Raw genomic sequence first — 57671 nt, forward strand, 5'->3', positions numbered from 1 at the left:
ATAACAAACTTATTTAAATCAATATAGTTGAACAACTAATATAGTTGGATTTTCATAAAAAATTCCAAAACAGATTGCAAAAATAAAGTTCTCAAAGATACATTGCTAGTTGACGCTATTTAATTTATGTAATATAATTCGAATTGTGGAAAAAAGATATTACCAAAATAAGTTATCCACAGCTTTAAGTTTTCTCACTAATTTTAAATAAAAAAATAGCATCAAGAATTGGAGTTCTTGATGCTCACACGGAAAAATCTCTTCTAATTTTAAACAAAAATGATTGGCTAAATCATATCTGCTTCTTTACAAAAACTATTATAGGATTTTTGTAAGTCTTTGTCAAACAATTTTGAACTATTTAAAATATTAGAATACAATATTTAACACCGTGTGAGCTACGCTAAAACGGAGGCTCAACATGTCAACTTTATATAAAGTTATAGATTTTAAAGAATATAACAACGTAACTACGCCGAAGTGTGTTTATCTGAGAGAAGGTATATATCAAGACCTGCTTGATACAGATGCTGCATACCTATTCGGCGTTTTTTTAGATAGGTTATCTTGTTCTATTCATAATAATTGGTTAGACAAAAATGGCAATCCTTATTTAATTTACACTAACGATCAACTTCACGAAAAATTAAAGTGGAGTATTGGCAAAATAGTTCGCGTAAAACAAAAGTTAGTTAACGCTGGATTACTGATTATGAAAAACACCCAAAAAGCCAATCGTCTATATCTATTAAAACCAATTGATCACAATATTCAGGATGTCACAAAAAAAGAAATGACTCCAGAAAAAAACGAAAATGTAAATACTACAGATACAGATGATCAGTTAATGAAAAAAGTTATCCACAGAAAAGAAAGCATGCGTAATTTCCACAATTCAAAAATTGAATTCTGCACAATTCAAAATTTGAACACTAGTGTTTTAGGTTTTAGTGATGGGGTTGAGGATTTAGGATATAATACAACAATCAACCAGCATTCATACGATATGAAAACAAATACCGATGATGAAAATAGAAGTTTATTTAACTGTATCTTTCAATTTCATCAATACTTTAATTTCTGGCCAACAAAATGGCAGGGTAGGTCATTGAATATTTGGATGAAAATTATAGGTGAGTTTGAACTAAGAAAAATTTTACAAGAAACATCATTAAGAAATGTAAGGCAGCCACTTAGATACATTAGTCAAATAGTTAACAACTATTTGATAGAAAAAGAGTCAAAAGAAAAAATAAAAAATGATCAAGAATTAAATAATTATGCAGAAAAATTAGACGATGCCCAAGTTCTCACGGAAAAAGCCCAAAAACTTAATCCAATTGACTTCTTGGTATATATTAAAGGATTTAGGAATCAACCAGTCGAAAATTACGAAATAAACGTTGTTAATCGTCTAGTAAGTCTAAATATATTTGATGCATCAGTAATTAATATGCTGGTAAACCATGTTTCACTTCAAACTGGAGGCCAATTATCATTTCAATTAATTGAGACAATCGCTAATAATTGGATTCAAGAAGGCGTTAAAACAGTTAATGATGCACTAGCTGTTATGAAATACGGCAGTATTCAAAAAACTTTATATTAATTAGTGACGTTAAAAAACTAAAAAGGAGATTATTAAATCAATGAAAATTGATATTGATTTAGGTACCGTACAAAAACAATTAAACTATCTTAGAAGCGGAGTAAGTAGTGAACCTGTGAATGCCACTAAGATGCTTAGAGCCAATATTTTAGACAGTATTAGTGACAAAATAAAATTTGCAATAAGAAACTGTTATAATCCAAAATTATCATTTGAGATACCCAAAGTTGAGGTTCCATGTTATGTAGCAAATACCTTGGTTTCGATCACTGATGGTAATATGACTTTGGAAAAATTAGTTAAAAGCATAGTCTCTGATTTTGATGAAAACTCTGACAACAGTGATGAAGCAAATACTGTTTTATGGGCCAAAGACAATGGAATATTGACTCTTTTTAATGCATATCAATTCGGTTGGACCATAAAAAAAGATCCTAATCCACAGTATTACATTCACTTCAAAAAAGAGTCGGGATGTGCTTATTTGCAGACTGATCCAAATACACTTAGTAATGCTGCTGAATGGGAATTTGGAAGTAATGAACAAATAGATGACTCTTATAAAAATAAATTTACTATGTCAGAAATAGAAAATAATTTTCCACAATTTAAGCAATTTGCCGAATTAGTAAATTGAAATAAGCTTGTATATTGCCACGTCAAACGCATCAAAATTTTACTGACTGAAGCTGAATAATCTGTTATTCTATACTCACTTAAGACAGTGAGGACTTGACTTATTCATGAATGATTTTAGCAACTATATTAAGCCTAATATCACCATTCCATGAAGATCCATGAAGATCGAAATAAAAAAGTGGTGCAAAACCGTCATTTTTATTTTGAAAAATATAAAGTTCAAGCAAAAACGAATCAGCATGCGGCGACACCGATTACAAATAACTATGCAAACACCAAAAGTATTTTGCCCAAGTAGTTGATTTATTTCAAACAGCATTGGCAAGGAATAATCAATAAGCGAACTTTTTATGTTTTAATGCGTTTGACGTGGCATATTGGATGATAATAGCTAAACTAATGTCACTTTTATGGTACAATAGAAAATGTATTGATTTAAACTTCAAATATATTATATTGAACAATAAAAAGGGCATTAATCCAATAATATTGGTTGTGTCTTTTTTGTTAAAATATGTTATCATATAATTATACAAAAAAGAACCGATATTAAGTGAATAATATCAGTTCTATAAGGCCGCTAAGTGTGGCTATTTATTATTTAGGAAAGCCATCTCAGCTGTTAGCTAAGATGGCTATTTTGCGTTCTTTTTGATATATTCAAGAACCCGCATTACTGCATCAAATATAGCTTTGATGACAGTAATGATAAGCTCAAGAATCTCAAATGGAGACACTTTACTACTCCTTTCTGTAGGATCTGGGTTTACAGTTATTACACCATAAGCACCACTCCCTTTCCAGGAATAGCCACCGCCTTAGCATTTAAGCCTTATGTAAAAGAAAAAGAACGCTCTTAATTAGCGTTCTCTATATACTTGATTATAGTTATCTTGTTCTTCTAAAGAATAGCTATTCAAGTCATTATTTTCAACTGTATAGTCTGTGTTCATGACTTTCATTCCTTTCTACACTCTTTTTTTATAGTTAGTATGGGTAGGATAAATATCCATTAATACTATTACCTACAAATTTGGTTAATTCGCCTGAGTAAATTAAGTCTCTAATCATTTTTTTCGTGTCTATATATTTTTCAAAAGTTTCTTTATCTTCAAGTGATTTCCAAGTAAACATTTGATTGTATACTTCAAAATCATCATCATAGTAGTAAACATTATCAATATTATCCATTAATACTAATTCATTTAATTCAACGTTATTCTTCATTTTGATTACCTCTTTAATATTTTATTGTTACACATTTGTTTTGGCGGAGCTTGCTCCGCAAGGTTTCTTTGGTGATATAATTAATTGTAAAGGGATAGGAGGTATTTTGATGAAACCAGAATTTAATAATCAGTATGATTTTGATAGCGAAGATGATGATCAACCTAATTGGATGAGGGAAAGAGACGTTTTGGATGCTTACGAGGATCAATGAGGATCAATAAATCTTGTACTTGTAATAGAGAGCATATAAAAAAGGCAGCTGATTAAATTCAAGCTGTCTTTTATTTTGACTAAAATAGATTTTTGAGAAAGTCTAAAACCAAACTCCAGGAACTTTCTTTTGCTGTTGATGTGTTTGGCAGTGCATCACCATCTTGATTGTTGCTATTACCATCCATACCAGCTCCTTGACCATCACCATCATAAATAAGAATAACTCTGTTAGTGTGGGATCCGGAATACTTTAATTGATCTTGATACGGTTGTAATGCCTGTTCTATTGATCCTGAATCTTCATTGTCCGTGTTATCTGTTTCATTACTTGATGAATTAGAACTTTGACCGTTACTTGAACTAGAACTGTTAGAATCTTGGTTTTGTGAACTATTAGTGTCATCACTGCCTGTAGAACCCGACTCAATGTCAGGCTTAGTAGCATTATCTGGACTATTATCGGTGGAATCATAGTCTACGCTTTTTGAGTTAACGCCATTAGCAGGTGTGGTAGAAGAACTGTCTGAGCTATTTGAATTTCCATTTGAATCCGTATTACTGTAACCACTACCGTTACTGTTGTCTTGACTTGAAGTGTTTGAATTATCTGTAGACGTTGGATTTCCATTGTCATCAAAATTAAGAATTTTCTGACCGTTTATTTCAACAGATTTTAGTTTATAGGTTGAACCGTTATTTGTTGTGATAGTTTTATTTTGCTTGATTGTTTGGGCAAGCTGATTATCGTAACTATCCTGTTCGCCGGTTAGTGTAATATCATTTTTTAAAGTTGTATTGTGTGTGTCTTGGAAAGAAACCACCATGTCAGCCGGATTTTTGTATTTGCTTGTCGCATTTCCAGTAGTTGCTGAATCGGTATCAGAAGTCGTTGCTTGATCGTTATTTGGATCAATTCCTGATGTTTTACTATTAGCATCTTCACTAAAAGTTTTATCTCCCTTAAACGAATCGCTATCTTTTACAGGAGAATAGACCTTACTGTTATAAGTTTCAGTACCGTCTTTTAGCGAATATGTATAGCCTTCGCGGGTAACAGTTTCGTTTCCTTTATTTCTCTGAATTTGATATTTATTTAAAGTTTTCTGATCTACGTTATTAAAATTAACAACTAACCCGTCAGCAAAAAAAGCGATGTTATTAGTGATCACAGTCCCATCTCGGAAAGTTTTTTCACCATCGTAACTAATGTGAACATCAGCTTTACCAGGCTGTTTTAAGACATCATTACTTAAAATAGAGCCGTCTTTAAAATAAGTAGTATTGCCAATGGTGGCAAAGCCACGATTAGTAAACTTAGCAGATTTACCATTAATTGAAACATTATTGTTAGAAATAATAGCTCCATCAGAATATTTACTGCTAAAACTAGCAGCATTTTTTGGCTTAAAAGCTAAATTATCAGTATGTGTTGATGCTGAACTCTTACTAGCAAAACTAGTAGCTTGGACAGTATTTAGCTGGTTAACTATCGGCATACCTAGTAATGTTAAAGAACAAATAGATGCGTTGATTAATCTAGATTTCATTGCTTTATCCTCCATTCTTAATTAAACAATCATGTGAATTATATCATCGAAAGGGGATCATTGGATTAAGCTGTCAAAATTACTTATTGGTTTCCCAAATTTTTGGGAAATTACCGTTTGTTTTGCAATTTTCTGTGTTAGAATAGTTTTAATTAGATTTTAAATTTGTTAAAAAGAGAAAAGTCTTAATTAACTAGATTGTGAATTTATTAAATTCGTAACTAAAATAAGAAATAAGAAAAGTGGTTAATATGAAAATAGTACTTAATTTTTTGAGTGATAGATGGTTTGATTTTTGGTATTGGCTGACAGATTTGGTTTTGGACCTTTCTACAAGAACTAAGATAATTTTGATAATTTTAGTTGGATTTTTGTTAGTAATCGGAAATCTATTATACTTTGGGTCTAATACACATAAATCAAAACTGTACGATAAGCAACAGATTACTTCAGTTTCTAAAATACAACCAAGTAGTTATCCACCTAATGGCCAATTTACATATAACTTGAATACAACTAGACCTGGATTTGATCAGCTATTACAAAATAGTAAAAATAATTCCAATCTAAGTTATCGTGGTCAAATAGCAATCCCAGATCTAAAAATTTGGCAACCAGTTTACGAAGGTATGTCAGATCAATCTATTTCTAGTGGACTAGGAACTATGAAGGGTGGCCAACGTTTTGGTCAAGGAAATTACTCTATTTTTGGCCATAATTATCGTAGTGTTAAATTTGGGAAAAGACTGTTACTAACTAATTTACAATCCAAAGTAGGATTATCCGGAATTCCAGATAGGTCCTTAATTGATTTGAAAATAAATCGAGATATATATGCTTACGACGGTGTTAACGTTACAACATATAAAGTTAATAGTGTTGATGTTAAAGACGCTGGAGAACTCTCAAGCATTGTGAGTGATATGAATGAACATAGCAAGGCTATGCTTACATTAGTCACAGAATATGTGCAAACAGACAATTCGACACAGAATCCCTCTAAGAAAAGGATCGTAATTACAGCCAATCAAACTAGTTCTGTAGCAAAGGCCCAATTCAAACATTTGAAATATTTTAAAGGAGTTAATTAAATAATTATGCGTGATTACAATTTTTTACTCGACAATAAATCTTATCGCAGTGTTCAACTTACTGTAACAAATTTAGTAAAAAGCATTCAGGATCAAAGTCGAAGGTTTAATGATCGCGGAACTGATGTAGTAGTTTATCAAACAGGGTTAAAAAAGGTATTAAATTTAATAGCTCCACTTTCCACTCATGTTCAAGTTCACGTTCATGCTAGTAAATCTTTAGATGTTCCTATTTTTGAGATAGCTCTAGGTGTTAATTCTAAAATTACAACTATTAATCAAGTGATTTATCAAATCAAGCAAAATCAAGGTATAGATGAATTTAAAGCCAAGTTTAAGAAGATAATTAATTGGCTAGATTCAAAGGGGCTATATGAAGTTGATTATTTTGATGGTAAACAGTTTGATGGATTTAAAATCAAAATAACGCATTTAACATGGGAAGATACTAATCCGTTTGCTAAAAAAAATAAAAAGCAAACTTATCAATTGCAAGGAGTTTATCCTTATGTTTCGAATGCGGATGTTTTAAACCAAACTTTGAAGAATTTAAATAACGTAGATAAGGATATTAAATTTAAGGAAGTTGTATTAACTCCAAAATCTTCTATGATTGCAGCTAATGCATTAAAGCAAGAATTAATTACATTGCAACATGATCTAGGAGATGATTATCAGCTATCATTACCAGACGCTAAGGATTCTTTAACTTGGTTTTTCTTGCTTCACTGTGTTTTTCCGCAATTAAGAACACCCGGCTTCTATTTACATCCTAATTTTACCCCTGTAATTTCAACTATCAGTATTCCAGCTGCTGAGCAGATGATGGCTTTATTGACAAACAATGAAAGTACTGTTTTTGAAGTTTATGAAAATAGTACTTTTCAACGTGTTGAAGCTGATGATTTATTACAGCATATTGTGAAAAATGGGCACAATATTTTAAGACATATTCCAATTTTGGCGTTAAAACCATATTCTGTTAATTATTTGCAAGAAACTGTTTCATTTGAACAAAGGGAGATCAATTTAAATAGCAAAAAAGAATTAGTTTTTAAAGAAGTCAAGCATAATCCAGATTCAATTTTAGTGGATATTGTTTTTCCCAAACCAACGAAAAAGCAATCAATTGAAATTTTGCACAATATTTCCAAATCATTGAAAAAATAGATGTAAGTTTACAAATAATAAAGGGGTTAAATTTGTGTTTAATAATAGTTTAAGTATTTATAACACGAATATTTTAAAAGCACATAATCAAATTTTGGATTTATTGAATAAAGTAAATTCTTACTTAGTTAATCAGAGTTTAACAAGTTTAGACTCAGCTTACTTTAATGACTTCGTAGAAGCAGTTGCGCCTATAAGTAGTAACGTGACGTTTGTGTTAGAAAATTCGTATTTACAAATTAACTTGGGCGAAAATTCTAAAATTAAGACCGTTAATGATTTGATTGAGAATATTAGATCACAGCAGCTGGTCAGTATTATGAAAAGAAAGTTTAGCTTATATTTGAAGTGGCTAGAACAGTATAAAAATGATCCAATTTATATTTTAAATAATAAGAAATATAGGGATTATTTCAGCTTTAATTTGGACTATATTCACGTTCAAGTCATTTTTAATTCGTCTGAAAAAGTTGGTACTTGGAACCACTTAACTATTCAAGAAATAGCTAGTAACTTAAAAAGTGATGCTGATTTTTTGAATAATAATGATCCTAAGCATCGATATATCGAATACGTAAGCTCAATTAAATCAATGTTAAAAGCATTTGATTGGCTCAAAAATCAGCTGTACTACCTTGACAAACAATCGGACTTCATCTTTTCCTTACCATCACCCAATAATGAAGTAGGTTGGAAGTTATTATTTCAACTCATAAATTCTAGCTATCGACAACGTTCTATCGTTTTAGCTTCGAAAGATTATGTGCCACTAATAGTGGATTTAGATTCAGTTCAAACCATGATCAACAAATTAAATGATGACAATTTAATTTGGGAAGAATATCTTGATGGCAAATTTAAAACTATTAAAGCATCAGAGATTTTAGATTCTTTGGGTGATTGCTGTAATAATAATCAACATATTGATGTTGGTTTAATAGAAAGATTTGCTGGATATTTTGAAAGCCAGTACGTGCATGTTGAGTTAGAAAATGGTCAAAGTTTGAGCATAGATGAGTTACATTACTCATTTTGATTTGGGAAAAGCTAATATTGAAAGAAGTTGTTGATGATGTTAAGTAAGCAGAACAAAAAATTTATTAAAAATACTGTGATTTCGATTCGAAAAGATTACTTAGATATTTCTAAGATAATAGAAAACAATGATTTTGATCGTTTATCATTAGAGCAAACGATACTTGATGCTGAGTTAAAATCTGAAGACTTAAGAAATGTTTTAATTCCTGAACGATTGGGTGGAGATTATTCCCTAATGCCTGAAGGAACAACAGTTGACTTTAATGACAAGGATTTATATTAATTCATAAATGGCCAATGAATAAATAAAGGAGATCATTTAATGCTTACCACTATTCTGCAAGAATGTTGCCCAAGGAGTATGGAGATAACCTAAAGAGAAAGGGTAAAAGGTGATTTAATAAATGACAATCCATAGTATAAAAATCTATCCCGAAGATTTTACTGACATAATTAAAGGATATAAAACTGTCGAAATATTTAAAAATGATCGTGATTTTAGAGTGGGAGATCGTTTGATTTTACGAGAGTCGAGCCCTATAACTCACGAATGTACAGGTCAGTCAATTTGTGTTTCAGTGTCACATGTAACCAAAATTAAAAAGAGTTCTAAATTCATTATTTTAGGTTTTAAGAAAATAGAGGAGTTGTATAAATGAATAATGTATATGTATTAATGAATATCCAAATGCCAGATTCTTTACGGCAGCAATTAGAGATCATTTCAAAAAATCAAAAAATGAGCATGGACAATTTAATCGTTCAAATGCTTCAAGAATCCATGGAGGATAATTAAAATGAATCCAATGTTGGTTCAACTGGAAGATGGTAATAATTATGTAAATATTCAACAAGTGACAACAATTACTCCAAGAACTCCAAATTGCTCAGTAAAACGTCTACGGGAATGTACAACCACTGATGGAGATATCATGCTGTTAACAGAAGAAGATAAAAGATTACTTGTTGAAGCCATGGGAGTCTACAAAAGTGTAATAGAATAGAAACCTAACTAATAGTATTTATATTAATATTTTAAATGGTAGTACGGTTCGGTCAAGAGCCTTAGAAAAGGAATTAAGAGTATTGGATTGCTGTTATGTGTTTATTATTGCTTGTCTGCTCTATGGCAATAATAATCAAGTTTTTATGATATTAAATGGTTATAAAACAAATTTAATTGTAGAGGGTTAAACTTTATGGATAGAATAGATTTTATTGGCTTTGCACTATGCTTATTATTTGTTTTTATGTCCCTATGTTTCTCAAAAAAGCGACAATCATTAGGTACTAGTGCATTAATGTTGATTAACATTACGAGGAGTTTGGGAACCTTGTTTTTGCTTTTGACGTTAATTCGCATAGCCAAGGAGTGAAAGTATTATTAGGGTATTGGTGGATGGGTGGATGCTGGGTTCTATAGCAGCTGGTATGATTATTGGCTTTTGTGGAATTTTTAATTAATTGCGATGCGATTAAAAATAACTTTAAAATGAGCATAAATATGTTTAATCAGAAACTTGGAGTGATATTAATGAGAGAAAAACATAGCGTGGTATTAAGTACTGAGCAATTATTGGCTAGTTTTATTTATTTAGAAAATCAAATTTTACTACGAAATTTGGATACAGGTGAAGATGATAAAGAAGTAAAGTCGCTCTACAATGCCGCAACAGTTATCGTTTACGATATTTTGAGTGAATTTGTGAAAGAATTTGACGGTAGTGATGAACAAGTTGAAATTGAATTTAGTTCTCCTGTCCCTGGCCAATCAAAAACTGAAAGTTTAATAGATTTAATAAATTCATTTAATGCTAAACCAGTGGAAAGGAATAAAAAAGATCATGAATAATAATAGTATTTTTCCGAGTAAATATTCAAAAAGGTTTGATGTATTGCCAAAAAAAGAATTAATTGATTTTTTGAATGATAAAGGAATTTCTGTCTGTGAAACGCGAAAAACGAAATTTCAAGTGGAAATATTGATGCTATTCTGTCAAATAATTGACCGTTTTGAACTTTTGATGAATCAATTTTCTAAAACTGGAATAAAATTTAAATTGGAAGTGGTTTGTAAGAGTAAATGCTATATATCTTATGATGACAAATTTCATGATAATAAATATATAGAAAAATTTACTCCTAGCGTTAAAAATAATTCCGTTTCAATTCAAGTAAATGTTACATGCCAAGACATAGAAGTTCTTCAGGAACAGGCAACCATTCAATCCAAAAAACATTTGCTCAGTAACAATCCTGATGCTAATCATTTTTTGCTATTTGGTTTCTTTCTAGCATTTGATTATTCTTGGAGTAACTCTAAACATGAAAATATTTCTCATTATATGTTTGAGAAGTTCAAACGTTCTTATGGATTAAATCCTTCTATTTTTGGAAGTTCTTTCAGTAATATCAGCAAAAACAATTACGATTTACAAAGTAAATTGTTTGCAGCCATTTTAACAGAAGCATATGGAGAGGTTCCTAGAAAAGAAGCACTTGATTTTAGAGATTGTTTTGAGGATTATCTGGTTAAAAATAACATGGTTCATGGTTAAAAATTGTGATTCATGTCGAGGATATTATAAATGAATAAAATAATAAGACAGATAAAAAGAAAAGATTGGTCTGATTTATTACTTGAACTGCGTCATTTTTTATTTAAGTTAATCTGTAAACTAATTGGAATTTCAGCTATTATTTTATCAGTAATGATTGCCTTTTTCTTACTGATAAAAATTACATTTACAGGATCGGTACCTACAACTTTTCATAGTTTAATGGTTCAGATATTCATTTCACTGATTAAATATTTTGCTTTTTTACCAATTTTGGGTGTTTTAATTTTAGTTATAGGAATAATTGTTTGCTGGATGCAAAGTTTATATGAGGATTACTAAAATAAAAAAGACCACATCTTCGATTGATGTGATCTTTTCTCGCGGTGGTCCCCGTAGAGATTCCACAGCTCATAATTACATTGTAATTAAATGTTTGATTTGGGTCAATTATTATGAATTTCTATATAACTAGAAGTTTGCGCTTACTTTAGTTTTCTGTTTTTTATTTTTAACTCTCTCGGCATAGTTCCAGACTTGACGTAGACAGTGGGGAAGTTGTAGGATTCGAGTAGTATTGGATTGTTAGGAGGAAAACTTAAAATGCAAATTACCAAGGATCAAGAGAAGCAAATTGAAGAGTGGACTTGGGCAACAGATCAAATTATTGACTACATGTTCAATGGTTTGAGTGAACTGAAGAAAAATTCGGATGATGAAGAAAAAGTAGATCACACTATTTATTTTGATAAACGACCAAATGGTCGCTATAAAGATTTACTTGAACTTGATGAACAGCAAACTAGTCCGTTTGTCATATTTTATAATTCGGATTTTGATAATTTGGCAGTTAAATGTTCTTTAACGGTATCTGGTATGATTTATGGATCATGGTTTGAAAACAATTCATTGAAAGGGCATTCATTGCCTGAGATTGAATTTCATCAAACTAAAGAGCATCAACTTAAGGATTATATTGAGAACGGATTTTTTGGTTTTCCAACTGAAAAAGAGGGGAGCTTACTAAAAATTATCAATCCTAACATTGTTGACACATAAGGATTTATAAGACTTTTTATGGTATAATAGAAACAGTAAAGTTAAATGCTAAGGCGGTGGTTATTCCTGGAAAGGGAGTGGTGCTTATGGTGTAAAAACTGTAAACCCAGATCCTACAGAAAGGATTAGCAAGGTGTCAGTATCAGACGCTCTTCAATTAATGCTAACATTCGGTATGTTTATCATGGCGTTGTTATCATATATTGATAAGCATAATGATCGTTGATACAAAAAAATAGCTGTCCTTAGCCGTGCCAGGCTAGATAGCTATTTGAATATATTATAAAAAATTTGAATAGTCACCGCTTTGGCAACTTTACAAAAGGGTCAGTGTTTCGAGCGCTGACTCTTTTTCAATACCAATGATAACACATTACATATAATGTTGCTAATAAGAAGTTATATTTTTAAAATTAAAAATCACTAAAACCATTGATACATAAGGACTTGTAACGCTTTTTATGATATAATAGAAACAGTAAAGCAAATGCTAAGGCGGTGGCTATTCCTGGAAAGGGAGTGGTGCTTATGGTGTAATAACTGTAAACCCAGATCCTACAGAAAGGATTAGCAAGGTGTCAGTATCAGACGCTCTTCAATTAATGCTAACATTCGGTATGTTTATCATAGCGTTGTTATCATATATTGATCAGCATAATGATCGTTGATACAAAAAAATAGCTGTCTTAGCCTTGCAGGGCTGATAGCTATTTTCAAATGATTTAAATTTAGAATAGTTACCGCTTTGGCAACTTTACTAAAGGATCGGTGTTTACGCGCTGATCCTTTTTCAATACCAATGATAACACATTACATATAATGTTGCTAATAAGAAGTTATATTTTTAAAATTAAAAATCACTAAAACCGTTGATACATAAGGACTTGTAACGCTTTTTATGATATAATAGAAACAGTAAAGTTAAATGCTAAGGCGGTGGCTATTCCTGGAAAGGGAGTGGTGCTTATGGTGTAAAAACTGTAATTCCAGATCCTAAAGAAAGGATTAGCCAATTGAAACTACTAGCCATTGCTTACTTTGTTAACAGTTTTGTTAATGGAGTACGTACGGTTGTAGAAATTGTCAAGTTGAAAAACAAGACAAAAAAATAATCGCCTTAGCCGAGCAGAGCTAGCGATTATTTAAAAAATATTTAATAATGAATAGTCGCTGTCTTAGCAACTTTACTAAAGGATCGGTGTTTACGCGCTGATCCTTTTTCAATACCAATGATAACACATAAATTGAAACTATGCTATACTGAACGTGTTTTAAAGATTTAGCAATAGAAAAACTCCGTATCACTAATGTCGTAATGTTCGCCTGTTTTTGTACCCTTAAAGATTTAGCAATAGAAAAACACGAAGATACTGGAAAAGTGGTTCAAGAGTTTTTGTACCCTTAAAGATTTAGCAATAGAAAAACCTCAAAAGACTCTGATTAAAAAAATCAGGGTCTTTTTCACTATGACTAAAAATATGCTAATATCATATTAGCACTGTTTTTTACAAAACAAACGGTAAATTTACTAAAAATTTAGTGGTTCCGAACTAAATTAGGTTATTTTCAGTTTAATTGTTTTTTTTGAGAAAAAAGTAGTTAAAATTAAAAGTGGGATTGAGGTTGACTATGGATACTTTAAGAAATTTAATTGATTGGTTACTTGATTTGAAAGATTCTTTGATAGATTGGTGGGAGAGTAGAAGTCTCAAATGGAAGCTTAGTTCTGGTAGTGCAGTTTTAGTAGCTGCTATTGGTTTAGGTGCTATTTGGTACTATTCTCCAAGCCACCAAAGTTCAAAAGCCGTTAAGGACCAAGCAGTTTTAGTTAAAAATCAAAAGATACATGATCAATCTCCCAAAATTTCCAAGAAGCGAACTTTTAAATACGATTCAAAGGTGGCAGTACCAGACTTTAGTACTCTTCTGGAACAGCGGAAAAATGGTCAATCTAATCTTGTTTTACGGGCCGAGTTGGCAATTCCAAAGTTGAAGATTGATTTGCCAGTATTTGAAGGTATTAGTCAAAGTACGCTATCTTGGGGCGGAGGTACAGCAAAATATGGTCAAAAATTAGGTCAAAAAAATTTCGCGATTGAAGCACATAACTATATCAAATTGAGCTATGCCAAAAATTGGTTTCTTTCTAATTTGCAGACTAAACTAGCACCTGCTGGTTTGGTGAAACCGGGTATGGCAAACCAATACATAGCTGCTAAAAAAGGCACGCTAATATACGTTAGAGATTCGAAAAGAGTCTACATATTTAAGGTTTTAGAAAGTCAAATTCGAAACGTTAAGAACCCTTTGGCTGCTGATCTTTTAGACGATCAAAGAGTTTTAACAGAAACCAAGGATCAGAGACCATTAATTACTTTAGCTACTTGTTTTGAGCAAAAAGGTGTTTTGCATCCAATTCAAAGAATAGTAGTTACTGGTCAGTTGGTTAAAACACGGGCGATTAGTCAATTTGGTAAAAAAGGTGTGTTCAATCTCAAAAATTAGTCAAAGGAGATTGAATTTTGAAAAATCATAAAATTAAAAATAAATTAGTCCATTCGGCTTTGGCGTCAACTGTTGTTCTAGGTGTAATCCCGTTTTCAAATCTTTCTAATGTTCAAGCAGATAATTCGGATTACAACTTGGCTACAAATACGGGGGACGATTATGTCTACAATATTCCAGACGTTTGGACTGATTCAACAGATGAATTGCCATCAGGTTTTGGTACAGGAAAATATAACGTTAGCATACCAATGAATGAGTTTCCTGTTTACGGGTCCATGTATGGCGAACCTTTAGTTCACACGACTTTTAATGCGGATCACCGTATTGCGTGGTGTCTTGATTACAATAAGCTAACACCGGATTCGACCACTTACACGACGGAGAAGCAGGATACTGGAGATAATATGTACCACGTATTGGTCAACGGCTATCCATTTAAATCATTGGAAATGTTAGGTTTGGATAATATGGCTGAAGGTTTAGCAGCTACCCAGGAAGCAATTTGGGATCAGTCACATAATACCAATTTTAACCTGTCTGATGTCGACTACACGGATTCCAATACTTTGGGTATGGGAAAGCCCTCGCAACTATTCGAACGGCAAAAAGTTAAAGCAGCTGCTGAAACTATTTTAGATCAAGCGCAACACGATACTCGTTCGCAGCAAAAGCCAACTATTCAAGTTGACTCTGAAGCACCGGAAATTCCAACTAATATTACTTCGGGATCCAGTGGAAGCTCCACTGGTCACGATAATAATGGTTATTGGACCACTACATCAGATCCTCAAAATCAAGGTGCTATTGATCCTGACGGGAATATAGTTTACAAATTTAAACCTTCCATTACTAATGGATACAAAGCTGTTGATTCAGTTTTTGACACCATTACAGGTCCAAAAGGAATGGTTGTTCAACAGGGCAATCGAACGGTTCGACCAGGAGACGTTTGCCAAATGGACGTACCTTACACGGTCACTATTCCAGCATCGGCAACTAAGGCTGAACGTGAGCAAGGGTTTAATATTACTATTAAATCTGCAACCAATGGGTGGTTAAGAGCTAATGGCTATGTAAACTCTGATAACAAGCAAAATACTGTGGTTCAAAATACGGGGAAATCAAGCCTTTACAAGCCGCAAACACCTCCATCGCCACCTATTAAAATCCAAATGACTCTCGGTTCGATTAAATTGCACAAAGCCGGTGAGGCAAATGAGTCCTTAGCTGGCAACGTGTTTGACCTGATTGACGAGGATACGGGTAAGGTTGTTCAAGAAGGCAAGACTGACAAAGATGGGAACATCACCTTTGATAAGTTGCCGCACGGCAATTACATCATCCGCGAGATTAACTCGGATGTTGACCACGACCTGAATATGAATGATCAGCACGTTACTTTGAGCGATGATGAGATTGAGAATGCTAGTTACCCAACGGTTAATTTCAAAAATACGGAAATCAAAGATAAGCCAATTTTGAGATCCTTTGCCACTGAGCAGGAAAATGATGCTACAGGGACACATGGTTCCCGACTGGTTGATGCTAAATATGAGGATTTGCAAGATGAGATTCTCTGCGATAACTTGGATCAGCACCATTCTTACAAATTAGTTGATACACTTTACGACCGGTCCACTAATCAACCTTTGAAGTTGAAAGATGGTTCTATTGCTCAAGAGTCTCAAACATTTACTGCTAAGGATCCTGCCCCGGATAAGGGACATGATCGAGGCTACTTTAAAGTTACATTGAAGTATCCGCAAGTCGATTTACACGGTTTGCAAGGCAAGAATATTTACGCCAAAGCTGATATTTACCGAGTGGCCAATGATCAAGTGCCGACTCACGACGGAGACTTACTGGCTACTGAAGATTCGACTAATGATGCTAACCAAACATTGCATGTTCAAAAACCAGTAATTAATACCGTGGCTACAGCTGATCCTGATGGTACATCTAGAACTGACGGTAAAATTCCAAACGGCAACAAAGTTACTAATCCATATTCCAAGACTAAAATTAATGATTGGGCTAATGTGTCTAATTTGGTCAAGGGCCATCGGTATATTGCTCATTTGAAAGTGATGACCAAAGATCCTAAGACGGGAGAAACTGTTCCGTACGCCAATCCAGCAACAAATAAAGCAGTTACGACTACTAAGACCTTTACAGCTACAGGCGTAAGTCAAAATATCTCTACTGATTTTCCGGAATTTTCGACCGTGGATAATCAGGGTAAAAACTTAACTGTTTTTTACGATGTTGCACCGGCGGATGAAGATTCCGATCACTTGGGAGAACATTACGACATTAGTGATACGGACGAGACTATTCGGGTAACCACGCCAGTTTTGCATACCGCTGCTTTAATCGATGGTGACCATTCTTCTAATCCGTCCAAGACTTCTAGCTTAAAGGACCGAGTTAAAGTTGATGATGTGGCACCTAATCAACCATTAGAGCTAGGAGCTATTGCTTCTAATGAGAAATCTAAGGCAATTACGTTAAGTAAAGATGGTAAGAAGTATTGGTTAATGGGCAAGGTTGAATTTACACCAACGGCTTCTTCAACTGTTCAAGATGTGCCACTAGAAATGGTTAATGCTACTGCAGCTACTACTAATGGGAACAGTGGTTCGCCAACCACTGGTTCGGGGACAGATAACACTGGTGATGTCACTGACGTTAATATTGAAAAGCCAGCTGTTCGTCAAAAAATGAATGGCTTGAAAGCTCAAAAAGTGGAAAAGATTTACAAAACACCCGAAACAGCAGCTGCTGATGCTACGGGTTCAGATTTGAAAAATCCGTACATGATCGACACCACTTCAATTGCTGGCCAAAATATGACGTTATTTGAAGATTTGTGGGAGAATCCCGACCAGCCAATGGCATCACATGCTGATGTAAATGACCAAGGTCAAACGGTAACAGTTACTAAACCAATTCTGCATACGGAAGCTCTTTTAAACGACCACCACACGTCTAATCCAGGTTCTAAATCGCACTTGGCTGACAAAGTCAGTTACGAAAATGTGGCAGTGGGTCATCCGGTTGATATGGACGCTTTAATGGTCGACCCTTCTACTGGAAATTCCATCGTGATTTTTGAAGGCAAAAACAAAGAAAAAGCTTGGAACTTGATGGGGAAGACCAAATTTTATCCGGCTGCTGCCAAAGGTGAAGTAACTGTCCCACTTCAAAAAGTTACAGCTACAGCTGATTCAATCAAAGCTGAAAAAAATAAAGACAAGAGTCAAACTGGGATTCCAACAGAAAACCCATCGGCTACCGATGGTGATAAGGATACAGCCAACATCAACCACACTGATGGTAAAGGAACTGCTAAATTATTAGTAAAATTGGATAAAAATAGTACTGACGATCAAATTCATCAGAATATTGAATTTATTGAAAAATATTTCACAACTAAATATTCGATTGACACCAGTGCCCTAGATAAGTCTTTAAGTATTAGCGGCAATCCAATGTCGGATAGCTCAAAAGCTGACGTTTTGAACGAATATGGTAAAGTAATGGATCAGTTAAGTAAGGCTATGGGTTCAGATTCTAAAGATAACGGTCTTTGGATTTACTCTCAGATTACTAGTTCAGATTCAGATTCTGATATTAAAGCAGCTGTAAAAAATCTAGATCAGATTGCTGACTACCGAAATTTAGATCACGATTCGCTAGATAAAGCTGTTCAAGATGCCAAAGATCCGATGCTCAAAACTGACAAGCAGACGATTACTGAGCGATATGACACCTTAGTTCAAAAAATCAATGATCAGTTAGCAAAAGAAGACGCTGATGCTGCTGGCAAAAATGATGCTGATGCCAATGTGGGTGCCAATACGACACCACATTACACCGCCGATTTATCAGGAACTAAAAAAGCCAATGATCGCATGAATAGCAATTTAATTCAAGCTCAGGATCCCAAGATTGACGATTCCAAAGTTGATATTAATGGTTCCAAATACGATATCGATACTACCAGTTTACGTGGCCAAAGAATGGTAGCCGTTGAAGATATGGTAAATCCGGATAATTCTGGCAATCATAACTCGAATGTCATTACTTCAGAAATTGATGTCAACAATACTAACCAGCAAGTTAGAGTGACTAATCCTCAAATTCAAACAATGCAAACAATTGCTAACAAGAAGAATTATGTAATTGATGGCAATGGCAAAAATGACAAGCAGCCAATTGTTGATGAAGTTGAATATAAAGATTTTGCACCAAATGAAAACATCAATTTATCAGCTGTTGAAATGGATTCTGGTACTAAACGTCCAGTTCTTTTAAATGGTCAATATATGTACGGACGGACCACATTTAATCCTACTCAATCAGAGGGTTCAATTAATGTTAATTTCAACCTGTTCAATCGGGAGCCGTCCTACAAATATGTGGCCAAGATGTTAAATTCCGATGGAACCATGATTGATACAGCTAATGTTTCGGAAGATACTTCTCAATCTAGTGGAGTTAACAGTCCTAATGGCACAGCCAATGACCAAGAAAGCCAAGATACTAAGCCATACGATATTCCAATGAAAACTTTGGCCAACAGTTTAGAAAGTTTAGCTGATGGTGATAAAGCTAGTTGGACTGCTTTTGAAACTGCTGAAAACGGCAAGGATATTGTAGCCGAGCATAAAGAAATTGGTGATAAGGATCAGACCATTACGATTACGCATAAAGGTAGTGGTTCGAATGATAATGGTAATTGTGAAAAACCAAATATCGTCAACCACAACAAACAAAAGCAGAAACAGAAGCAACAGCAAAAACAAAATCAACAACAGAGCAATGGTAGCAATACCAATATCAATAATATCAGTATTCCTAACTCTCAAGGTCAAGATAGCCACAGTCCTGGTGGCCAAGGTGGAAGTGGTGGTAGCCAGAATAGCAATATTCCTTTAACCAATGCAACTAATCCCGGGTCAGGATCTGATGGTCAAGGTTCAGCAGGCGATTCTGCTACACCACAAACAGGGACATCTACTGATCAAACATCAGGCGGCCAAGGATCTTCCAATCCTGGAACAGGATCTGGGGTAGAATATGCTCAAACAGGTGGTAGTTCTAAGTTGAGTCATAACCGAATTTATAACTTGTTCTATAAGCTTTTAGATAAGATGAAACACTTGTTTTAAAATTCAAAAAGGATCAGTATGTTACAGTACTGATCCTTTTTGAATGATATAATCAAATATGGCAGCTCGCCCCGAAAGGGGGGGCTTGTATGTTTAAAGAATTCCTAACATTGATCGTTGCGCCAATTATTGTTGGTACGGTGAATCAAATGATTGCTGAATGGTTGCACAGCAAACATAATAAACGAAAATGAGTTGTCATTACAACCACACAAAAAAAGCCATTCCTACCGTAAATAGGAGTGGCTTTTGTGTTTGTATGCTAAGATTCCTAACATCTCGCACAATTATTATAACATGATTAATGAAATGATGGTCAAAATCATGATCAAAAAAGTAAATTGAGGATACAGTCATATGTTTTAAAATATCGAATTTTAGTAATAAGAAGTTGCAGTTTTTTAAATCAAAAGTCATTAAAACCTTTGACGCACAAGGATTTATAAGCATTTTTATGATATAATAGAAACAGTAAAGCAAATGCTAAGGCGGTGGCTATTCCTGGAAAGGGAGTGGTGCTTATGGTGTAAAAACTGTAAAACCAGATCCTAAAGAAAGGATTAGCAAGGTGTCAGTATCAGACGCTCTTCAATTAATGCTAACATTCGGTATGTTTATCATAGCGTTGTTATCATATATTGATCAGCATAATGATCGTTGATACAAAAAAATAGCTGTCCTTAGCCGTGCCTGGCTAGATAGCTATTTGAATTATATAATCAAAAAATTTGAATAGTTACCGCTTTGGCAACTTTACTAAAGGATCGGTGTTCAAGCACTGATCCTTTTTCAATATCAATGATAACACATTACATATAATTTAGGCAATAAGAAGTTATATTTTTAAAATTAAAAATCACTAAAATCGTTGATACACAAGGATCTATAAGTGTTTTTATGTTATAATAGAAACAGTAAAGCAAATGCTAAGGCGGTGGCTATTCCTGGAAAGGGAGTGGTGCTTATGGTGTAAAAACCGTGAACCCAGATCCTAGAGAAAGGGTTAGCCAATTGAAACTACTAGCCATTGCTTACTTTGTTAACAGTTTCGTTAACGGAGTACGTACGGTTGTAGAAATTGTCAAGTTGAAAAACAAGGCAAAAAAATAATCGCCTTAGCCGCGCAAGGCTAGCGATTATAAAACTTTAATTAAAAATTGAATAGTCGCCATCTTGGCAACTTTACTAAAGGATCGGTGTTTACGCGCTGATCCTTTTTCAATATCAATGATAACACATAAATTGAAACTATGCTATACTGAACGTGTTTTAAAGATTTAGCAATAGACAAACCTCAAAAAGACTCTGACTAAAAATCAAGGTCTTTTTTGTTTTTGGCAAATAAAAACCTTGCAAGGGATTCTTGCAAGGTTAATTTTAATGGTCGTAAACACCAGTTGGTGTTGGTGAATTTAAATAACTTATTATATCATTATAATTATAGTTATCTATTTGTGAACTTGGTGTATAAAAAGTTTGAACTATATAAATATATCCATTTTTACTTTTTGCTACTCCTATACCAATTTGAGTGAAATATGGATTTAACATATTTTGTCTATGACCAGCTCCAGGTACTCCATAATCATGGAAAAAACCACTGATAGCTGTAGTCGAATCTTGTTCTGCAGTAGATTCTATAGGCTGTTCACCTAAATTTTCTCCTGCAAACAAATCTGGATTTTGTGAAGAATAAGATCCTTCGTGATCATCTAATTGACCGGCATCAGCCAAACGTTGTGCTCTGGCCATTGAGAAGCTAGAAAGCTCAGAGTTCTCTTGAAGTGGATTTAAGCCGTTCATGGTGCGTAAACGATTTAACTCTTTAATCATTGCCTGTTGGGTAGCTTGAGCGTCGAATGAGTAGTTTTGACCCGAATTAGAGGAACTGGAACTATTGGAAGTCGAATTGCCTACTTGGGACAACCATTTACCTACATCTGAGTCCCAATACCAGTGTAAACCATTGGCATCTTCAGGCTTAGTAGAGTAGTCAGGAGTTGAATTACTATTGGAGTTGCTGGAACTGGAGTTAGTATTGTTAGTTCCATTTACAGAGAAGTTAGCTACACAGTCCTTAGAGCTGATCCAGTCATTAGCTGAAATTTGATAGTAGGTTGTGCCATTAACAGTTTTGACTTTACCAACTTTCCAGTCAGAGAAATTAGGAACTAAACGAGCTTCTACCAAATTAAAGTTCTTGTCAAAGAGCGAAATGTACTTAGATTTGAAACTTAACGCTCGGACAACATGGTAATTGTAGGTTGTTGGGGCAAAGTTGTTATAGCTTTCAGAGCTAGGAAGCCAAGTGTTAGGAGCAATTTTGTACATTTTTTGGCCATTGATCGTTTGCATATCGCTAACACGCCAATCAGAATTAGCTGGAACTACTTTACCTGTTGCAGTACCCTTTGAATCATAAAGCTGTGAATTTGGCTTTTGGGTAGCTGTTGCAACGGGATAGTTGTAAGTTGCAGCGTTGACTTTTTGGTTGTGTGCGCTTCCACCAACGGCTAGAGCTAATAACGCAGCAGCTGATAGTGAGTAAAACTTATTGCTTTTCATGAAGTAATACTTCCTCTCAATAATTTTGGTTCTTTGGTACACGGTAGCTTTGGCAAAAGTGGTTTTCTTTTGCATGATGGGGTTGAATGCCCTTCAACGATATAAGTATATCAATCTTTAATTTATTTTTCAGCTGTTTAAAGAAAACTAATTGTATTGGCATTTAAAAATATTTGTGATACACTGAATTTGTAGGTTCTGTCCTGATTATATAGTAAAAAAAGCAATCGTTGATTAAACGGTTGTTTTTTTTTTTATAAAATATGCTAAAATGACAGTGTACACTATATTCAGGACAATTTAAAGATCCTATTCAATTTAGGAGAAATTATGAAAATTGTTTTCGAAAATGAAAATCTTAAAATAAATTTGCTTGATTCTGAGAGCATATCCAAAATAGGAAAGGATGTGGATTTAAAATCATTCAAAGTAATTGAGAATGATTCCAATTTACCTGATGTAGTTATTCAGAATGGCTTAGAAAATTATGGGCTAAAATTAATACCTAGAGCGGTCGATGTGATTGCGAATATCAGTTCACTTGGAGTTCTGAGTATTGCTGATCAGAAGAGAGCTTTGGAGACGTTACATTTTTCTGAATTGGACGAATTACTTAGTCAAATTGATGATATTTACCTTTACCAAGATGCAGATGATTTAATCTTGGAGGAAACTGGAGAACATATTAATTCTGAAGAAACTAAAGGAAAATTACTAAATCAAATACTTAAAAATGAAGGTATAGTTTCCTTTTTAACTTCAGATAAGCAAACTGTATTATTGTGTAGAAATTAGCCTTTAGGGTTTTAGCTATAGCAAGCCAATTGTTTGCTGAATTGTTGTGCAAACGATCATCACTAAGAAGTGAGCTGTCCATAGCGTTGTTATCATATATTGATAAGCATAATGATCGTTGATACAAAAAAAATAGCTGTCCTTAGCCGAGCCAGGCCAGATAGCTATTTAAAGTGGATTTAAAATTTTGAATAGTCACCGCTTTGGCAACTTTACTAAAGGATCGGTGTTCAAGCACTGATCCTTTTTCAATATCAATGATAACACATTACATATAATGTTGCTAATAAGAAGTTATATTTTTTAAATTAAAAATCACTAAAACCGTTGATACACAAGGATTTATAAGCATTTTTATGTTATAATAGAAACAGTAAAGCAAATGCTAAGGCGGTGGCTATTCCTGGAAAGGGAGTGGTGCTTATGGTGTAAAAACTGTAAAACCAGATCCTACAGAAAGGATTAGCAAGGTGTCAGTATCAGACGCTCTTCAATTAATGCTAACATTCGGTATGTTTATCATAGCGTTGTTATCATATATTGATAAGCATAATGATCGTTGATACAAAAAAAATAATCGCCTTAGCCAATGCAGGGCTAGCGATTATTGAATTTAGTTAAAATTTAATAGTCGCCGTCTTAGCAACTTTACTAAAGGATCGGTGTTGGAAGCACTGATCCTTTTTCAATATTATAATAACACATTACACATGATTTGGTAATAACAAAAACTAGTTCACAATCTTTTTTCGATTTATTATTAAAAAAACATGATTTTTGTCACTAACAAGTATATAATGAATTTGCGGCAATATTAAACCGTATTCTTTTCCTTCTTTTCCTTGATAAGATAAACGTAAAAAAGTTTAAAGTTTTGTTGATAAAGCAAAATTTTGAACTTTTTTATAGAATATAAATAATTTGCAGCAACGATAATGTTATGCTAAATAAAAAATTAGACCATGGTAAACATGGATAAATCGCTGCTAAATATATCATATAAAGTATTTGGGGGATGTAATATAAAGTGAGAAGAAAGAAAAAAAGATCTGCAGTCAAAAGAAAGCTGCGTAGGATGAAAAAACATGCACAAGAACACCAATCATTGAAAGTGTTGGAATCACCATTTGGACCAAAAGCTCAAAAACAAATAAAGGCTGGTAAGTGGAGTACTGTTTAGTATGGAAAACAAGTTTAACAAGATATTAAATGCAATTTACAATCCGTTAATGTTCATATTTAGTTTATTAATACTTATCTATTATTTTTATTTGAAAACACCAATTGTATATTATATATGTTGTTCTGCTTTTTTCTTGATTTCCTCAGTTTTGTCTGAATTGGATCTCATTTTAAAATCTGATTATATGCTATCAAAAATCTTTGGTTGGTGGGAAGATGCTTTATGCTATGCAGGAATGACGTCTTTCTTTGTTGCCAGTGGTGTTCTAAGATCTCCTCTTGGAATTTCCTTAGAAATACTGTTTCTAGTAATGTTTGCAATTAACGTTTCTCTTGATTGTATTCTTATTAATAGAAAATGAACTGTGGAAATATCTGGTGGATATATGATTTGTTTAAAATTCGCTCTCAGAGGTCATTAAACGGACAACTATCCGTTTAATCAATGAACTTGACCTCTGAGAGTGATTTTTAAATTGATTAAAAGTATTAATTAGTTATTTGATAGATTTTTTTCTATAAATAATTTCTAATGAAAAACATTATTTTTTGCTAGGGTTGATTATTATATAATCCACCCTCAAGAATGTTTCTAAACCAACAAACTATTTTGTCTAAACGATTGACGCCCAATTTTATGACTTATATAATACTTTTAGAGGCTATTTTTGACTCAAAATTAAGTAAATTGGACGATAATGTGAAATGGAAAACAAAGTTTTGCCGATCAAGGATCAAAAAGTTTTGGATGAAGTTCAAGACACTCTACTACATTTTTTTAAAGCAGGCAGAAGAAACTATACAATTTTTCAAGTTGGAAAAGCTACTCTTTTAAGAGTGAGTGATGTAATGCGTTTAAAATATGCTGATGTATTTTCGCCGGACGGAAAAATTGAAAAGAATGCTTATATTAGAGATAAAAAAACTGGTAAACGAAATGTTTTGTATTTAAAACCCGTGGCCAAAGATTTGTTAAATTATAAAAATTGGCTAGATGATAATGATATTCACTCAGAATGGTTGTTTCCCTCAACTACTCATAATGATAGACATATAACCGAAAATCAATTTTACAAAATTATGGCCAGAGTTGGTGACCTATTGGATATTGATTATTTGGGAACACACACGATGCGAAAGACGGGTGCTTATCGTGTTTATGTGCAGTCTAACTATAATGTTGGCCTGGTGATGAAATTGCTAAATCACTCGAGTGAAAGAATGACTTTGATATATTTAGGGTTTGACCGTGAAAGTACAGAAAAAGCATTAGATGGTATTGATTTTGGATGAGATCTATATAATAGGTAGAAACTGAAAAATAATTGAATATTTAAGCCTAAAGACTGAGCATCAGCTTAGCCTTTTTGTATGTTATGATGAGTTTGCATTCAAACTAAAAAAGGAGTCTTAATTATGGTGTATAGATTAATAGATTTTTGGTATGACCACAGGCTGATTTCTTGGTGCTTAATAATTGGATCTACGTTGTTAATTTTGTTTTGTGGATTAACTCAAGTTTCTAAACATCAAGAAGATGTTTATCGTGATAGGTTGGCCAATAGCTCTAAAGTTATAAAGCCGAAACCAAACCCCAGGTGGAAGATAAAAAGAGGTAATACATACCTTAATAAAAACAATAGCGATACATATAATGGTAATAGCAATTCTTCCAAAAGTAGTAATAATTATGTATTTAACAGCGTAAAGCCTCTGGATTACAGCGCAATAAAAAAAGCCAGTACAGGTATTAAAAAATATCCAAACTTAGCTGTTATAAGTATTCCTGATATAAAATTACGTACCGTTATTAATGCGGGAGTTTCCAATGATGTTTTATCTGTGGGAGCGGGAACATTAAAACCTGGCCAAAAAATAGGTATGGGTAATTATGCTCTGGCTGGGCATAATGATTTTGGATATACCCGGGATTACTATCTGTTTGCTAATTTAAGACTAGCAAAAGTTGGCCAACTAATTAAGATCAGCAGTTCAACACAAACTGCGACTTATAAAATAACACAAAAGACAATGATCGGTGTCTACGATACGTATCATATTCTTGATTCAGATATTCCTAACGGAAAGGCAGGATTAACTCTAATCTGTTGCTACAATCCGAAACCAGGGGGTCCAACCGATAAAGGCCATAGGTTAATGGTTCGTGGATTAAAGATTAATTAACATTAACCTTAAAACGTATTTTCTTTTTTTTGAGCTAATTTAGTAATCTGGGTTTCTATATCTTTAATTTTAAAATACTTAATTAAGTCATCACGAAACTTTCTTGACGGTTGAAAGCGTATTACTTTTCTTGCCCCCGTTATCTTAGGCTTATTCTCAATTAGATCGAAATATGTTCTGGAAGGACGGCTAGAAATTCGAAAGTCTCCAAATTTGATTATGTGAACAATTTTTTCTTCCTTAAGCATTTTTTTAATAAGCTCAAATATGGAATTTAATTGTTGTTCGGCTTCTTGATAATTGGTACCATTAAACTTAGATAGTGCTTCAATAAACTCTGTTGTATTGACTACGTTTTTTTTATTGTATTTTTTCATTTTTAACTCCTTCATGATTTTTAGAATTAGAAAAATTCGCTTTAATGTTTACTGCATGTATTTAACTGGTTAACATTTAAAATTTCGGTCATATTAATATTCGATTAACTTTTAATAATAACATTTGTCTACTTTAGTTAACGTATATTTCAATGATTATTTTACAAAACATATGGAAAATATTCAACTTTTATTTTACTCCTCAGACGTATATTATGCAAAAAAAGATTGCAAATAGCAATCTTTTATGCAACAATAAAATTGTTTAATATAATTTTTGGAGGATGATTTTTATGACTGATAAAGAGGACGTATATTTAGAGGACGTATATTTAGTCAATGATTTAGGTTACGGTTTTATCAAAGCGATGGCGATGTCAAAAAGTGACAGTAAAGATGAAAAGTTTCAAGCTGTCAAGCAAATTGTGATGCCATCAGTTTTGGCTGTTGAAAGAGAACAAGATATGTTTGATCCAATTCACTTTGATTCAGAAGCAGAATTGGAAGTTTATATGAGTAATTTTTTTGATCACTTAGATGTCTCAGTTCAAAGTCCAAGTGTTAAAAGTACTGACAGATTCTTAGTGGGAAATAACGCTATTCGATCACATTTAGACTTAACTACATTTGATGTTAATGATTTAAACGGAAAAGCACAGGATATTAATTCTTTGAGACTGACTTTGAGTTTAATAGCAGCTCAGGGCATTAAGCAGTATTTTGATTCTAATAAAAAGTTGCCAGAGCAGATAAATATAAACGCTAATATGGTTACAGCGCTACCACCACTTGAAGGTAAGCAAAATCAAATGGTAGAAAAGTACAGTGAAGCTTATTTGAAACATGATCATGTTGTGATTTTTCACAATTTTGAGCAGTTAATTACTGTTACTATTCATTTTGAACCAAATAATTTAATCGTTGCCTTGGAAGGGGAAGCAGCGCAGTATCAAATTCTATCTGCACCAGAGGGTTTATCAAAAGAAATCAAAGTTGATTTTGACAAAAATTATAAAGAAAAATTTGGTAATATTTCTGCTAAAGACTTAATTGCTATGGAAAATACCTTAGGAATAGATATTGGTGAAGGAACTACTGATTTAGCTGTTTTCACTGATGGAAAGGTTAATGAAACAGCATCAACATCATTAAATCTCGGATATGGCAATGCTTTAGAAGCCGCCATGGATGGTTTACAAGCCAAGCAAATGAATTTTCAATCACGGGCTGAACTAAACTCATTTTTGAGTTCTGAGACTAATCCTTTGAAAATGTCTAGACAAAAGTTTGCTCAAAAATCTGTTGATGCGCAATTAGATAGATTTGCTGATCAAATAGTTGCTGCAATGTCTAAAGTTTTAAGGAGCAATAGCTCTATGATTGATATTATTTATGTATATGGCGGGGGGTCGATACCTTTGAAAAAGTATTTAAGACCTAAAATTGTTGAAAAAGCGAAAGGTTTTAATGGTCAGATGGAATTACCGGTAATATTTATTGGAACTCCATATGCTCAATATTTAAATGAGGCTGGTCTTCAATTAATAATGCAAAATAATTTTGATTAATTCAGAAACAGAAAGGAAGAATAGCTTTGGGAAAAGAGCAGGATGAGCGAACTAGAAGAATTTATATTCGAATTCCATTTGCTGATTCTAAAGGAAATGCAGTAAATGGAGATATAATTGACTGGATTGATAATCAAGATTCTATCACAATTGCAGTTAAATTTTTAATAAGACAGGCAGTTAATTACTATGGAACGGAAGATTTGATGACCTCTTTGGCCAAGGATACTCCTGCTAATATTTTTGGCAAAAAAAAGAGAGGAAGACCCAAAAAAACAGTATCTAATACTGTCACTGATAAGTTAGACTCATCAAAAAATAAAGACACAAAAAATAATCAGATTCAATCAGAAGTTTCAAACGGTAGTTCAAATATAGTATCTCAAAATTCGGATATACCTGATATTCCTAATGATTTATTCAATACATCCACAAATACTAGGAAAAGAAAAGATTATAGAGATAACATGTAAAATATTTTTTATTAAAGGATAAGCAACTGTTTTTGTGCTTATCTTTTTTTGATTGTGAAAAATAATTACTATATAATTGCAATATAAATCGAAAAAAATAAAAAATGATGCTATAATTGAACAAACGAGGAAGTGATGTTTTGAGTAATAGTTCTGTTCAAAATTTGAAGCGTTTCAGTGTTCGTTTGGATGAAAAATTGTTAGATCAAATTAAACATTTTGCTGCTAAAGATGACGTATCTATCAATGAATGGATGATTGAATCTTTCGAACATTACATAAATTGGATTAACTCAGATTACGACATACCTACTGCATTAAACCAGCGCTTGAATCAAATGTTAGATTTGCAATTAAAAACACTTGAAATAATAAAGTCCTTACGAAAACTAAATGTTAAGGGGTTTAACACAATTATTGATGCCGCCTTTGATTCTAATTATCTGCAAGATTCAGATGATGATCAGCAAGAAGGGAGATTAGAATAGTGACTCTAACTCTAGAAGATATTGTTGATAGAGCCAATTCTAGCTCTAAAAATGATATTTTTAAGTCTACACCGTTAAAAAAATTGATTAAATATAATCATGGTGAGTATTCTCTTCAAGAGGCTGCCCACGAAGTGGTTGTTCGCATACCAAAAGATCTCTTAGATTTGGTTGAAGAAAAATGGAGTAATAATGCCGGTTTGAAGACTAACCAGCATGTTTCTTATAGGAAATTTCTTATTTTTTTGTTAATTTTAAATACGAGTCCTGAAGAACAGAATATTCTAGTTGACTTGTTTGACAGTCAACATGGCGGTTTGCATAAGCTCTTGGATTATTTTCGTTCTACGAAAGATAGTAGCAATTTAAAACACTTGAATGACAGAGAATTGTTGGAGCAAATGTTTAACACTATTAATAAACTTCAGAATACCAATCAACGCGTTTACAACAATCAACATACTATTTTTAATCAAAACCAAACTATGGATCGTGGAATTTTAAATACTATTAGTTACTTGCTGTTGGATAGAATGGGATTTGTTAACCGCTATCCTGAAGAAATTGATGAGATTAAAGGTTTCTTAAGTGAAGATTTTGTTCTCAAAAGTAGTGATGCTTTAGAACAATTAGGCAAGGAATTAGTAGAGCGTAATAATGAAAAAATTAGAAATCAACGTTCTAAGCATAAACGTTAAATAAGAAAGGATAAGATTTTATGGACTATTTAATTCTATGTGAAAAAAAGTCTGCCTTTGATAACTTTAGTGTCGCTTTAGGTGGAGCTTCAGGTATTCTTCAATATGGATCTGTTCAGGGAAATACATATCAACTAGTTCGAGCTCAGGGACACTTATTAGCATTTGAAGAACCGGACCAAATGGTTAATTCTAATCTAAAAACTAAATATAAAAGTTGGGATCCTAAATATTTACCGTGGCACAGCAGTGATTTTCATTGGAAACGTGTTCCGTTGCCTAAAACTAGATACCTTTTAAAAGACATAAAAAAGGCATCATCTTTGGCTGATAATGTCATTATTGCCACGGATGATGATCCTTCTGGCGAAGGTGAATTATTAGCGTGGGAAATTTTAAATTACATAAAATGGAACAAAAAAGTTTATCGACTGTATTTTGACGATGAAAGTCCTGTCTCTATTCAAAATGCTTTTAAAAAAGGTTTGGTCGACGTTTCCAATCAACAAAAAGATGGTGACTTAATCAAAGCTGATAGTCGTTCTAAGTGGGATTATATTTCAATGCAGCTGACAAGATACTCAACTAGTATTTTAAAACAGCAAGGTTATGACCTACATGTAGTTAATCAGGGTAGATTAAAGTCGGTAATTTTAAACAAAGTCAATAAACAATGGGCAGATATTAAAAGCTATAGTAGAACACAATTTTTTGAAATTAGGTTTGATGATCATAAGGGACATTTGTTTAAACGAACTATAAAAAAAGGCATCGATACTTCTAAGATTAGACATGAATCCAAAGATGTTGCTGAAAGGGAACTTAAATATTATCAAAACATTGCTAAAGATAATCAAAAAATCATATGTAATTCAAAAATAAAGCAAACGGTACCACCTAAATTTATGGATTTGGGTAAACTACAAGCCTATGTTACTAAACATTCTTCTATCAACGCAAAGCAATTTGTGGAACTTTATCAAAAACTTTACGAAAAACATTACCTATCTTATCCGCGTACTGAAGATAGAACGGTAACCTTAGAGCAATTTAAAAGTTTGCTACCTTACGTAAATGATATTGCAAGGGTAGTTAATGTTGATCCTAATTTACTAACTCATCGAAATCCTAGAATCAAGACTCATGTGGTTGACAAGGGTGTCACTCACGGTGCTAATCGGCCTGGCGAAGTAGTTCCAGGATCTTTATCAGATTTGGATCAAAAACTTGGCAAAGGTGCTGGATACATCTATTCAGTAACAGCTAAATCGTTCTTAACTTGTTTTGGAGAAAATTATATTTATCAGTCTGTGAGTGGATATTTAAAAGATTTGCCAGGATATACTAGTAAGATTAATATTCCTCAACAGCTGAATTATAAGTTGATTTTGAATTCTGATGACTGTATTGACGAATCTAAGAACAGTAATTATTTTGGCGATAGTGCCCAAGCCATTGTATTTAAAGGATTTAATTCCAAACCTTCCAAGCCGAGTATTTCTAGCATAAGCACATTTTTGGAGAATCAGTCAGTTGGTACTGGTGCTACACGAGCAGCAGTTCTATCTACCATGAGTTCAGGTAAGTCTCCGCTTTTGATCGAACAGAAACCAGGATCTATTTTAAGCCTTTCTGATACAGGTAAGATGTCAGCATTAATGGCTAAAAACACATGGATTGGCTCAACTGAGATAACCAAGACACTTTTCGATGCCATGGATCAAGTAGGTAAGTTTAAAATGACCCCTAAACAAATATTAAATTCAGCTGATAATACTGTTATTCATGATTTAAAAGTCATGAAATCGAACGTTACAGACGTTTTAAAAGAAATTCCTTTGCCCAAATCCTCTAATAAAAAGATTCCTAAGAAGAAAATAAAAAGATTTAATGGGATTTTTAGGGGAAAAGAAATATCTATTAATAAGAAATGGTCTAATCATGAATTTAGTGATGATGAGATACATGCATTAATTAGTGGTAAATCTATTAGCTTTAAAATGAAGTCTAAAAAAAGCGGTAAATATGTTCAAGTAACTGGATCTTTACAGCCTGATACTTACAAAGGACACAAGGGTGTTTGGTTTCATTCGACTTCATGGGAATGGATATAATCATTGTAATTTATTTAATTAGGAGGTTAAAACTAATGTCTGATGTCCAAATTGGTGGTCTGAAGTGGTTAAAGAAAAAAGGAATGTTTTTTAAACAATTTGATGAAGTCACAGGTCTTCATGCAGGTGACCATATCTACGTTAATCGTCATAAAAATAGTTTAAGCAAAATGATTAGCATTAACTGTTCAGCTGTTATACAGGGAGATGGAATTGATTCTACAACCATAGAAATTGCTAAAGGTACTCGTGGTATTGTGTTGGACGATAGATCTGATGTGATTATTAAAGATTTAACAATTATTGTCCCCGAGCAAACCAATGGACTCACAGTAGCAGCTAATTTCCATGGTACTTTAACGCTGGATAATGTTTGCATTAAACACTCTGATGATTATTCCAAATATAATTATCCATCTTTGATGGTTAGTCCTATTAACTCTGATTCTGGAACAGTAATATCCAAGGCCATTTTAGAAATTAATAATTCAAAGATTGATTATAGTAGTATCCCCTGTCAAGGATTAACAATAAAAGATTCAATTATTGGAAACTTAGCCCTAAAACGGACAACTATTCAGTCGCCAAATCTATTAATTGAAGACAGTAACGTGTCTAATAGTAATATTGTGTCCCTGGATAGCAAAGGTACTGCTGGAGATTCAAAACTAAATAATATTAGTTCCTATGGGAGATTGATGTTAGCCGGTCGTATTATAATTAAGAATATTTCAATTCTTAATTATCCAAATGTTGATAAACAGGCTACTGTCCATGATTTACATAAAAAATTTATTGCAACGCAAATTTTTGGTGAAACTGTTTCTGATAAGGATGCTAAAGCTCAGCTCAAAAAACCACTTCAAGTAACCGCATTAACGTTCTATAACTATCAATCCAATACACATAAATCTGATATTAGCATTATCAAACTGCATGTAGCTCCGTCCTTATCTAATGCAGAAGTTAATTCTGTTTATCAGTTGCAATTAATTAGCAATAACCAAGCAAATGTTACTTTTAAAAATATTACTATTCCATTATTACTTTTAAAAAATTCCACTATTAGTGGATCAATAGTTTTGGAAAATACTATTGATAAATCAGGTCAATGGATCTTGAAAGATACCACGATTAGTAGTCGTGGCCAAAGTAGTAGTTTGCTTTTTAAAAAAGGGTCGGATAAACAACAACAAATTAGTGTGGGAGATGGTAGCTTTGGCGCTTTGGCCAAACTTGACAAGATGATTGGTTTAAAGTCTGCCAAAGAACAGGTTAAACAAATTGTGGCGACTGCAAAAATGAATAAGGCTTTGGAGCAAAAAGGTATTTCTAATAATAGTGCGGCATCTAATCACATGGTATTTGCAGGATCAGCAGGTACTGGCAAAACCACTGTGGCAAGGATTGTGGCTCAGGCGTTGTATGAAAACGGGGTATTGCCACAACACAAATTCAGCGATATTCAGGGGCTAGATTTGGTAGCAGGCTATGTTGGTCAAACTCGTGATAAAGCCATGACAGAAATTAATAAAGCCATGGGTGGAGTCCTGTTAATTGATGAGGCATACGCTTTAGCTCCAGGACGTGGCGGAAACAACGATTCATTCAAAGATGAAGCAGTTGCCACACTGATTAAACAAATGGAAGATCACCGTAATGAGTTGATAGTCATTATGGCAGGATATACCACCGATATGCAAGATTTCTTTAGACGTGGCAACGAGGGGCTTAAAAGTCGTTTTTCTAACTGGGTTATGTTCGATGATTATTCATTATCAGAAATGATTCAAATTTTTGATTATCAATGTCAAAATACCAGAGGGGGGGTATCTTTCACAAATAAGCAAGCACATCAACTAGCAGTTCAAGGCGTTAAAGAACTAGTACCCAAGTATGGCGCTGGTGGTGGAAATGGTCGACTTATTAGAAATTATGTAGACGCCATTACAAAAGCTCAAAGTGTACGATTAGCAACTAATTTTGACGATTTATCTAGCATTTCGGCTGATGTTTTAAAAGAACTAACAGAAGATGATATTCGCATTGCTATCAAGAATATGGAGCAGAATGCTCAGTCAATGAATTAATAATAGGAGGAAGATAATAAAATGGCTAATTCACAAATTAATTCTCAAACTATGGCAGGTACCAACGTTCCTTTATATGTAGAATCAGCATTCGCAAACAATTACAAGGGAAAAGATTTTATTTCCATGAAAGTGAGAAAAAGAGCAGATTTGGATCCTAAAGCTCCTTTTGCTGGCGGATATTTGGCCAACTATGAATTAAAAGATGGATCACTAGATAAAAATGAGCAACCCTTTCACACTCAAATAGTATCAGTTGATACATTTAATAAAATCTTAAATGTGAATGGAAAGACTGAAATGGATATTAATGGTCTTCATCATGCAGAAAATAAACGCAAGCCTTTGATTACATCTAGGGATAATATTGCATTCAATAGTAATATTGCTATTGATAAGCAAAAGTTGCCTTCAAAAAAATCTTCCGGTACATACTATTTTAATCCTAAGGTGATTTCTCCTGGGGAACCATTTGATTTTTTAACGGAAAAAAAGGCGCATAATCATGCTCGAGAATTTAAAAAAGCACATTCTAAAGATAGACAAAGTGTAGTTGATACAGATTTAGGACATTTGTATGTTCAGAGTGCTTATGTTGCAAGACGTAACGGTTTAAATAAGTATGACAAACCTTATTCGGCTTTTGTTTCCGTAGTTTTGAGGAACAGAAGAGATATTGATCCTAGACGTAAGTATGCTGGTGCTTTTGTTACAACGGAGTTAGCGGGTGACAAAAAATATCATTCACAAATATTTTCCAAAAAAAATTTCAACAAGATTTTACAGTTAAATCATAAACAACCATTAAATGAACAAGCATACAACCAAATGGCAGCTGCCCATAAAGATTCCAATAATCCTAATGCTAAAAAGCCTGATTTCGATATTGATGATGGTTTAGCAATTGATGCTAGTATTATGCCCGGCGATGGACAACCGGACTATGGAGCAAATAGGGTGAATATCGTAAACCCCAAAAAAATGTACTCTACTGAAAATACATTTGATCCTGTTAAAGAAAAACGGCTAAACCGCGAAGCAAAGATATCAAAAACAACAAACGACATATCTTTATCTTCTGGATATAATAAGGAAATTAAAAGTTCCGATACATATTCAAATGATAATAAGTATAATAACCCTTCAAATTTAACATCCAATAGTCTTGATTCAGATACTCCTAATATATATGACGTTCCTGTTCCAACAGATGATGATGCTCCTTATTATTCAGAACCGGAAGAACCAGACTGGGGTGAACTTGGCGGTAATGATGGTGGATTAGACTTCTAAAAAGGTAGGTAGCTATGTTTAAAACACTTACTAGTAAATTACAACAATTAAGAAGTGTTGGACATTATAAGAGTAAAAAGACTAGTAACATTTTAAAACTTTCAGTTGTACTTATGACCTTAAGTTTGATTGTTTATTTGATGATGATTCTTTTTATCAAGAAAATAACGTTTAAACAATCAGTTTGGATTATTAATTTTGTGTTACTTGGTTTTATTGTGGGATCCCTTTTAGACGTAATTGAATTAACAAAAAATCATAAAAAATATTCTAAAAATGTTGTGCTCGTAGCGCTTACTATTACCGTTATTAATACATTATTTTTAATTCTTTTGTTTAAGGATTGTTTAATGGCTGTTTTGAGTTAAAGGAATGTAATTATGAAACTGGATCAAATAAATTTTAGTAAAAGCAGCGGAGAATTGAGATATCAAAAAGTTTTTCCTTCGAAAGCAACCTCAAAGAAACAAGAGATTAAGAATACTAATGACGAACGTAAGTACGATTATCAATCTAAGATAGACAATAACTGGGATTTTGGAGGTAAGTAGTAACGTGAAAATTAAATATACGTTTGATGGACGTAATTTTGATGATACAAACAACTTTTTTTTGATAACAACTGATTCTTCTGGCTTAGAAAAAAAAATCAGTAAAAATATGTTGTCTAATTTTACTATTAAAGAGGTTAAGCTGGATTGGGTAAAATCATCTAGAAATGGTGTTGTAGGTCTACCTAAGGCTAAGTTAAATATGTATGGTCAATTAACATCAGCAAGTGATTTGGACACGGATACTAAGTATGTTATTAATACATCACCTACTAAAGGCAATAGGATTAATGAGCTAATGAGCTACTTATTTACAGATAATCAAACCAAAAAAGCTATTGATGCAGGAATAAATCAGTATCCAGATGCTTTTGAAAAAGGGCTAAATCAAAACATTTTTAATAAAAAAATAAGCAGTGTATCTACAAATATCAATGTTATTGGTAAAAAGGTTGAATATTTGAATAGTTCTTATGATGTTTATTTGACTTCAAACACAGAAGCTACTATTGATTTAAGTTCAAATAAAGATTTTATAGGTATTCTGAATCAATCATTAGACTATCTGACTACCCATCAAGTACAAGTAATTCCCAAAGATTTAAGTTTATCTCAAGTATTGCCCAAAACTCAGATTGTTGGGGATCCAGATGCCAATAATGAACTAGCTGATTTAAGTACGGTTCATATCAGTAATCAAGCGGATTTACCCAAAACCAACACCGTTGTGATTGATAAAGATCAATTATTCAACTAAAACGGAGTTGTATTTATGGGATTAAAACACGATATTTTAATTAGCTCTCAATTTATTAATCAAAATCATAGACTTTTAGGTGACTCGCCAGGAAAATTTGTTGTCGATTACATGGAAAGAAATACGGCCGTAGAAACTCTTAAACCTACAGATTATGAACATAATTTAACGTTAATGCAAGATGATTACATACGAGCCGAAAAGGTAACAAAGCAAGCAATTAGTAAAAATCAAACTAGAAGTCAGTTACATGAGCAGCTTAAAGAATTAAATCAAACCGGTAGTAGTTTTGGTAATTTAGGAATTTCTTATACTTCAAAAACCGCCATTCAACAGGCTAATTTAATTCAGAAGGCTTTTGATAAAGGTCATACAGTTTTAAAAATGGTTGTTTCCTTTACAAAAGATTACTTAAAAAAAGTAGGTGTTGTTGATGATAATTTTGTATTTAAAGGTAAAGGGTCTTTCAGAAACAAAATTGATGAATTAAAGCTAAGGCTATCTATTAATCATGGCTTAAAGAAAATGACCAAAGGAACTTTTAAAGACCCTTTGTGGAGTGCCGCAGTTCAAGTGGATACTAATCACGTTCATTGTCATGTGGCATTAACAGAAAATCCTAGATATTCAGTAAAAGAGTCTTTTCATTACGACAAAGACTTAAATGAAGAAAAAGGTAAAATATCATCAATTAGCAAGAATAAGATGCGACGAGCCATAAATTATAGTTTATTAGAAAATAAGAACTTAAAGGTATTGTCGAATCAGCCAGATTATTCAAAACAACTAATGATTAGTCACACTGACTATTTATCTATGTCTCAGCGACAATCCAATGTACACTTACAGGAACTGATAGCTAGTTTGCCTAAGAATCGTTCATTGTGGAGTATGAATAATAATCAGGCTATTATGCGTAAACCAAAACAGCTGATGAGTTTGTATCTAAATGACTTAATTATGACTCATGATGATGCGATCGGTTATTCAAAATTGAAAGAACCTTTATCAAATGAACAACTGCTTTCTTTCAAAAAATCAATAATGAGTCGTATATTTGATCAACTCAAGATTAATGTATCTAATAAAGACCTAACAGTACAGACACCATACTTGATTCAACGTGCTAATGACATGTTGGATACTAAACATCTTATTTATGAAGCCTTAAAAAGTGAAAAGCAAGGAAAATCCAGTGACAATTCAGTAGACAATGCGGTCATGCTTTCATTTAGACTTTCTTCTTATCACAAAAGAAGAGTTTTACATCAAAACGAAGCTGCTATTTATGCCAGTGCTAAAAATTATTATGATCATCAAGCAAATGCTAATAATGTTAGTCCTGAATCTATCGCTGTTAGAAATTTTTATTGGCAAGAGCAGCTTTATAACATGAAAGCTACTGATAAATACCGAAAGTTTACTCTAAACGATGATGACATAAAAAAGCGTAGACAGGTAGAAAAAAGCTATCTTGATATTTATAAGCAGGGAGAAATTGCTTATAAAGCCTATTTACAAAACAATCATTTAAATGCTGCCGGCGCAAAGTCCATAAATGAAAAAGTTAATGAATTACTGTCAGATCCAGAACTTAAAAATGTTTTGGGCATATCTGTTGACTCAGACGGTCAAACAATGCGTCAAAAGTTGAAATTAATTCAAAAGGGTAAGCCCTTGTCCCATAATCAGTTTTTGTTTTTAAACGCTTTGGGCTCTGAGAAGCAGAAATATGAAAACTTGGGCACTAGTATTCAAAACTTGCAAAAACAGGAACATAAATTTGATTCTACTCAAAACAAGGATATTTATAGAGATTACTTAAAGAATTTATCTAAGTATACTTTTGAGGCTTGGAATAAGGGATACTTGAGGGCAAGTGAAGTAGTTGATTTTAATACAGCTATTAATTCAAACGGATTTGTTGATGTACCCGATTTGAACTCTTTAGACATTGGCAAGCATGATTTTGAAGCTGTTAAGGGCGTTGATTTGCATGACGTTTTATTTGACTTTAGCCATTTAAAAAATCGACAGGTGGGTAATACAGCACTATCAGAATTTAGTCGGTCTAATCGTGACAGATTAATGACCGCCATAGCTGCAAAGGAATTTTCAATAAATACAAATCAACCACATCAACAAATAGATGAGGTCATCAATCAACTCAATTGGCAAGTTTCATTGGAACAAGAAATCACGAAAACTAATGAACTACCTATTACCACACAGGAAGATATGTACACTTCTTTTGCTAATCAAAGAGAATTAAAATCTATTGAAAAATCTATTGACTACAACAGTGCTGAGAAAATGAACCGAGCTAATATAACAATCATTAATCAAGAAGCTTTATCAGCAAATCGGAAAAACAATTTCGAAAAAATTTCTGAAACCAATAATGGATTTAACAATCTATCTATTTTTGAATGAAATGAAAAATTATTTAGATTATTATTATTAAGTATGAAGGAGCGTTTAATATGGACTATCTTATGACAGACTTTTTAGAGCCAAAAAACTATCAAAAGTTAAATAAAGATCTGGCCAAATTGAAAATAGAGCTTAGTGGAATAAAGAATGTTCAAAAGAATTTATCGAGTGTTATTATTGCCACGAATTATCAAAATGAAGTATCTGTTATTAATGATATTTCAAAGAAATTACATTTACTTGATCAAACTGATAACTTTTTAAGTTTTGTTAAATCACTTTTTGAGTTAAATAATGATTCGGTAAAACTAAAATATGTGTGTGAAAGAGATAACCTTTACCTGAGAGGTAATACATATGTTCCAAGAAATCAACAAATAACTTTGTTTTTTAATCGACTACATAAGATTGAACAAATTTTGTTAGATCAATTAAATCAATTTATAAATGATAATTTGGTTTCGAAAAATGAAGTTAAGAATGACGAAGTAAACGCAAAAATTACAGAAACTAAAGCCCCGATAAAAGAAGAAGATAACCTTAAATATTTAAATCAACATACTGTAGATGAAGATGTTTTCTTGAAAGATGCTAATGAGTCTATGCAAGAAGCTCTATCTAACATCAATGTTAGCAAAAATTCAAACATCCATTCTAGTACTGAAACTGAAGATTTATTAAACGATGTTAAAAACGATTCAAAAGATGAAGTATTAGACTCTAGTGAATTTTCAACTCAATCAGATACTGAAAATTCCAAAGACGAAAAAGCAGATTTTGATTCATTATTTCAGGATCCAGATAATCTATATAATGATGGAGATGATGCTCTTGAATAACAATATAAAATTCGACAGAACGAATTATCCGACGTTGAATCAATTTACATCACCACTTCAACCGCCTGATTCAATCGTTTTAAACCGGGAAGATGAAGTCAATCAGATAATTTCTGTTTTTCATAGATCAATAATCAAAAATGCCATGTTGTTATCTGAACCTGGAGTTGGAAAAACTACCCTAGTTAGAGAAGCTGCAAGACTTGATAAAAAAAGACAATATTTTGCAGTGGATATAGCTAATTTAACTAGTACCGATGGTATAACCTCAAACATTGAAGCGTTGGCAGCTCATAGAACGAAAAAACTGGCAGATGAAGTTCAGCAATTTCAAATTGCTAATAAGGAAAATGGATATAGTATCGTTCTTTTCATGGATGAAATTCATCAATTGTTTCATAACGCGCCAGCGGCTTTACAGGCTTTAAAACCTATTTTGGCGAAATCTGGTACTACTGATGTTAAAGTAATTGCTGCCACAACTTACCAGGAATACATAGATAATCTCCAATCAGATCAGGCTTTAGACGAACGTTTTCAAACGATTAAGTTAAAAGATATTGATACGACCACGGCACTTAAAATTCTACAATCATTGGCAAAACAGTTTGCACCAAACGATCACATCAGCTTAAATCTATTGAAACAAATAGTAGAAGTTTCTGAACGATTTTTACCATCCGAAAAGCAACCAAGAAAGAGCATAAATATTTTTGATTCAATGTTAGGACAGCATAGGGCACTAAATTTACCAATGGATAAATCTTTGCTACAAAAGGTTATGTTTCAAAATAAAGGTGTTGAAATTGACTGGAACGTGAACGTAGAAAAAGTTAATGATTATCTAAGTTCTAGGGTTTTAGATCAACAATTCGCCATTAACGAAGTGACTAAGAAACTGTATATATCGGTAGAAGGATTAACTGACGAAAATAGACCCCAAGCTTCATTTTTATTTGCCGGTCCAACAGGGGTTGGAAAAACAGAGTTAGCAAAATCAATGGCCAAAAGTCTCTTTGGCACTGAGGATTCAATGATTCGCTTTGATATGTCAGAATATGGTCCTGGAAGTAACATTAATGATTTTAGAGAAAGATTAACTGATCGTATGTGGGAACACCCATTTTCTATACTTTTACTTGATGAAGTAGAAAAGGCCAGTCCTGCCATCAGAAAATTGTTGCTTCAAGTTTTAGATGATGGCCGTTTAACTAATCGATATGGTAGACAAACAATCTTTAGTAACTGCTACATTGTTATGACAACAAATAGTGGTAATGAAATATATAAGGATATTCAAGGATTTGTTGATGCTGATTCTGCTGAAGTGCGTGAACAAAATATGATGAAATACAAAACAATTATTCGTACTAGTTTAATTGGTGATGGTTCAGAAACAGAGAAGAAAGATAAGTTTCCGCCAGAATTGTACAACCGTATTGATTCTGTCATCATTTTTAAACCGCTGGGTAGGGACGCTAAAATTCAAGTAACAAAATTGCGTATGTCAGAGCTAGCTCAAAAGATGAAACGTAAGTTTGGTATCAATTTATACTTTGACAAAAAAGTAGTTGAGTACATTGCACTAGAAAAAACTGATGATTCAACGGATGCAGGTGCTGGTCGAGAAATTAGACGTATTTTAAAAGATGATGTTTTAGCTCCTCTAGCCAAATTTATGAACAAAAATCCTAATGTACAAAATATTGGCGTTTTAGTGTCTGGCAATATGGTTTACAACGATCCTACTAATTTAAAACAGTTTAGTACAGCACGTATTAAAGTTGGTCAATTAAGTTCAAATTGATATTGGAGTGATACATATGAGAATGTCAACAAGATTATTCAAAATACCTTCATTCGGATTAGATTCATCAAAGTTAGAACTCCGTTTAAATCTTTCAACAGATAAATTTCAAACAAAGTATCAGCTTTATGTAGTAGATATCATGACTATTGCCTTTGCCATTTTCTGTTATATGGGATTAATTTTTGAAACCTTTTTTAAAAATGGTGGTGGTTGGGGGATTATTTTATTTTCAGCTGGTTATATATATTTGTGCTATTTATTTCTAGGAAGAACTAAAAATCAAATGAGGGGCATATCATACTTTATTCCAGCCTTTAAATATCCTGTTAAATCAGATCGACATGTTCATACCTTAAAAAGTTCTGATTCTAAAACATTGGAATTACTGTACGACATTAAAGATATTTATACGGATAAATTTAACAATAGTTTTCTTGTTTTTGAAAATAATGACGTAGGACAAATTTATAGCATCATTGGTAATGGATCCAATTTAATGTTTGAAGACGATTTAGACACTCTGTTACATAATTCAAAAATTTTTCACAAGGGTATTAGTGTAAATACGTCATTAACTTATGATACAACGTTAGCTCCTCAACGTGTAAAAAAGCAGCTGCACAATTTAAATATGCAAAAATCAAAGAATATTTTTTGTACCAATAAATCAAATGGTTTAAAAAAAGTTTATGCACAAAATTACCAAGTCATGGATCAATTCGTCGGTCAAACATTCAGATCAATTCACCAATATCTGATAGTTAGATCAGTTAATACAGAATTACTAGCCGATATTAATCAAAGACTTTTAAATAATGCATATAATCCTGACTCTAATCACATCAATGTTCCATTTTTACAATCTGCACGTCTTTTGGAAAAATCCGAAATGATTGAATATATGAAAGAATTTGTTTCTGCACAAAGCATCCATAAAGATAAGGTGAGCGATTAAATATGAATGTATTGAATGCTATTCATGACAAAACCAAAAAACTTAGTAAAAATGCCATGTTATCTAGCAACAATTTTTTAATGAAAATTAAACCCAAAACGGGTTACGTTTTTTTTAGCGACTATTTTAAAGTTGATAATTGTGTTGGCACGATTTTAACTGTCTTTCACTCTCAAGGTTCTGATAGAAATATGGGACCGATGTGGTCTATTTCTCTGATACCGGGTAACTTAGGAAAAAATGTTACTTGTCATTTGATTACACACGTTTCAACTATGTCAAAAAAATGGGTCGATGACAATCAAAAAAACGCCGACAATGATGCTAAAAGTCAAATTCAAGAAGACAATCAGAAAGGATCCTCAAAAGATCGACACATATCTAAAATGCGAATTAACGACATTAACCAAATTGCTAGTGAATTAATTCGCGGAGACTCATATTTAAGAGTGGCTTATAAACTATTAATTAAAGCTCCAAATTTGTCAGAATTAGATTTAGCCATCGATAGAGTAAGTCGAATGTATGACGACAGGTTTGAGCGATTATATGCCACTGCCTTTGATGGACGTCAAATGGAGGATTTCCAAAACTCATTTAAATCGGCAAATGACCAAATAGGAAAGAATTACTTGTTCACTTCTACGGAATATGCCGGCGCTTACAATCTAGTTACTCAAGGTATTCATGATCCCAATGGAGTATATGTAGGCAGTATGGTCGGAGATATTAACTCCTCAGCTGTTCTTTGGGATACGGATTTATTTCAAAATCATGTAAATGTAGGTTTTGATTCTGCTGCTGAAACTGTTAGTGGAGATGTTTCTGATGTAAATATATTTAAAAATGTAAGAGCTGCATCTATGTGGGGGGTAAAAATAGCTCAAAGTGTCTTAATGAATAATCATCGAGTAATTCACCTGGTTCTTTCATCTGAACAGACTGAAATTGATGGAGAATTAGTACCTGATATTATGTCAATTGGTGCTGACCTTTCTGATATTTCAACATTAATCTCTATGGACAAAGGAGAACTGAATCCTTTTGAAATAATAGGTGAAGCCAATACACCTAAAGAAGAATATTCAAGTATTTTTTCTCAACAAATCGAAAAATTAAAATTAATGGCCAAGCAATTCAACCCTAATCTTTCAGCAGAAGCTTTAAATTTACTAGCTGATGTTATTAAAAAATTCTATATCGATCAAAATATGTGGACCGATAATGCTCAAGAACACACTGATCGTGTTAAACTGTTGAATTTACCACACGAACAATATCCAAATACAGATATTTTTAGGCAATATGTCAACAATGAATATGAATCAGCGTCTGCTAATAAAGGTCTCGGTTTTGACACTGCAGATCTACGCTCACTAAGTTCAATTTTTAGACAAATGAGAGATGAATATGGTGACCTCTTTAATAAAAAATCATCGGACTCATTAGACAGAGTTAATCAAACTCCCCAAGTTTATTATGATTTTTCTAAGTTGTTAGAGCGTGGTAGAGCTGTAACTATGGCTCAATTCGTTAATGCTTTAGGATTCGCAACTTTATCGATGAGAAGTGGTGACGTTCTTATAATTCACGGGGTTGACGTTCTGGATCAAGAAAGAGACGAGTCAATTATCAAATATGTTCAAGATGTTTTATCAAGACTATCCTTAAAAAATATTAGAGTCGTCTATTTGTACAATTCAATCAAAAGTATGTTGGATCAATCAAACTTTAATGGACTAACCTCTGCTGATTATATATTGACTGGACGCATGGATAATTCGTTGTTAAGACAATATGAACAAACATTAAACGTACAAATGCCAGCGGAATTGAAAAACGTAATCTCTCGAAAAGATAATCGAATTTGCTATTTAAGAAGAGATTTTAACAATTTGACCTTTTGGGGCGACCCAATGATTGGCCAAGACTTTAATTAACTAGAAAGTAGAAAGCTAGAAAGCGTGCTTATATGACCCAAAAAAAGATTAGCTATATCAAAAAACATAAGTGGTTAACATTTTTAATAGCTATATTACTTGCATTATCTCTGGATTTTTTAGCAACCCAAGTTCAACATACTTACTATTTTGATCCACCTGTACATAAAGTTTTTGCTGATAGTCAATCATCTGAGCCGGATGCTGCATCTCCTCAATCAGATTCTGATTCTAAAGATAAAGATTCTAGTTCTGACAAAGATAGCAAAGACGATGATAAACAAGATACGAAAGATACAGAAGACATTGATTTTTCTAAAATATCTAAAGACGCAAATGTACAGGCATTTTCCAGTGATAAAAACAAGCATGAGCTTTTAACTCATGCTGGCAATATGTGGAGCATGATGGGCTCAAAACATGCTGATTTTGCAGGCATCAATCCATTCAGTATTTCTACCAAGGTAGACAAAACAGCTACTCAGTCTGCAATGTTACAAGCAGATAAACAATCCAAATTTGACGATGGTAATGGACATAAAAAAGACAAAAGCCACTACTATGATGCATCAGCTTTTGGTTTCATTTTAACCCAGACTGGACTGGACCATTCCCACCTCAATGACGGTGTATTAGATACTTTTAAAACATTCGGCCGCTTTTTAATGGGTGGAGCCGTAATGCTAGGTTATTTGCTAAATGGAGTAGTGCAATATCTCTTTAGTGTGATTTTTAAACTCTTATCATATTTGAACGTTGCTGACTGGATTGGTTATGGAGCCGATTCTCTCCCCCAGAATAGTCCATTCAGATCAATAGCTCAATTGATTAATGGTATTTACTCTAATGTAAAAGATATTGGTTTTTGGGGAATTGGCTTTTCATTAGCAATTGGAATTACTTTAGCAATTTTTGGTATCAGATTTAGTCGACACGAACAAAGTCGTGGAACCATCTCAGATACATTCAGTGCATTTTTTAAAGTCTTTTTAAAATATTTCATAATTGTTGCATCACCGTTTATTTTTGGTGAGTTCATGTCTGCATTAATTAATACTGGACAAGATATGTATGCAGATGACAATACTTCCCAATATGCAATTTACTCCAATCTTATATCATTTCAAGACTGGTCTGAAAAAACACGCTTAGCATTACCTAATGGCTTATCGACTGAATTACCTGTTACCTATGCGCAAACTAAAGTCCCTATTGTTTCTCATAGAGATGCACTAACTATTAATGCATATGGTGGAAACTTAGGAAATGCCAGAGAGTTGTCTCAAAATGTAGAGCAAGACGCATCTGACGGTGGCGTTTTAAATTCGGGCACTTCAATTATAAATAACATTAGCGGTTTGGGTGATGCTGGACACAAAATTTTAGAATCGTGGATGATGTCGGATAGTTATATAGCGTCTGATTGGGAATCCTATGCGAAATCACATTTAAGCAATCAAGAACTCAAAAAAAGTAAAACAAAAAATAAAGAATTTCAAGAAGATTTGATGACTGATGGCGATCTGACAACTAATGACAAAGACGTTACCGATTCTAAAAGATATTATGTTAATGCTCATACACCAAATACTTCTAGATCCCCAATCGGAGAATCTGATGGAACTACTGGTAGTTATGGATCTGGGCTAAGTACTATCGGCATGTATAACTATCTATTATCAACTTTTTCAGGAGATCAAATTAAATTCACTAACGCTAGCGATGAAGCTAATAGTCAATCAACACCAGTTCATTTATCTGTTGGTTTAATTGGCAGAGGAGTTACTGCCATTGGTAATGGTTGCTTAATGATAGCAGAAATTTGGGCTATGGCGTTATTAGGATTAATGTTTGCTTTGCTGGCTGTTAATGCTGTTATATCATCGGTTCCCAAACAGTTCGGCTATCTTCTAAAAACTGCAGTGAGTCCTATTCAAGGTGTAGTAGATGTAGTAATGCTGGGGTTTGCATTATTCATCCAGGTAACTGTTGGCGGCTGGTTCTATGAAATGTCTAAGGAAATGATAGTCGCCTTTTCAACTATGGCTGATGGAATGTTCACAGGAAGTGGTTCTACACTGTTCACAAGTACCATCTTGCCACATCATGTTCAACTAGCTGGAGCTGTAAGTTCATTGGCTTATGGAGCCATAAATGTAGCAGTAGCCGTACTATTGTTTTGGTTATGCGGCGCCTTACTAAAATCTCGTTCAACTATTTTCAATTCTTTAGCTTCTGTTGGCGAAGAATGGATTCGCTCATTCACCAGTCTCTTTAACAAGCAACAAATTAATGCGCCTAATAGAGAATTTGACAGTAGATCAGGAGCTCCAGCTTTGAACACTACTGATTCAAACGGCAATAATAGATTTGCTTCTGCATTTGGCGACGATGGTGAAAGTAATTCTATCAGCAATGATAGAAACGCTGGTGGTTTTGCTGGGTCGGGAACAAATTATAATTCCGGTGCCCAAAAAAGATCTGCAGCTCTAGCTAATCCAAAGTCGCCAATTGGAAAAGCCGCAACGGGTGCTTCTAATATGAAAGATGCTATCCGCGCAGAAGCTGGAAACAAAGGATTAGATCCAGATAATATGTCTAAAGCTGCCAAAGCTAAAGCAGGTGCTAAATACTTGGGAACATCAATTGCAGCAAGTGGTCTGAATGGAGTAGGTCAAGTATTAGGAAGCAAAGGTTTGAAAAACACTGCTAAAGATATTAAAGGGATTCAACAGGCTAACATTGATAAAGGATTACAAAATGTCAATGATTCTCCAAAATCTGCCGCTAGAAATACTAATCCTACATCAGAAAATTCAGGAAATAACGACAATAATACTGAAGATGTAAACATGGATTCTAAAGGATTATTAAATTCATTGGAGTCCATGCCGGATTCTGATGAAACTAATTACACGGGAAATGGACAACCTTTTGAACCTAGTGATCAAGATTTAGAAAATATGGCCAATGACCAAGGAGAACCTTCCGATCCTAATAAAGCAAATGATCAAAATGGACAACCTTTTGAACCTAGCGATCAAGATTTAGAAAATATGGCTAATGAAGAAGGAGAAGCATCTGATCCAAGTATAGATTTTGTTAAAAATGCGCAACAAGAAAAGGAAGCTGAATCTGAAGCAGCAATTAAAGATAGTACTAGCGATGTTAGAACAGCTAAAGCAGATTTAGGAACCAAACAAAACAACTTAAAAGCCATTCAGAATGATCCTGATGCAACTCCGAAACAAATTGGCAAAGCAAAAGCTGCCGTGAATACGGCTAAATCTAATTTAAAAGGATCTCAAAAGTCAGCCATATCAGCATTTAGTAACGCGCCGGCAAAATATAATTTTACAAAACCACAATCTGGAATTACTAATCAAACTGCACTAAAACATTTACAAAATATTAAAAATGCTCAAGTAGGTGTTCGGTCGGCTGCTAATACGGCATGGAAAAATGTAGCAAGTCCAGAAGCTAGAAAAAATTACTCAGAAGCTAAAGCAAATTTACAAACTGTTATGAATAGTGCAACCGAAGCAGGATTGGATGTTAATTATTTGGGAAAAACTAGCAATGTTAATGCTGCCAAGCAAGAAATTATAAATCAAGGGTTAAACGTTGCTAATGGTAAGCAAACTATTAGAGATGCAATTAAAAATAATTTAGAAAATCTTTCGGCGCAATAAATTTTTAAAAGCCTTGAAAGGAGGTGAGAAACATGGGATTTATATTTCTAAAAAATTTATTTTTTCCAAAAACAATATTTGTTTCTGGGTGGCAAGTAGAAAATTTTTTGACAAACTTTAAGAATTGGTTAGATACCAATGCTAATAAAGTGATTTTAATTGCTGGTATTATTTTAATTGCTGGCACGGCAATCTTTGCAACTATGGCAGTCTTGTCCAATCGCAATAGAGCTAGATACACTTGGCTAGCGGTTGCATGCCTAATATTAGGTGGTGCGGAATTTTATGGGGGAATGAATTTATTCAAAACCATGAGTGATGGATCGCAGGTTACGATGCAAAACTTAGGCGGTGGATTTATTTTGCCTATTCAAACTTTAATTCCATTGTTAATTCCATTTTTGGGTTTCGGGGTTTGAATTTATAATTCAAATACACAAAGAGTGACGGTCAAACGGCCGTCATTTTCTTTATTTTTTTCGATATAATAGGTAAAAAATCCAAAAATGTGAGATACTGTATCTGTACTAATAATTTCTAGGAGGTACAGTACATGAGCAAAGAAGATCGTCTAGCTAAAAAAAATGCTAGACAAGAAGAACGCAAAAAAAGAAAAGCAGAACGTGATCAAAAAAGAGCAGCAAGGAATCGAAAACATGACTTGGAAAAAAGAGATGCAGATATACATAAAAAGACGAGGCGACATTCAAAAACCATTAGACATGGTCACAAATTAATCGAAGCATTAAAAATAGCAGAGATGAGACCTTCTCAAGTTTTGACCGAATTACATAATCTAATCGAAAAAAATCCTACTGGTATTGTTCAAAAAACTGACAAAGGCTACCGTTTAATCGCTATTAATGACGTTGAATTCGAACGTGTTAAATTTACTAAACATTCTGAATGGTTTGGAGAATTTAGTACACTCTTAGATAAAAACAATATATCATCAGCAACTTTAGTAGCGGATGCCGCAGCTGGATATATTATTTTAGTGCCAGATAATGAAACCTTAGAAAATTTAGATGCCATTCCTGAATTTCAAAATGCTAATTTTAATTGGGCTTATTTCCCTTTTGAAGCACCTGATGATGACGTTGAATTAAAATCACAAATCTCGGATGAAACTATTACTTTAGCAGAATTAGTCAATATGCTGGACCAAGATAATACTAATGATTATGATTCTAATATTAATATTGATGAAGAGATACAGGACCATAAGAATACAGACATATTTTCTGAAATTGATACTAGCAAAAATTCAGAAGCAGAAATTCAGCAAAATAAAAATATTCCTGAAGAAGATAATATTGACACTAACGATCCTATTTTTGATGATGACACTTCAATGGATGATCTATCTGCACTTTTAGATGAAAGATTAGGTTTAGATACAAGTACAGATCCAGTTACATCTAACAATAAGGAATTAGATACTTCTGTACAAAACAGTGAAAACAATAAAACTCAAAAACAGTGGTCGAATTTTATTACAGTTATTAAAGATGAATTAACTGATCAATCCGATTTAAAATTAAATTTTGATTTATCAGAGTTACAAAAATCGTTAAATAATAATTCAGTTCCTCAATTTTCTTTAATTTCAGATGATGATCCCAATTCACTTAATTCTCTTCAAAATAGATTTAAAAGTAATTTTAATGATCAATTAAAGCAACTGCATGACCAATATAGCAAATTAATTGAAATGTTCATCGTCCGACAAATAAATTTAATTTTAAAATCAGTTACTAATAAAACGTCAGATATACTAGAATCATCAATCTATTATCAAAAACGCAAAGAGATTGATCAAAATCATCAAACAATTCAAAAGAATATGTCTGAAACAATATCAAAATCACAGTCCTCAGTAATCCAAGAATACAATCAAAAAAAGCAACAATATGTTAATTCAATCAAGGAACAGGCAAATATTGAATTTGATCAAAAATATGGCGAAGAACTTAGTTTTAAAAAAGAAAGAATTGCTAATAAATTAAAATCAGATATTCAAACTCAATATAGTCTAGACTTAGCTAACTTAAAACTTGATCGTCAAAAAGATGCAAACAAACTAATTATGGAGATGTCAGACTCTTTAATTAACAATGTTCAAAAATTGAATTCTGCCATGATTAAAGATGAAAAAAGACTGTTTGACCAATATAGTGATGTTTTAAATAAGCAAAATATCAATTATAGAGAAAAAGAAGATTCCAGAATTCAAGTTATGGGTGATGAATTAACACATGATCATCAGATTGAAAAACTGAAATTGGAATTGGAGCAGCAGAAATCAGATTTTGAAAAATCACGTAAAGAATTGGAGGATCAAAAAACATCAGAAATAGAAAAAATAACAAATGAGTTAAAAAAAGGTTCGGCATCTAAATTAGATCAGCTTCAAAAGGATAAAGAATCATTGATCAATGATAACCAACTTTTAGTTAAATCAATAAAAACTCTAAAAAATGATTTTAAGCGGGATTATGAGTCAGAAATTAATGGTTGGAAATCTCAGACAGAGTTAGCCAACCAAAAATCTAATGAAGCTACTCAAAAAGTAAACAAAAAGCTATTAATTTCAGCACTTACATCAGGTGGAATAGTCTTTTTAGTTATGTCTCTAATGGGTATATTGCTAATTAATACCAACAAACAAGTTTCTGCAAGTGGTAATAGCAGTAACGAAAAAGTGTTTATATTACCTTCTCAAAATTCTCAAGGTAAAAATGAACAAACGAATGCAAAAATAGCACATATTTCTGGCTATAAAGCCACTGCAATAGATCCAGAAAACAATAATCCAGTTAAGACAGTAATTATTCCAAAAGAAACCGACAAATACACTAAAGGACAGAACATAACAGGGTTTGTAAACGGAAATAGCAAAAAAACTTTGAAGTTGAAAGTAGTTCAAACCGAAGATAACCACATATTTTTAAGTGATTCGTATAATAATCACTATCAATTTAACAAATAAAGCCATTAAGGCTTTTGATTTTACATAAGGAACTTGAGCTAAATGACTAAAAAAAATAGAAATGAAAAATACCAATACGGATATGACGATTTTTCTAATAGGGACATATATAATACTCCAGATCGTTATCGGGGAAGTACTCCTCAAATTAAGTCTAAATCCTTTGTTTATACCTCTACGTTAATATCAAGTATTGTTAGCTATTTAATAGCAAGCATATTCTTCTCAGCAATATCAAAAGCAATTGATTACTTAAAAGGCCTAACGACACCAATTCCAATTATTCAACAAGAATCATTTTGGCAATATTGGCTAAATTATTTTACTTCACCACATAAAATTATGTGGATGTTAATAATATGTTTTTTAATTTCATTATTTGTTTATGTATTTTTGGATCGTCAATGGCAGGTAGAAAATGAAGAATCTAGAACGGATGATATTAATCAATATCAAAATGACTCTGACTTAGTTCAACCAGAAGATATGCCTGTCAAATTTGATATTTTCCCAGATGCTGGATACCATTCTGATAGAAATGTAACTGCTGTGTTGGGTCATATGCAATTAACCAACCATGGTCTTAAAAAAGTTCAAGCTACCCAATTTTTTGATAAAGATCAAATCATTGAATACGATGATGGTTATCAGGAAAATGTTCACAAAGGCGAGCCCTTATTAGATGACGTCGATGACCCAATTACAAAAACGGAATCCTTAATTGATAATAAATTCGGTGACGATCTATTCGATACTTCTGAAGTAGCTAAAATTGCAAATTTAAGAAAAAGATATGATCCAACAAAATTAGATTATAATCCAGATCATAAAAGAGAAAAACCAGATAAATCAACCGTTGCTGATCAAATCAATTCTGATTGGTATTTACCAAATTATGAACGTGAAAGGGCAGCTGGTATATACATAGTTGATACTGAACCTAATAATACAATAGTTGCTGGTACTTCGCGTTCACATAAAGGACAAACAGTTGTAGAACCAACAATTGATATTCTGTCACGTCAAAAACACTTGGATAACATAGTTACCAATGACTCAAAGTCAGAACTCAAAATCAAATTTTATTACATTCTTAATAAGCGCGGATACGATGTTGTGTCTTTCGATTTAATTAATACTACTAAGACAAATATTTATAATCCCTTGGGCTATGCCGTTGAAGCAGCTAGACAGGGAGACAATCAAAAGGTAGAAGAGTTCATAACTACTATCAGTGACGTATTCTTCTCTGCTAAAGACTCAGAAGATCCGATGTGGCCACATGCTGCTAGTGCTGCTTTTAAAAGATCGGCTTTAGGACTAATAGATTTTTACATGGAAGAAGAACGTGAATTAAGAATTAAATCCGTTATAGATCATGAAAATCCTAATATATTAAATCAAAAATTAGACGAATTATGGGGACACGTCACTCTTTACAACGTTTACCAAATGATGACACAACTCGCTAGTAAAAAAAGTGACGACCCAGACTTAGTATGTATTAGCGACTTTGAAAAAAAGCGTTTTGCCGGTAAAGAAAAAGCTAATATTAAGGATTATCTGACGCTATTCTTTGACGCTACTGCTGCATTACCCATGAATGCTTTAAGAACATCAACTCTAAATCAAGACAACATGCTAAGATCTATTGCTAAATCCGAAAAGACTATTGCTTCTGTTTATGGAATTGCCTTGGCAGAAATGCTTTTTTTCACTGACGACAAAATAGCAGCATTAACTTCAGGAAGACCTAGCCAAAATTTTGATATTGTAGGAATGGCTTTTCCTAGACGTGTGGGAGTAAGATTTGACCCCTTGTACATAAAAAAATGGGGATTAGTTAATCAATCATATAAATGGTCCGCCTACTACGACGATAAATTTACTAAACGCTATAGTGGATCAGACTTTGAACATCAAGGACATATTGATAAAAACGGGTGGGCATGGTTTTACTTCAAAGGCATTTTGAAGAACATGCGTTCTTATTTCAAATTAAAGATTATTGATAGCAATTCAAATCTGCTAATCAAAACCTATTATTTTGAATTTATTAAAGACTACAGACACTCTTTAGATGGCCGCAAGTTTGTTAAGAATCCAATTCTAAACCAACGTGTAATTGATGGTGGGACGTTAAACGAATTACACCCAATTTATGATGAAAATAAGCATATTACTGGATTTAAACATCGAATTGAAACAATCACTTTAAAAAATAAATCACTTTTACTTGATGATGATTTAAAAACAAATTTGAACGAAAAACATGCTATTTTCACTCAAACGGAAGTCCATTATGTTGAACAGCCTAAAGCGGTATTCTTCATCACGCCACCTCATTTAATGACTTATTCAAAAATTATTCTTATTCTGTTAAATCAAATGTTCAATATGCAGGTTGACAAAGCGTATTCAATTAAATCTGATCAAAAACCGATGTATAAAACAAAATATATCTTAGATGAAGTTGGTAACCTCCAATCTGATGGCCAAGGCATTCCATTTTTGCAAACCAAAGAATCCATTGGTTTAGGACAAGACCAACAGTACACTTTAATTTTACAAACATTTCAGCAATTAAAAGACATCTACGGTGACTCCATAGATAAGATCTTACAAGGTAATACAAACAACATAATATTTTTAAAATCTACTGACGATACCATGCTTGACACATTGGAAAAAATAGGCGGAACCAGGCATGAGGCGCGCTATGAAAGCAAATCGGTTACCAAAAATTCCGAAGCCGTTGTCAGAAAGGTTGAAGCCAAAGTTCAAAGAACGGTAAGTATTAAAGAAGTTCCTGTTATCAGCAGAAATGATATGTTATTAATTCCAAAAAACAATTCAATGGTTTTTGGACGTGGTAAGCCCATTTGGAACAGAAATCAGATGGCATTACCGATGTCATGGCGTTTACTCCAAGATCAATTTGACCCTCAGCAGCCCAAATACACTATTGACAATATACCCTCAATGGTTAATACAACAGACTTTGATGTCCGCCAAAATCAGCCTGATTTTGTAGCGATGGTTACTAAGCGAGTTCGCCAAGCTCAGATAGCTAGCTCAGTTATTAAGCGATATAAAGAAGTTAATAATTTGAGTAATGCTGAATATAACCGATTAGACATTGAGCAACTATCCCAAGAGTTAATGCGTGGTATTAATCAAAATATTGAACAAGAGAATAAAGAAAAACAAGATGGGCAAGACGAGGTTAGTCAAACCTTAAAAGATGCTGGTTTAGATGATGAAACAGGATTCGACATCAAAGCTGACATTGAAAACAACTCAAACTCTAATGAGTCGGATTGGCTCAAAAATCAAACAAATAAATTTGAACAAAAAGCAGAGGATAATCTCGAATTAAAAGATGCAATGAGAGATATTCAACAAGAAAATCAAAAATATACTCAAAAAGTATACGCCAACGGTTTATTATCAAAATCTGATTTATCAAAATATTGGAAGCAGTTTGAACCTGAGCTGGTTAAAGCGTATGCCGAACTGATACCAGATTTTGCAAAGTCTCAAAAATTTGAAGTTGATAAGTATCAGCAGCTGTATTCGATTGATCATAATACCGGTGAATTACAAAAGCTCATTGAGACAAATAAAGATCCAGATAGCCAATTAAGTAGTGAATTAGAAGCAATGGATAAAGCTGCTGAGAATCCTAATAAAAAGGTTAAGAGCTTTGGTTCTACAAATAATAGTATCCAGTACAGTATTAAAACGGAGTTTATTGATTATCTAACATCTTTAAATAATTGGTCAACTATTGTAAATGGTAAATTTGATCGAAAAGTTGCTCAATATTATCGACAAAAAGATACGAATTAAACATTAGAAAGGATTATTCACAATGAACAATAACTCAAGTAAATTAATTAGTAGAAGCTACTGGACGTTTTATCAATTAGTAAGAATGGCTATAAAAGATGAGCAATCTGCTAACAATAAGATTAATGTAAAAATGTCTGATATAAAGACAGCGCTAAATAGTTTTACGTCATTAAATAACCCTTTGATTTTGCAACAAGCAAGTATTCAAAAAGCGGCCAATGCGTTACCAAAGCAGTTAAATAAAATTGCAAATCACTTAAAAGACGCGCAAGAAACAAAGCAAAAATTGAATACAATCAATAACTCTTGGAACAAACTTCGCCAAATAAACATACTACCTGTCAGTTCTTTAGATCCTAGAATCTCTAATTTGTCACAAATACTACCACAACAAGTTTTTTATACCAATGCAGAAAATGTAGAAGCTTTAAACAAAAGTTTCAATAAAAATCAATTAAAATTAACTGTTTCCGCTTCTAGAATGAATAATGAACAAACCCAGGTTGCACCTACATTCTCTAACAATACTAATAATCCTGAACAGATGAACAAAATTAACAGTTGGATTTTATCAAAGCAAAAACTATTGGATAGCTATTCATCAACAACCAATAGACCCCAATCTAATACCAACAAAGTAATGTATAACTACCAAGATGTTCTCAACGAATTATCACCGTACATGACAGACAATGATGTTCATACTTTGCAAACCTCGTTTGATAAAAATAGTAAGTGGCCAGCTGCAACTATCGAACGTGCTAAAGAAGTCTTAGAATTTATGTACGACAACGGATTGAGTTTTGATATTAGCATTAACGAACAATATCACAACCAAATATCTGCCAAGTTAAACGATGGTAAAAATGTTACTGTTCGTATTTTGGACAGAAACCCACTATATATTGGCCAAGTTTATAACGGCGTTGGTGAGTTCTATTATTTAAATCAACGCCGAAATCAGCCTAATTCTTCCTTACCATCAGCAACGGCTGCTTTAGGTTTAGCTATGGGGATGGATTCAACAGCTGTAATTCAGAATACATCTAATGGTTCGTACGTTCACACTGAAAAATCTAGTCAAAGATTGTACTTCAAACCGAACAAACGAGATATTAATTTAGTAGATCCTAGAATTACCAAAGAAGATGCTAAAAAGCGCATTGAAGATATGATTAAAATTGCTAGAAAGCATTATACTGAAGAACTTTTGGGAGAAGATTTAACTGGCTTTGATGATAGCATTGCAGATGATCAAAGAGCTTTAAATGATCGTATGAACAGCTTAAATTTGACAGATGATGATCTAAAAGTTTTACGTAAAGTTTTAGTGCCTCAAATTGGTGATGATAATGTTGATAAACAACGTGAATTTGTCCTAAGTAATGCCGAAACACTAATTAAGTTTAATAATAGTTCAGACAAATTATCTCAGGTAACCAGTTGGCTTAAAGATAATAAAATATCTGTTGACAACTTCGTAAGCATTATTAAAAATTCAAACAATCAAGAATTGAGAGACACTTATCCAAGTTCTTTTCAGAGGTCCATTCTCAATCAGCCAATCGAAGATCAATCAGAAGTTAAATCATTAACTGACGATCAAAAGTCATTGTTAGAAGACATTGAAGCGCTGACTGATGACTTTGTTGGTACATATGATGAGGGTTTCAATCCAACTAAGGTCATGAACTTTAACAACGTGGAAACACATCATGATGTTATTGATCAGTTAATAGCCGATTTGAGAAAAGCCGAATATGATTCAAGTAAGTTCAAAGGAACCGACTATACAACCAATTCAACAAAAGAAAAATTAATAGTTTTCAATAATGATACAGGTAAAACTCTAAGCGAAGTAACTAATCCTTTTCAAAAAGAAGTAATACTTCACGTTCAAAAGGTTTTAAAAAGGGCGCAAGTGGCCAATGTCCAAATCAAGATGGATGATAATGGAATTATAAGGTGGAGCGGGCAACACAAAGTAAAAAAAGAACTAAGACCAATTACAGGAGATATTGGTCAGGTATTTATCCCAGACGAAAAAGGTATTATCAACACTCAGTTCAACAGTCAAGAAAACTATTCATTTGTTCCGGGAATAAAAGGCTACTTTACTCATCAAAATATTGATCAACCTAGAATGCAACGACTGAGAGGAAATGGTTATAAACAAATTCTATT

46 protein-coding genes (1 of these 46 running past the window's edge) are annotated in these 57671 nt (G+C 33.1%); 42 read left to right on the forward strand and 4 right to left on the reverse strand.

What is annotated here, in order from left to right; translation table 11 throughout:
* The first annotated feature begins 421 nt into the window (after positions 1 to 421).
* The 3 genes from AC3B7A_RS08915 to AC3B7A_RS08925 all read left to right on the forward strand — a co-directional run bounded on the left by AC3B7A_RS08915 (position 422) and on the right by AC3B7A_RS08925 (position 2546).
* A complete protein-coding gene (locus AC3B7A_RS08915; protein WP_489756575.1) occupies positions 422 to 1609 on the forward strand; it encodes a replication initiator protein A in 1188 nt (395 codons plus the stop codon).
* Between the two features lie 40 nt (positions 1610 to 1649).
* Positions 1650 to 2246: a DUF1642 domain-containing protein gene (locus tag AC3B7A_RS08920; protein WP_489756576.1), complete on the forward strand. Its 597-nt coding sequence runs from the start codon at positions 1650 to 1652 to the stop codon at positions 2244 to 2246.
* A gap of 150 nt (positions 2247 to 2396) precedes the next feature.
* Positions 2397 to 2546 (forward strand): hypothetical protein, encoded by a 150-nt coding sequence (locus AC3B7A_RS08925; protein WP_489756577.1) that lies wholly within the window; start codon positions 2397 to 2399, stop codon positions 2544 to 2546.
* A 689-nt stretch (positions 2547 to 3235) separates the two neighbouring features.
* Here AC3B7A_RS08925 and AC3B7A_RS08930 read toward each other — a convergent pair.
* Both AC3B7A_RS08930 and AC3B7A_RS08935 read right to left on the reverse strand, forming a co-directional pair.
* Positions 3236 to 3475, reverse strand: coding sequence for a hypothetical protein (locus tag AC3B7A_RS08930; RefSeq protein ID WP_489756578.1), 240 nt, complete (start codon positions 3473 to 3475; stop codon positions 3236 to 3238).
* Between the two features lie 293 nt (positions 3476 to 3768).
* Entirely contained in the window at positions 3769 to 5238 is a 1470-nt protein-coding gene (locus tag AC3B7A_RS08935) for a hypothetical protein (protein ID WP_489756579.1), read from the reverse strand.
* Between the two features lie 251 nt (positions 5239 to 5489).
* On the opposite strand from AC3B7A_RS08935, the gene AC3B7A_RS08940 reads away from it, so the two are divergent.
* From AC3B7A_RS08940 to AC3B7A_RS09020, 17 genes are all read left to right on the forward strand, one after another.
* Positions 5490 to 6329: a class A sortase gene (locus tag AC3B7A_RS08940; RefSeq protein ID WP_489756580.1), complete on the forward strand. Its 840-nt coding sequence runs from the start codon at positions 5490 to 5492 to the stop codon at positions 6327 to 6329.
* A gap of 6 nt (positions 6330 to 6335) precedes the next feature.
* Complete coding sequence (locus AC3B7A_RS08945) at positions 6336 to 7499, forward strand: hypothetical protein (RefSeq protein WP_489756581.1); 1164 nt, start codon at positions 6336 to 6338, stop codon at positions 7497 to 7499.
* A gap of 34 nt (positions 7500 to 7533) precedes the next feature.
* Positions 7534 to 8535, forward strand: coding sequence for a hypothetical protein (locus AC3B7A_RS08950; protein WP_489756582.1), 1002 nt, complete (start codon positions 7534 to 7536; stop codon positions 8533 to 8535).
* Between the two features lie 33 nt (positions 8536 to 8568).
* Positions 8569 to 8820, forward strand: coding sequence for a hypothetical protein (locus AC3B7A_RS08955; protein ID WP_489756583.1), 252 nt, complete (start codon positions 8569 to 8571; stop codon positions 8818 to 8820).
* A gap of 121 nt (positions 8821 to 8941) precedes the next feature.
* Positions 8942 to 9196, forward strand: a complete 255-nt coding sequence (locus tag AC3B7A_RS08960) for a DUF3850 domain-containing protein (RefSeq protein ID WP_489756584.1) — start codon at positions 8942 to 8944, stop codon at positions 9194 to 9196.
* The gene (locus tag AC3B7A_RS08965) at positions 9193 to 9333 is read left to right on the forward strand and encodes a hypothetical protein (protein ID WP_489756585.1); all 141 of its coding nucleotides are present in this window, start codon (positions 9193 to 9195) and stop codon (positions 9331 to 9333) included. The genes AC3B7A_RS08960 and AC3B7A_RS08965 overlap by 4 nt, the downstream gene beginning before the upstream one ends.
* A 1-nt stretch (position 9334) precedes the next feature.
* On the forward strand, positions 9335 to 9541 hold the full coding sequence (locus AC3B7A_RS08970; RefSeq protein ID WP_489756586.1) for a hypothetical protein: 207 nt from the start codon (positions 9335 to 9337) through the stop codon (positions 9539 to 9541).
* A gap of 434 nt (positions 9542 to 9975) precedes the next feature.
* Entirely contained in the window at positions 9976 to 10389 is a 414-nt protein-coding gene (locus AC3B7A_RS08975) for a hypothetical protein (RefSeq protein ID WP_489756587.1), read from the forward strand.
* Positions 10382 to 11095, forward strand: a complete 714-nt coding sequence (locus tag AC3B7A_RS08980; RefSeq protein WP_489756588.1) for a hypothetical protein — start codon at positions 10382 to 10384, stop codon at positions 11093 to 11095. The genes AC3B7A_RS08975 and AC3B7A_RS08980 overlap by 8 nt, the downstream gene beginning before the upstream one ends.
* A gap of 30 nt (positions 11096 to 11125) precedes the next feature.
* A complete protein-coding gene (locus AC3B7A_RS08985) occupies positions 11126 to 11437 on the forward strand; it encodes a hypothetical protein (protein WP_489756589.1) in 312 nt (103 codons plus the stop codon).
* 261 nt (positions 11438 to 11698) lie between these two features.
* A complete protein-coding gene (locus AC3B7A_RS08990; protein WP_489756590.1) occupies positions 11699 to 12154 on the forward strand; it encodes a hypothetical protein in 456 nt (151 codons plus the stop codon).
* A gap of 133 nt (positions 12155 to 12287) precedes the next feature.
* The gene (locus tag AC3B7A_RS08995) at positions 12288 to 12380 is read left to right on the forward strand and encodes a putative holin-like toxin (protein ID WP_489756591.1); all 93 of its coding nucleotides are present in this window, start codon (positions 12288 to 12290) and stop codon (positions 12378 to 12380) included.
* Between the two features lie 349 nt (positions 12381 to 12729).
* Entirely contained in the window at positions 12730 to 12822 is a 93-nt protein-coding gene (locus AC3B7A_RS09000) for a putative holin-like toxin (RefSeq protein WP_489756592.1), read from the forward strand.
* 961 nt (positions 12823 to 13783) lie between these two features.
* Complete coding sequence (locus AC3B7A_RS09005; protein WP_489756593.1) at positions 13784 to 14659, forward strand: class A sortase; 876 nt, start codon at positions 13784 to 13786, stop codon at positions 14657 to 14659.
* A 17-nt stretch (positions 14660 to 14676) separates the two neighbouring features.
* Positions 14677 to 19836, forward strand: a complete 5160-nt coding sequence (locus AC3B7A_RS09010; RefSeq protein WP_489756594.1) for a VaFE repeat-containing surface-anchored protein — start codon at positions 14677 to 14679, stop codon at positions 19834 to 19836.
* A gap of 89 nt (positions 19837 to 19925) precedes the next feature.
* Positions 19926 to 20030, forward strand: coding sequence for a type I toxin-antitoxin system Fst family toxin (locus AC3B7A_RS09015; protein ID WP_489756595.1), 105 nt, complete (start codon positions 19926 to 19928; stop codon positions 20028 to 20030).
* A 374-nt stretch (positions 20031 to 20404) separates the two neighbouring features.
* A complete protein-coding gene (locus tag AC3B7A_RS09020) occupies positions 20405 to 20497 on the forward strand; it encodes a putative holin-like toxin (RefSeq protein ID WP_489756592.1) in 93 nt (30 codons plus the stop codon).
* Between the two features lie 716 nt (positions 20498 to 21213).
* Here the strand turns inward: AC3B7A_RS09020 and AC3B7A_RS09025 are convergent.
* Entirely contained in the window at positions 21214 to 22401 is a 1188-nt protein-coding gene (locus tag AC3B7A_RS09025; protein ID WP_489756596.1) for a CAP domain-containing protein, read from the reverse strand.
* A 330-nt stretch (positions 22402 to 22731) separates the two neighbouring features.
* Here AC3B7A_RS09025 and AC3B7A_RS09030 point away from each other — a divergent pair, with 330 nt between their 5' ends.
* From AC3B7A_RS09030 to AC3B7A_RS09045, 4 genes are all read left to right on the forward strand, one after another.
* Complete coding sequence (locus AC3B7A_RS09030) at positions 22732 to 23196, forward strand: hypothetical protein (protein ID WP_489756597.1); 465 nt, start codon at positions 22732 to 22734, stop codon at positions 23194 to 23196.
* Between the two features lie 470 nt (positions 23197 to 23666).
* Positions 23667 to 23759 (forward strand): putative holin-like toxin, encoded by a 93-nt coding sequence (locus AC3B7A_RS09035; protein ID WP_489756598.1) that lies wholly within the window; start codon positions 23667 to 23669, stop codon positions 23757 to 23759.
* Positions 23760 to 25083: 1324 nt separating this feature from the next.
* A complete protein-coding gene (locus tag AC3B7A_RS09040; protein ID WP_489756599.1) occupies positions 25084 to 25671 on the forward strand; it encodes a site-specific integrase in 588 nt (195 codons plus the stop codon).
* Positions 25672 to 25794: 123 nt separating this feature from the next.
* Positions 25795 to 26562 (forward strand): class A sortase, encoded by a 768-nt coding sequence (locus AC3B7A_RS09045; protein WP_489756600.1) that lies wholly within the window; start codon positions 25795 to 25797, stop codon positions 26560 to 26562.
* 8 nt (positions 26563 to 26570) lie between these two features.
* Here AC3B7A_RS09045 and AC3B7A_RS09050 read toward each other — a convergent pair whose 3' ends face one another.
* Positions 26571 to 26939, reverse strand: coding sequence for an HU family DNA-binding protein (locus tag AC3B7A_RS09050; RefSeq protein ID WP_489756601.1), 369 nt, complete (start codon positions 26937 to 26939; stop codon positions 26571 to 26573).
* 293 nt (positions 26940 to 27232) lie between these two features.
* Between AC3B7A_RS09050 and AC3B7A_RS09055 the strand changes: the two genes are divergently transcribed.
* The 18 genes from AC3B7A_RS09055 to AC3B7A_RS09140 all read left to right on the forward strand — a co-directional run.
* Positions 27233 to 28507, forward strand: coding sequence for an Alp7A family actin-like protein (locus AC3B7A_RS09055; RefSeq protein ID WP_489756602.1), 1275 nt, complete (start codon positions 27233 to 27235; stop codon positions 28505 to 28507).
* Positions 28508 to 28533: 26 nt separating this feature from the next.
* A complete protein-coding gene (locus AC3B7A_RS09060) occupies positions 28534 to 28980 on the forward strand; it encodes a hypothetical protein (RefSeq protein WP_489756603.1) in 447 nt (148 codons plus the stop codon).
* Positions 28981 to 29120: 140 nt separating this feature from the next.
* Entirely contained in the window at positions 29121 to 29468 is a 348-nt protein-coding gene (locus AC3B7A_RS09065; RefSeq protein WP_489756604.1) for a hypothetical protein, read from the forward strand.
* Positions 29468 to 30166 (forward strand): hypothetical protein, encoded by a 699-nt coding sequence (locus tag AC3B7A_RS09070; RefSeq protein WP_489756605.1) that lies wholly within the window; start codon positions 29468 to 29470, stop codon positions 30164 to 30166. Before AC3B7A_RS09065 ends, AC3B7A_RS09070 begins: the two co-directional genes overlap by 1 nt.
* A 20-nt stretch (positions 30167 to 30186) precedes the next feature.
* Positions 30187 to 32280 carry a DNA topoisomerase gene (locus tag AC3B7A_RS09075; RefSeq protein ID WP_489756606.1) on the forward strand — a complete coding sequence of 698 codons (2094 nt, stop codon included), beginning with the start codon at positions 30187 to 30189 and terminating at the stop codon, positions 32278 to 32280.
* Positions 32271 to 34370, forward strand: coding sequence for an AAA family ATPase (locus AC3B7A_RS09080; RefSeq protein ID WP_489756607.1), 2100 nt, complete (start codon positions 32271 to 32273; stop codon positions 34368 to 34370). Before AC3B7A_RS09075 ends, AC3B7A_RS09080 begins: the two co-directional genes overlap by 10 nt.
* A 21-nt stretch (positions 34371 to 34391) precedes the next feature.
* Entirely contained in the window at positions 34392 to 35663 is a 1272-nt protein-coding gene (locus AC3B7A_RS09085; RefSeq protein ID WP_489756608.1) for a hypothetical protein, read from the forward strand.
* Between the two features lie 555 nt (positions 35664 to 36218).
* Positions 36219 to 36971, forward strand: a complete 753-nt coding sequence (locus AC3B7A_RS09090; protein WP_489756609.1) for a hypothetical protein — start codon at positions 36219 to 36221, stop codon at positions 36969 to 36971.
* Between the two features lie 15 nt (positions 36972 to 36986).
* A complete protein-coding gene (gene mobL / locus AC3B7A_RS09095; RefSeq protein ID WP_489756610.1) occupies positions 36987 to 39404 on the forward strand; it encodes a relaxase MobL in 2418 nt (805 codons plus the stop codon).
* A 50-nt stretch (positions 39405 to 39454) separates the two neighbouring features.
* Entirely contained in the window at positions 39455 to 40243 is a 789-nt protein-coding gene (locus AC3B7A_RS09100; protein WP_489756611.1) for a hypothetical protein, read from the forward strand.
* Positions 40236 to 42050: an AAA family ATPase gene (locus AC3B7A_RS09105; RefSeq protein ID WP_489756612.1), complete on the forward strand. Its 1815-nt coding sequence runs from the start codon at positions 40236 to 40238 to the stop codon at positions 42048 to 42050. Before AC3B7A_RS09100 ends, AC3B7A_RS09105 begins: the two co-directional genes overlap by 8 nt.
* Positions 42051 to 42066: 16 nt before the next feature.
* The gene (locus AC3B7A_RS09110) at positions 42067 to 43008 is read left to right on the forward strand and encodes a hypothetical protein (protein WP_489756613.1); all 942 of its coding nucleotides are present in this window, start codon (positions 42067 to 42069) and stop codon (positions 43006 to 43008) included.
* Between the two features lie 2 nt (positions 43009 to 43010).
* Positions 43011 to 44948 carry a hypothetical protein gene (locus tag AC3B7A_RS09115; protein WP_489756614.1) on the forward strand — a complete coding sequence of 646 codons (1938 nt, stop codon included), beginning with the start codon at positions 43011 to 43013 and terminating at the stop codon, positions 44946 to 44948.
* Positions 44949 to 44980: 32 nt separating this feature from the next.
* Positions 44981 to 48640 carry a hypothetical protein gene (locus AC3B7A_RS09120; RefSeq protein ID WP_489756615.1) on the forward strand — a complete coding sequence of 1220 codons (3660 nt, stop codon included), beginning with the start codon at positions 44981 to 44983 and terminating at the stop codon, positions 48638 to 48640.
* Positions 48641 to 48672: 32 nt separating this feature from the next.
* A complete protein-coding gene (locus AC3B7A_RS09125) occupies positions 48673 to 49059 on the forward strand; it encodes a hypothetical protein (protein ID WP_489756616.1) in 387 nt (128 codons plus the stop codon).
* A gap of 134 nt (positions 49060 to 49193) precedes the next feature.
* Positions 49194 to 51632, forward strand: a complete 2439-nt coding sequence (locus AC3B7A_RS09130; RefSeq protein ID WP_489756617.1) for a hypothetical protein — start codon at positions 49194 to 49196, stop codon at positions 51630 to 51632.
* Positions 51633 to 51674: 42 nt separating this feature from the next.
* Positions 51675 to 55484, forward strand: a complete 3810-nt coding sequence (locus AC3B7A_RS09135; protein ID WP_489756618.1) for a type IV secretory system conjugative DNA transfer family protein — start codon at positions 51675 to 51677, stop codon at positions 55482 to 55484.
* 85 nt (positions 55485 to 55569) lie between these two features.
* Positions 55570 to 57671, forward strand: the beginning of a protein-coding gene (locus AC3B7A_RS09140; protein WP_489756619.1) for a hypothetical protein. It continues 3082 nt past the right edge of the window; the window shows 2102 of its 5184 coding nt (coding positions 1–2102); the start codon lies at positions 55570 to 55572; its stop codon lies off the right edge, out of view.

This window comes from Bombilactobacillus sp. ESL1202, assembly GCF_058107125.1.

Excerpts from the sequence above, each read along its gene's own strand:
- AC3B7A_RS09130 (WP_489756617.1), top strand. The coding sequence starts at position 49,194 with ATGAGCAAAGAAGATCGTCTAGCTAAAAAAAATGCTAGACAAGAAGAA.
- AC3B7A_RS09115 (WP_489756614.1), top strand. The coding sequence starts at position 43,011 with ATGAATGTATTGAATGCTATTCATGACAAAACCAAAAAACTTAGTAAA.
- AC3B7A_RS09100 (WP_489756611.1), top strand. The coding sequence starts at position 39,455 with ATGGACTATCTTATGACAGACTTTTTAGAGCCAAAAAACTATCAAAAG.
- AC3B7A_RS09025 (WP_489756596.1), bottom strand. The coding sequence starts at position 22,401 with ATGAAAAGCAATAAGTTTTACTCACTATCAGCTGCTGCGTTATTAGCT.
- AC3B7A_RS09050 (WP_489756601.1), bottom strand. The coding sequence starts at position 26,939 with ATGAAAAAATACAATAAAAAAAACGTAGTCAATACAACAGAGTTTATT.
- AC3B7A_RS09080 (WP_489756607.1), top strand. The coding sequence starts at position 32,271 with ATGGATATAATCATTGTAATTTATTTAATTAGGAGGTTAAAACTAATG.
- AC3B7A_RS08920 (WP_489756576.1), top strand. The coding sequence starts at position 1,650 with ATGAAAATTGATATTGATTTAGGTACCGTACAAAAACAATTAAACTAT.
- AC3B7A_RS09125 (WP_489756616.1), top strand. The coding sequence starts at position 48,673 with ATGGGATTTATATTTCTAAAAAATTTATTTTTTCCAAAAACAATATTT.
- AC3B7A_RS08945 (WP_489756581.1), top strand. The coding sequence starts at position 6,336 with ATGCGTGATTACAATTTTTTACTCGACAATAAATCTTATCGCAGTGTT.
- AC3B7A_RS09040 (WP_489756599.1), top strand. The coding sequence starts at position 25,084 with ATGGAAAACAAAGTTTTGCCGATCAAGGATCAAAAAGTTTTGGATGAA.
- AC3B7A_RS08915 (WP_489756575.1), top strand. The coding sequence starts at position 422 with ATGTCAACTTTATATAAAGTTATAGATTTTAAAGAATATAACAACGTA.
- AC3B7A_RS08980 (WP_489756588.1), top strand. The coding sequence starts at position 10,382 with ATGAATAATAATAGTATTTTTCCGAGTAAATATTCAAAAAGGTTTGAT.
- AC3B7A_RS08985 (WP_489756589.1), top strand. The coding sequence starts at position 11,126 with ATGAATAAAATAATAAGACAGATAAAAAGAAAAGATTGGTCTGATTTA.
- AC3B7A_RS08990 (WP_489756590.1), top strand. The coding sequence starts at position 11,699 with ATGCAAATTACCAAGGATCAAGAGAAGCAAATTGAAGAGTGGACTTGG.
- AC3B7A_RS09135 (WP_489756618.1), top strand. The coding sequence starts at position 51,675 with ATGACTAAAAAAAATAGAAATGAAAAATACCAATACGGATATGACGAT.
- AC3B7A_RS08960 (WP_489756584.1), top strand. The coding sequence starts at position 8,942 with ATGACAATCCATAGTATAAAAATCTATCCCGAAGATTTTACTGACATA.
- AC3B7A_RS09120 (WP_489756615.1), top strand. The coding sequence starts at position 44,981 with ATGACCCAAAAAAAGATTAGCTATATCAAAAAACATAAGTGGTTAACA.
- AC3B7A_RS08940 (WP_489756580.1), top strand. The coding sequence starts at position 5,490 with ATGAAAATAGTACTTAATTTTTTGAGTGATAGATGGTTTGATTTTTGG.
- AC3B7A_RS09075 (WP_489756606.1), top strand. The coding sequence starts at position 30,187 with ATGGACTATTTAATTCTATGTGAAAAAAAGTCTGCCTTTGATAACTTT.
- AC3B7A_RS09085 (WP_489756608.1), top strand. The coding sequence starts at position 34,392 with ATGGCTAATTCACAAATTAATTCTCAAACTATGGCAGGTACCAACGTT.
- AC3B7A_RS09005 (WP_489756593.1), top strand. The coding sequence starts at position 13,784 with ATGGATACTTTAAGAAATTTAATTGATTGGTTACTTGATTTGAAAGAT.
- AC3B7A_RS08925 (WP_489756577.1), top strand. The coding sequence starts at position 2,397 with ATGAAGATCCATGAAGATCGAAATAAAAAAGTGGTGCAAAACCGTCAT.
- AC3B7A_RS08965 (WP_489756585.1), top strand. The coding sequence starts at position 9,193 with ATGAATAATGTATATGTATTAATGAATATCCAAATGCCAGATTCTTTA.
- AC3B7A_RS08955 (WP_489756583.1), top strand. The coding sequence starts at position 8,569 with ATGATGTTAAGTAAGCAGAACAAAAAATTTATTAAAAATACTGTGATT.
- AC3B7A_RS09110 (WP_489756613.1), top strand. The coding sequence starts at position 42,067 with ATGAGAATGTCAACAAGATTATTCAAAATACCTTCATTCGGATTAGAT.
- AC3B7A_RS08930 (WP_489756578.1), bottom strand. The coding sequence starts at position 3,475 with ATGAAGAATAACGTTGAATTAAATGAATTAGTATTAATGGATAATATT.
- AC3B7A_RS08935 (WP_489756579.1), bottom strand. The coding sequence starts at position 5,238 with ATGAAATCTAGATTAATCAACGCATCTATTTGTTCTTTAACATTACTA.
- mobL (WP_489756610.1), top strand. The coding sequence starts at position 36,987 with ATGGGATTAAAACACGATATTTTAATTAGCTCTCAATTTATTAATCAA.
- AC3B7A_RS08970 (WP_489756586.1), top strand. The coding sequence starts at position 9,335 with ATGAATCCAATGTTGGTTCAACTGGAAGATGGTAATAATTATGTAAAT.
- AC3B7A_RS09045 (WP_489756600.1), top strand. The coding sequence starts at position 25,795 with ATGGTGTATAGATTAATAGATTTTTGGTATGACCACAGGCTGATTTCT.
- AC3B7A_RS09055 (WP_489756602.1), top strand. The coding sequence starts at position 27,233 with ATGACTGATAAAGAGGACGTATATTTAGAGGACGTATATTTAGTCAAT.
- AC3B7A_RS09015 (WP_489756595.1), top strand. The coding sequence starts at position 19,926 with ATGTTTAAAGAATTCCTAACATTGATCGTTGCGCCAATTATTGTTGGT.
- AC3B7A_RS09030 (WP_489756597.1), top strand. The coding sequence starts at position 22,732 with ATGAAAATTGTTTTCGAAAATGAAAATCTTAAAATAAATTTGCTTGAT.